General features: G+C 70.4%; 53 protein-coding genes and 2 pseudogenes (2 of these 55 only partly in view). 37 read left to right on the forward strand and 18 right to left on the reverse strand.

Annotated features, from left to right (window positions below; all coding sequences use genetic code 11):
• Together AB0O76_RS05245 and AB0O76_RS05250 are read left to right on the forward strand one after the other, a co-directional pair.
• A protein-coding gene (locus AB0O76_RS05245; RefSeq protein WP_365485672.1) for an FUSC family protein crosses the window boundary here: on the forward strand, nt 1–1,345 show its 3' portion. 380 nt of this gene lie to the left of the window's left edge; the window shows 1,345 of its 1,725 coding nt (coding positions 381–1,725); its start codon lies beyond the left edge, outside the window; the stop codon is at nt 1,343–1,345.
• A 37-nt stretch (nt 1,346–1,382) separates the two neighbouring features.
• The gene (locus AB0O76_RS05250; RefSeq protein WP_365485674.1) at nt 1,383–1,922 is read left to right on the forward strand and encodes a MarR family transcriptional regulator; all 540 of its coding nucleotides are present in this window, start codon (nt 1,383–1,385) and stop codon (nt 1,920–1,922) included.
• Between the two features lie 75 nt (nt 1,923–1,997).
• On the opposite strand, the gene AB0O76_RS05255 is transcribed toward AB0O76_RS05250, so the two are convergent.
• On the reverse strand, nt 1,998–2,774 hold the full coding sequence (locus tag AB0O76_RS05255) for a FadR/GntR family transcriptional regulator (protein WP_365485676.1): 777 nt from the start codon (nt 2,772–2,774) through the stop codon (nt 1,998–2,000).
• A 146-nt stretch (nt 2,775–2,920) separates the two neighbouring features.
• Here AB0O76_RS05255 and AB0O76_RS05260 point away from each other — a divergent pair, with 146 nt between their 5' ends.
• The 6 genes from AB0O76_RS05260 (at nt 2,921) to AB0O76_RS05285 (ending at nt 11,186) form a co-directional block, all read left to right on the forward strand.
• Nucleotides 2,921–4,144 (forward strand): M20 family metallopeptidase, encoded by a 1,224-nt coding sequence (locus AB0O76_RS05260; RefSeq protein WP_365485678.1) that lies wholly within the window; start codon nt 2,921–2,923, stop codon nt 4,142–4,144.
• Entirely contained in the window at nt 4,141–5,598 is a 1,458-nt protein-coding gene (locus AB0O76_RS05265; RefSeq protein ID WP_365485680.1) for an aldehyde dehydrogenase family protein, read from the forward strand. The genes AB0O76_RS05260 and AB0O76_RS05265 overlap by 4 nt, the downstream gene beginning before the upstream one ends.
• Before the next feature lie 99 nt (nt 5,599–5,697).
• Nucleotides 5,698–6,495 carry an SDR family oxidoreductase gene (locus AB0O76_RS05270; protein ID WP_365485682.1) on the forward strand — a complete coding sequence of 266 codons (798 nt, stop codon included), beginning with the start codon at nt 5,698–5,700 and terminating at the stop codon, nt 6,493–6,495.
• Nucleotides 6,496–6,611: 116 nt separating this feature from the next.
• A complete protein-coding gene (locus AB0O76_RS05275; RefSeq protein ID WP_365485684.1) occupies nt 6,612–6,962 on the forward strand; it encodes a DUF3311 domain-containing protein in 351 nt (116 codons plus the stop codon).
• Nucleotides 6,959–8,584 carry a sodium:solute symporter family protein gene (locus AB0O76_RS05280; RefSeq protein ID WP_365485685.1) on the forward strand — a complete coding sequence of 542 codons (1,626 nt, stop codon included), beginning with the start codon at nt 6,959–6,961 and terminating at the stop codon, nt 8,582–8,584. Before AB0O76_RS05275 ends, AB0O76_RS05280 begins: the two co-directional genes overlap by 4 nt.
• 271 nt (nt 8,585–8,855) lie before the next feature.
• Complete coding sequence (locus AB0O76_RS05285; RefSeq protein ID WP_365485687.1) at nt 8,856–11,186, forward strand: penicillin acylase family protein; 2,331 nt, start codon at nt 8,856–8,858, stop codon at nt 11,184–11,186.
• Here the strand turns inward: AB0O76_RS05285 and AB0O76_RS05290 are convergent.
• The 6 genes from AB0O76_RS05290 to AB0O76_RS05315 form a co-directional block, all read right to left on the reverse strand.
• Nucleotides 11,159–12,235, reverse strand: coding sequence for a DUF917 domain-containing protein (locus AB0O76_RS05290; RefSeq protein WP_365485689.1), 1,077 nt, complete (start codon nt 12,233–12,235; stop codon nt 11,159–11,161). The genes AB0O76_RS05285 and AB0O76_RS05290 overlap by 28 nt on opposite strands.
• Nucleotides 12,228–13,820: a hydantoinase/oxoprolinase family protein gene (locus AB0O76_RS05295; protein WP_365485691.1), complete on the reverse strand. Its 1,593-nt coding sequence runs from the start codon at nt 13,818–13,820 to the stop codon at nt 12,228–12,230. The genes AB0O76_RS05290 and AB0O76_RS05295 overlap by 8 nt, the downstream gene beginning before the upstream one ends.
• Nucleotides 13,821–14,055: 235 nt before the next feature.
• Complete coding sequence (locus tag AB0O76_RS05300) at nt 14,056–15,444, reverse strand: NAD(P)/FAD-dependent oxidoreductase (RefSeq protein ID WP_365485693.1); 1,389 nt, start codon at nt 15,442–15,444, stop codon at nt 14,056–14,058.
• A 73-nt stretch (nt 15,445–15,517) separates the two neighbouring features.
• On the reverse strand, nt 15,518–16,330 hold the full coding sequence (locus AB0O76_RS05305) for an MBL fold metallo-hydrolase (protein ID WP_365485695.1): 813 nt from the start codon (nt 16,328–16,330) through the stop codon (nt 15,518–15,520).
• Nucleotides 16,327–16,923: a TetR/AcrR family transcriptional regulator gene (locus tag AB0O76_RS05310; RefSeq protein ID WP_365485700.1), complete on the reverse strand. Its 597-nt coding sequence runs from the start codon at nt 16,921–16,923 to the stop codon at nt 16,327–16,329. Before AB0O76_RS05310 ends, AB0O76_RS05305 begins: the two co-directional genes overlap by 4 nt.
• Nucleotides 16,924–17,004: 81 nt before the next feature.
• Nucleotides 17,005–17,397 (reverse strand): VOC family protein, encoded by a 393-nt coding sequence (locus AB0O76_RS05315; protein WP_365485702.1) that lies wholly within the window; start codon nt 17,395–17,397, stop codon nt 17,005–17,007.
• 88 nt (nt 17,398–17,485) lie between these two features.
• Between AB0O76_RS05315 and AB0O76_RS05320 the strand changes: the two genes are divergently transcribed.
• Nucleotides 17,486–18,037 (forward strand): GNAT family N-acetyltransferase, encoded by a 552-nt coding sequence (locus AB0O76_RS05320; protein ID WP_365485704.1) that lies wholly within the window; start codon nt 17,486–17,488, stop codon nt 18,035–18,037.
• 34 nt (nt 18,038–18,071) lie between these two features.
• Here the strand turns inward: AB0O76_RS05320 and AB0O76_RS05325 are convergent, their stop codons facing one another.
• The 3 genes from AB0O76_RS05325 to AB0O76_RS05335 form a co-directional block, all read right to left on the reverse strand.
• Nucleotides 18,072–18,755, reverse strand: coding sequence for a glycerophosphodiester phosphodiesterase family protein (locus AB0O76_RS05325; protein WP_365485706.1), 684 nt, complete (start codon nt 18,753–18,755; stop codon nt 18,072–18,074).
• A gap of 79 nt (nt 18,756–18,834) precedes the next feature.
• Nucleotides 18,835–18,969, reverse strand: a complete 135-nt coding sequence (locus tag AB0O76_RS05330) for a hypothetical protein (protein WP_365485708.1) — start codon at nt 18,967–18,969, stop codon at nt 18,835–18,837.
• Between the two features lie 77 nt (nt 18,970–19,046).
• Nucleotides 19,047–19,712 carry a PadR family transcriptional regulator gene (locus tag AB0O76_RS05335; protein WP_365485710.1) on the reverse strand — a complete coding sequence of 222 codons (666 nt, stop codon included), beginning with the start codon at nt 19,710–19,712 and terminating at the stop codon, nt 19,047–19,049.
• An 80-nt stretch (nt 19,713–19,792) separates the two neighbouring features.
• Here AB0O76_RS05335 and AB0O76_RS05340 point away from each other — a divergent pair, with 80 nt between their 5' ends.
• The 4 genes from AB0O76_RS05340 to AB0O76_RS05355 all read left to right on the forward strand — a co-directional run bounded on the left by AB0O76_RS05340 (nt 19,793) and on the right by AB0O76_RS05355 (nt 22,616).
• Nucleotides 19,793–21,316 (forward strand): phosphatase PAP2 family protein, encoded by a 1,524-nt coding sequence (locus tag AB0O76_RS05340; RefSeq protein ID WP_365485712.1) that lies wholly within the window; start codon nt 19,793–19,795, stop codon nt 21,314–21,316.
• 72 nt (nt 21,317–21,388) lie between these two features.
• Nucleotides 21,389–22,039: a M23 family metallopeptidase gene (locus AB0O76_RS05345; protein WP_365485714.1), complete on the forward strand. Its 651-nt coding sequence runs from the start codon at nt 21,389–21,391 to the stop codon at nt 22,037–22,039.
• 129 nt (nt 22,040–22,168) lie between these two features.
• Nucleotides 22,169–22,330: a maleylpyruvate isomerase N-terminal domain-containing protein gene (locus AB0O76_RS05350; RefSeq protein ID WP_365485716.1), complete on the forward strand. Its 162-nt coding sequence runs from the start codon at nt 22,169–22,171 to the stop codon at nt 22,328–22,330.
• Nucleotides 22,331–22,364: 34 nt separating this feature from the next.
• Complete coding sequence (locus AB0O76_RS05355; protein ID WP_365485718.1) at nt 22,365–22,616, forward strand: hypothetical protein; 252 nt, start codon at nt 22,365–22,367, stop codon at nt 22,614–22,616.
• Nucleotides 22,617–22,631: 15 nt separating this feature from the next.
• Here AB0O76_RS05355 and AB0O76_RS05360 read toward each other — a convergent pair whose 3' ends face one another.
• Nucleotides 22,632–23,810 carry a metallophosphoesterase gene (locus AB0O76_RS05360; RefSeq protein WP_365485720.1) on the reverse strand — a complete coding sequence of 393 codons (1,179 nt, stop codon included), beginning with the start codon at nt 23,808–23,810 and terminating at the stop codon, nt 22,632–22,634.
• 408 nt (nt 23,811–24,218) lie between these two features.
• Here AB0O76_RS05360 and AB0O76_RS05365 point away from each other — a divergent pair.
• A pseudogene (locus tag AB0O76_RS05365) lies at nt 24,219–24,541 on the forward strand (hypothetical protein).
• Between the two features lie 25 nt (nt 24,542–24,566).
• On the forward strand, nt 24,567–26,018 hold the full coding sequence (rox, locus tag AB0O76_RS05370) for a rifampin monooxygenase (protein ID WP_365485722.1): 1,452 nt from the start codon (nt 24,567–24,569) through the stop codon (nt 26,016–26,018).
• Nucleotides 26,019–26,042: 24 nt separating this feature from the next.
• On the opposite strand, the pseudogene AB0O76_RS05375 reads toward rox, so the two are convergent.
• Nucleotides 26,043–26,369 (reverse strand): annotated as a pseudogene (locus AB0O76_RS05375) (nitroreductase family deazaflavin-dependent oxidoreductase); the annotation flags it as partial.
• Nucleotides 26,366–27,070 (reverse strand): helix-turn-helix domain-containing protein, encoded by a 705-nt coding sequence (locus AB0O76_RS05380; RefSeq protein WP_365485724.1) that lies wholly within the window; start codon nt 27,068–27,070, stop codon nt 26,366–26,368. The gene AB0O76_RS05380 and the pseudogene AB0O76_RS05375, both read right to left, overlap by 4 nt.
• Nucleotides 27,071–27,258: 188 nt before the next feature.
• Between AB0O76_RS05380 and AB0O76_RS05385 the strand changes: the two genes are divergently transcribed.
• The 6 genes from AB0O76_RS05385 to AB0O76_RS05410 all read left to right on the forward strand — a co-directional run bounded on the left by AB0O76_RS05385 (nt 27,259) and on the right by AB0O76_RS05410 (nt 34,296).
• On the forward strand, nt 27,259–28,488 hold the full coding sequence (locus AB0O76_RS05385) for an oxygenase MpaB family protein (protein ID WP_365485726.1): 1,230 nt from the start codon (nt 27,259–27,261) through the stop codon (nt 28,486–28,488).
• 31 nt (nt 28,489–28,519) lie between these two features.
• A complete protein-coding gene (locus AB0O76_RS05390; RefSeq protein ID WP_365485728.1) occupies nt 28,520–29,743 on the forward strand; it encodes an oxygenase MpaB family protein in 1,224 nt (407 codons plus the stop codon).
• A gap of 14 nt (nt 29,744–29,757) precedes the next feature.
• Entirely contained in the window at nt 29,758–32,043 is a 2,286-nt protein-coding gene (locus AB0O76_RS05395) for a molybdopterin cofactor-binding domain-containing protein (RefSeq protein WP_365485730.1), read from the forward strand.
• A gap of 40 nt (nt 32,044–32,083) precedes the next feature.
• On the forward strand, nt 32,084–32,560 hold the full coding sequence (locus AB0O76_RS05400; RefSeq protein WP_365485732.1) for a (2Fe-2S)-binding protein: 477 nt from the start codon (nt 32,084–32,086) through the stop codon (nt 32,558–32,560).
• 183 nt (nt 32,561–32,743) lie between these two features.
• The gene (locus AB0O76_RS05405; protein WP_365485734.1) at nt 32,744–33,370 is read left to right on the forward strand and encodes a hypothetical protein; all 627 of its coding nucleotides are present in this window, start codon (nt 32,744–32,746) and stop codon (nt 33,368–33,370) included.
• Nucleotides 33,371–33,867: 497 nt separating this feature from the next.
• Nucleotides 33,868–34,296, forward strand: coding sequence for an Hsp20/alpha crystallin family protein (locus tag AB0O76_RS05410; protein WP_365485736.1), 429 nt, complete (start codon nt 33,868–33,870; stop codon nt 34,294–34,296).
• A 165-nt stretch (nt 34,297–34,461) separates the two neighbouring features.
• On the opposite strand, the gene AB0O76_RS05415 is transcribed toward AB0O76_RS05410, so the two are convergent.
• Both AB0O76_RS05415 and AB0O76_RS05420 read right to left on the reverse strand, forming a co-directional pair.
• Nucleotides 34,462–34,782, reverse strand: coding sequence for a MerR family transcriptional regulator (locus AB0O76_RS05415; RefSeq protein WP_365485738.1), 321 nt, complete (start codon nt 34,780–34,782; stop codon nt 34,462–34,464).
• A gap of 72 nt (nt 34,783–34,854) precedes the next feature.
• Nucleotides 34,855–36,354: a hypothetical protein gene (locus AB0O76_RS05420; protein ID WP_365485740.1), complete on the reverse strand. Its 1,500-nt coding sequence runs from the start codon at nt 36,352–36,354 to the stop codon at nt 34,855–34,857.
• Nucleotides 36,355–36,556: 202 nt separating this feature from the next.
• On the opposite strand from AB0O76_RS05420, the gene AB0O76_RS05425 reads away from it, so the two are divergent.
• The 9 genes from AB0O76_RS05425 (at nt 36,557) to AB0O76_RS05465 (ending at nt 46,261) form a co-directional block, all read left to right on the forward strand.
• Nucleotides 36,557–38,095: an ROK family transcriptional regulator gene (locus tag AB0O76_RS05425; protein ID WP_365485742.1), complete on the forward strand. Its 1,539-nt coding sequence runs from the start codon at nt 36,557–36,559 to the stop codon at nt 38,093–38,095.
• A gap of 8 nt (nt 38,096–38,103) precedes the next feature.
• On the forward strand, nt 38,104–38,802 hold the full coding sequence (locus AB0O76_RS05430; RefSeq protein ID WP_365485744.1) for a hypothetical protein: 699 nt from the start codon (nt 38,104–38,106) through the stop codon (nt 38,800–38,802).
• A 528-nt stretch (nt 38,803–39,330) separates the two neighbouring features.
• Nucleotides 39,331–40,458: an LLM class flavin-dependent oxidoreductase gene (locus AB0O76_RS05435; RefSeq protein ID WP_365485745.1), complete on the forward strand. Its 1,128-nt coding sequence runs from the start codon at nt 39,331–39,333 to the stop codon at nt 40,456–40,458.
• A 2-nt stretch (nt 40,459–40,460) separates the two neighbouring features.
• Nucleotides 40,461–41,459, forward strand: coding sequence for an alpha/beta hydrolase (locus AB0O76_RS05440; RefSeq protein WP_365485747.1), 999 nt, complete (start codon nt 40,461–40,463; stop codon nt 41,457–41,459).
• Between the two features lie 81 nt (nt 41,460–41,540).
• Nucleotides 41,541–42,956: a DUF6421 family protein gene (locus AB0O76_RS05445; protein ID WP_365485749.1), complete on the forward strand. Its 1,416-nt coding sequence runs from the start codon at nt 41,541–41,543 to the stop codon at nt 42,954–42,956.
• Between the two features lie 26 nt (nt 42,957–42,982).
• Nucleotides 42,983–43,723 carry an SDR family NAD(P)-dependent oxidoreductase gene (locus AB0O76_RS05450; RefSeq protein WP_365485751.1) on the forward strand — a complete coding sequence of 247 codons (741 nt, stop codon included), beginning with the start codon at nt 42,983–42,985 and terminating at the stop codon, nt 43,721–43,723.
• A gap of 23 nt (nt 43,724–43,746) precedes the next feature.
• Nucleotides 43,747–44,817 carry a low specificity L-threonine aldolase gene (locus tag AB0O76_RS05455; protein WP_360771040.1) on the forward strand — a complete coding sequence of 357 codons (1,071 nt, stop codon included), beginning with the start codon at nt 43,747–43,749 and terminating at the stop codon, nt 44,815–44,817.
• A gap of 104 nt (nt 44,818–44,921) precedes the next feature.
• Entirely contained in the window at nt 44,922–45,515 is a 594-nt protein-coding gene (locus tag AB0O76_RS05460) for a transglutaminase domain-containing protein (protein WP_365485753.1), read from the forward strand.
• A 59-nt stretch (nt 45,516–45,574) separates the two neighbouring features.
• Entirely contained in the window at nt 45,575–46,261 is a 687-nt protein-coding gene (locus AB0O76_RS05465; RefSeq protein ID WP_365485755.1) for a phenylalanine--tRNA ligase beta subunit-related protein, read from the forward strand.
• Nucleotides 46,262–46,266: 5 nt separating this feature from the next.
• Here AB0O76_RS05465 and AB0O76_RS05470 read toward each other — a convergent pair whose 3' ends face one another.
• Entirely contained in the window at nt 46,267–46,995 is a 729-nt protein-coding gene (locus AB0O76_RS05470; RefSeq protein WP_360771031.1) for a lysophospholipid acyltransferase family protein, read from the reverse strand.
• 210 nt (nt 46,996–47,205) lie between these two features.
• On the opposite strand from AB0O76_RS05470, the gene AB0O76_RS05475 reads away from it, so the two are divergent.
• From AB0O76_RS05475 to AB0O76_RS05490, 4 genes are all read left to right on the forward strand, one after another.
• Complete coding sequence (locus AB0O76_RS05475) at nt 47,206–47,523, forward strand: thioredoxin family protein (protein ID WP_365485758.1); 318 nt, start codon at nt 47,206–47,208, stop codon at nt 47,521–47,523.
• Between the two features lie 238 nt (nt 47,524–47,761).
• Complete coding sequence (locus AB0O76_RS05480) at nt 47,762–48,271, forward strand: flavin reductase family protein (RefSeq protein ID WP_365485760.1); 510 nt, start codon at nt 47,762–47,764, stop codon at nt 48,269–48,271.
• A gap of 230 nt (nt 48,272–48,501) precedes the next feature.
• Complete coding sequence (locus AB0O76_RS05485; RefSeq protein ID WP_365485762.1) at nt 48,502–49,287, forward strand: electron transfer flavoprotein subunit beta/FixA family protein; 786 nt, start codon at nt 48,502–48,504, stop codon at nt 49,285–49,287.
• Nucleotides 49,288–49,348: 61 nt separating this feature from the next.
• Nucleotides 49,349–50,311: an electron transfer flavoprotein subunit alpha/FixB family protein gene (locus AB0O76_RS05490; RefSeq protein WP_365485764.1), complete on the forward strand. Its 963-nt coding sequence runs from the start codon at nt 49,349–49,351 to the stop codon at nt 50,309–50,311.
• A gap of 61 nt (nt 50,312–50,372) precedes the next feature.
• Here the strand turns inward: AB0O76_RS05490 and AB0O76_RS05495 are convergent, their stop codons facing one another.
• Entirely contained in the window at nt 50,373–51,269 is an 897-nt protein-coding gene (locus tag AB0O76_RS05495) for an endonuclease/exonuclease/phosphatase family protein (protein WP_365485766.1), read from the reverse strand.
• Nucleotides 51,270–51,476: 207 nt separating this feature from the next.
• Between AB0O76_RS05495 and AB0O76_RS05500 the strand changes: the two genes are divergently transcribed.
• Nucleotides 51,477–52,769 (forward strand): aldolase/citrate lyase family protein, encoded by a 1,293-nt coding sequence (locus AB0O76_RS05500; RefSeq protein WP_365485768.1) that lies wholly within the window; start codon nt 51,477–51,479, stop codon nt 52,767–52,769.
• Between the two features lie 73 nt (nt 52,770–52,842).
• Nucleotides 52,843–54,555, forward strand: a complete 1,713-nt coding sequence (locus AB0O76_RS05505) for a serine/threonine-protein kinase (RefSeq protein WP_365485770.1) — start codon at nt 52,843–52,845, stop codon at nt 54,553–54,555.
• Between the two features lie 23 nt (nt 54,556–54,578).
• Here the strand turns inward: AB0O76_RS05505 and AB0O76_RS05510 are convergent, their stop codons facing one another.
• Nucleotides 54,579–55,616 carry a LacI family DNA-binding transcriptional regulator gene (locus AB0O76_RS05510; RefSeq protein ID WP_365485772.1) on the reverse strand — a complete coding sequence of 346 codons (1,038 nt, stop codon included), beginning with the start codon at nt 55,614–55,616 and terminating at the stop codon, nt 54,579–54,581.
• Nucleotides 55,617–55,745: 129 nt separating this feature from the next.
• On the opposite strand from AB0O76_RS05510, the gene AB0O76_RS05515 reads away from it, so the two are divergent.
• Nucleotides 55,746–56,497, forward strand: the 5' portion of a protein-coding gene (locus AB0O76_RS05515) for an ROK family protein (RefSeq protein WP_365485774.1). Its footprint extends 229 nt past the window's final position; only the first 752 of its 981 coding nucleotides appear in the window; it begins with the start codon at nt 55,746–55,748; its stop codon lies beyond the right edge, outside the window.

Here is a 56,497-nt window from a genome sequence, read left to right on the forward strand (position 1 = left end):
CCAGAAGACGCTCTGCGACGCGACCCGCATCGGCCCGCCCGGCCACCTCATCTTCACCTTCATCAGCTCGGCCACCCTCTTCGCGCCGCAGCATCTCGGCCAGGTCCCGGGCCACCTCGCGCTGACCCTTGCCGCGGGCGCCGTGGCCTGGCTCGTCGGCATGGCCCCCGCCCTGCTGCGCCCGCACGGCCCCGAACGGCGGGCCACCGCCCGCGCCCTGCACGCCGCCGCCGCGTACGCCGAAGCGGCGGGGCCCGGCAGGTCGGCAGGCCCCGGCCGGGAGCGCGCCCGCGCGGGTGCGGCCGCCGCGATCCACGCCGCTTGGCAGTCGCTGCTCGCCACCGGCGCCCGTACGCGGCCGCGCCGCGCCCTCGAACTCCTGGTGATCCAGGCCGAGGAGGCCCTTGCGGCGCCCTCGGCGGCGGACCCCGCACGGCTGCGCTCCTGGGCGGCCGGACTGCGCGGCACCGGAACCGTCCCGCTCCCCGACCACGTACGGCCAGAGGCGGACGCCGAACTGCGGGGCCTGGAGGCCGAGTTGGCGTCCGAGTCCGTGAAGAGCCCGCTGTGGCGCCGCATCGCGCCCGGCTCTCCGCTGCTGCCCATCGCGCTGCGCACCGCCCTCGGCTGCGCGCTCGCGGGGTACGCGTCGATGGCCCTCGGCGTCGGCCGCCCCTACTGGGCACTCGTCACCGCCGCCTCGCTCTACCAGGCCAACGTCACGCTCACCTGGAGCAGGGGAGTGCAGCGGGTGGTCGGCAACCTCGTCGGCGTGCTCGCCTTCGCCGCGATCGTGCCGGTGGCCCACCTCGGGCACGCCGCGCTCATCGTCTGCTGTCTCGCGCTCGCCTTCGGCGCGGAGGCGCTGATCACCCGCAACTACTGGCTCGGCAGCGTGTGCGTGACCCCGATGGCGCTCCTGGTGACGGAGTTCGTGCGGTTCCAGGAGCCCGGCGGTCTGATCCTCGACCGGATCGTCGACACGCTGGTCGGCGCGCTCCTCGGCATCGTCGCGGCCATCGTGGTCACCAACCGGCGCGCCGCCGACCACATCGAGCTCGCCATCGACGCCACGGACCGCGCCCGCGCCCACGCCGAGCGGACCCTCGCCGCCCCGTCGCCCACGCCCGACGCCCTGCGGCAGGACCGCCGCCGCCTCACCGCGGCCCTGGTCGAGCTCCGCACGGCCGACGACGCGGCCGCGGGCGAATGGTGGCAGCGCGCCCTGCCGCAGCAGCGGGTGCTCGTCGCCGAGCAGGCCGGACACCGTACGCTCGCGGCAGCGTCGTCGGCCGTGCGCGGCACGGGAAGCGGCGCCGAGAGCGTAGGAGCGGGCCGGCCGTGAGGGCCGGGGCGAGAAGGAACGGCGAGGGCACGGGAGCATGACGAACCGGAGCGGTCCCGGCGCGGCGGGCGACACCGTCGCCGCCGTGGTGCGGCAGTGGCAGACGGTGCGGCCGGACATCGACACCGGGCCGATGGAGGTCATCGGACGCATCAACCGCTGCGCGGCCCTCCTCCAGCAGGCCGAGGACGCCCCGCTGCGACGGGTGGGCCTGACCCGCCCCGAATTCGACCTCCTGGGCGCCCTGCGCCGCACCGGCCACGAGCTGACCCCCGGCGAACTCGCCCGCGAGACCTTCTCCTCGGGGGCCGCCGTCACCAAACGCCTCAAGCAGCTCCAGGAGCGCGGGCTTGTCGACCGGCGCGTCGACAGCCGGGACCGCAGGGTTTCCCACGTACGCCTGACCGATGAGGGAAGGGACCTCGTCGACGCGATCCTGCCCGATCAGCTCGCGTACGAGACGGTGGTCCTGGCCGGGCTCGACGCCGAGGGTCAGGGTCAATTGAGCGGGCTTCTGGGGGAGTTGCTAGCGCAGCTAGAGGGGCGGCTTGGCGGGGTTGCGGGGCTGCGGGGGTAGGGGCGCCGTCGTTGCCTGCGGCGCCATCGTGGCTGGTCGCGCAGTTCCCCGCGCCCCTTCGGGGGCGCAGCCCCTCTAGTCGGTGTCCTCCACCGACGCCGCCAGCAACCGCCTGGTCTCCGGCTCCACCTGCTCCGCGTAATACTCATACAGCGCCGTCCGCCCAAGCCGCTCCGCCAGGCGACCGTCGCCCAACGTAATCGCCGCGAGGACCTCGCGGTGATGGGCGATGGAGCGTTCCATCCAGGCCGCCGTGTCCGACACGCCCGCGATCTTCTTCTCGATGGCCTCGACCACCGCCTCGTGCACGGCACGCGCGCACAGTCCGAGCAGCGAGTTGCCGCTCGCCTCGGCGATCGCCCGGTGGAAGAGCGCGTCGGCCTCGCTGAACGCGTGCAGGGACGCCGCGCCGCCGCTGAGTGACTCCATGCGGGCGATCTGCTCGCGCATCCGTTCCAGGTCCGCCTCGCCGTGCAGCCGCGCCGCGAGACGGTTGCTCTCGGCGTCGAGCACCATGCGGAACTGCACCAGTTCGCCGAGGGTCGCCACGCTGGAGCGGGTGAGCCTGCCGAGGGCCTGGCTGAGGTTGTCGGGGGAGACGCCGAGGACCTCAGCGCCGAGCGGATCGCCGGGGCGCGAGCGGATCAGGCCCGCCGACTGCAGGACGCGTAGCGCCTCACGGACCGTGGAACGGCCGACACCGAACCGGTTGACCAGCTCACGCTCGGCCGGAAGCCGGGAGCCTGGCGGCAGATCGCCGGCGAGAATCCGCTCCTCTATCTGCTCGGCGACCCGCTGGTAGGCGCGGACCGGTGTGACCGTCTTGAACAGGTCGGTGTCGTCGGCGGCCATCGGCCCGCCCCCTCCGCGATACGTGATGTCGGCGCGGAAAACCAAGATCTGATGGTTGACCCGGCCCTGAACGTGGAGGCAGAGTACGGGAACTCAACTGGTCTGACCAGTCGACTGGCCTTGTGGTCGGCCGACTTGGAGGTTCCATGCATGCCAGCTCAAGCACGCCGCTCGCCACGCCCGCCGTCGATGCCGATGCCGCCGTCGCCTTCACCCAGGCCCTGGTCCGGCTGCGCACCGTCAACGCGACCGGAGCCACCGAGGTCGAGCGGCCCGCCGCCGAACTCGTCGCCCGGCTCTTCGACACGTTCGGCTGGACGTACGACGTGGTGGAGATCGCGCCGGGGCGGCCCAACACCGTCGCCGTCATCGAGGGCGGGGGCGGCGAAGGGCCGACCCTGATGTTCGAGGGGCACATCGACGTCGTCACGGAGGGGGATCCGGCGGACTGGAGCGTCGATCCCTACGGTGCGGAGATCCGCGACGGCAAGCTCTGGGGGCGCGGCTCCGCCGACATGAAGTCCGGTGTCGCAGCGATGATTTACGCCGTACGGGCCCTGCAGCTCGCCGGGCCCTTCCCCGGCCGGATCGTCATCGGCGTGCTGTGCGACGAGGAAGGTCTGATGCTCGGCGCGAAGGCGTTCGCGGCGACGCCGCTCGCGCGCGAGGTGGACGGCGTCATCGTCTGCGAGCCCGAGGGGTACGAGGTGTGCACATCGGCCCGCGGCGGCATCCGGCTCCGCCTCGACCTGGACGGGGTGATGGCACACGGCTGCATGCCGCAGGAGGCGAAGAGCCCCATCGTCGCCGGAGCGCGAATCGTCGAGGCGCTCGCCCGCGTCCAGACCTGGGCCGAAGTGCGCTACGGCACCCACCCGCACGCGGGCCGCGTCACGGTCACGCCGACCGTCCTGCACGGCGGCGACCCCGACCAGCTGAACGTGATCCCCGCGCACGGCGTCGTCGGCATCGACGTGCGCACCATCCCCGGCACCGACCACGCCGAACTCATCGATCGGGTACGGAAGTTCGCCGCCGAGGCGGCCGCCGATGTCGGGGTGGGTGTCGCCCTGACCGTCGTCGACGACCGGCCCGCGATCGAGATCCCCGAGGACCATCCGGTGGTCACCGCCCTGGTCGAAGGGCACCGCCAAGTACACGGCGCCGCGCCGCCCTTCGGGGCCGTGCCCGGCACCACGGACGGCACCATCCTCACCCGCGACGCGGGCCTGCCGACGGTCGTCTACGGACCGGGCGGCAAGTGGATCGCCCACCAAAAGGACGAGTTCGTGGAGGTGCGGGAGATCGCCGAGTACACCCGGGTGTACGCCGCTGCTGCCCGCGCCTTCCTCACGGCAGGTGCACGATGATCCGGCCCGGCGCGATGAACCACCCCGAAGGGCTGCCCGTCGGCGACGGCTCGGCGGCCGCTCCCCGACGCCGGGCCGTGTGCTTCCCGTTCGACGGCAGCGAGATCGGCACGGCTCCCGTCGGCGACGCGGAGCTCGCGGCGCGGGCGGTCGAGCACGCGGCCGCGATCCGTGGACAGGTCGGGAGGCTCACCGCGGGCGTGCGGCGGCAGGTGCTTGCCGGGGTTGCCGACGCGCTGGCCGACGCGGCACCGGAACTGGTCGACCTGCTCGTCCTGGAGACCGGCAAACCGCTCGTCGACTGCCAGGTCGAGATGGCGCGGACCGTGGCGACCTGGCAGTCGGCGGCGGACGAGGTGGCCCATCTGCACGGCGAGACCGTGCCGTTGGACCTCCAGGCGTCCGGGGACGGCCTGTTCGGCTTCTGGACCCGGCGGCCCGTCGGCGTCGTCGTCGGCATCGCGGGCTTCAACTACCCGGTCCTGCTCGCCTCCCACAAGATCGCCCCGGCGCTCGCAGCGGGCTGCCCGGTGATCGTCAAACCGGCGCCCGCGACACCGCTCGCCACCCTGCGGCTCGTCCATCTCGTACGCGAGAAGCTCATCGCAGCCGGCGCGCCTGCCGGGGCGGTGCAACTCGTCACCGGGGACGCGGAGGTCGGCCGCACGCTCACCACACACCCGGAGGTCGCCGCGGTCTCCTTCACCGGGTCCGCGGCCGTCGGCCACCGCATCGCGCGGGACGCCGCGCCCCGCAAGGTGGTCCTCGAACTCGGCTCCAACGCCGCGCTCGTCGTGGCCGCCGACGCCGATCTCGACGCCGCGGCCGACGCGGTGGTGCGGGGCGGCTTCTACGCATCGGGGCAGGCCTGCATCTCCGTACAGCGGGTGATCGTCGTCGACGCGATCGCCGGGGAGTTCGAGAAGAGGCTGGCGCGGCGGCTCCCGGAGGTCGCCGTCGGCGACCCGCGCGAGCCGGGGACCCGCGTATCGGCGCTCATCGACGAGGCGGCGACGCAGCGGGTGCTCGACTGGATCGGGCGGGCGTGCGCGGCGGGGGCCCGCCTTGTGGCCGGAGGGGAGCGCGCGCGGGACGGCCGGTGCGTCGCCCCGACCCTGCTCGCCGACGTCCCCGACGGCGAACCGGCCTGGGACGAGGAGATCTTCGGCCCGGTCGTCTGCCTGCGTACGGTGCCGGATCTGGACACCGCGTACGACGTGGTCAACGCGAGCCGCTACGGCCTGCACGCCGCCGTGTACACCCGCGACCTGCGGGCCGCGCTGCGGGCGGTGGAGTCCCTGGAGGTCGGCGGCGTCGTGGTGAACGAAGTGCCCGGCTACCGCAGCGACATCGCCCCCTACGGCGGCGTCAAGGACTCCGGCATCGGCCGCGAAGGCCCCCGGTTCGCGATCGAGGAACTGACGGTGACGCGGATGGCGGTCATCCGGCCCTGAGCAGTCTTGTCGAAGTGGGGGACCGCACACTCGTCATCGGTCTTCCAACGGAGCGCTTATCCGCACGCCAAGAGAGCACGCCAAGAGAGGCAGCACACCATGGACTACGGCAACCTCTTCCGGCTCGACGCACGTCGCATCGCGGTGGTCGGCGGCGCGAGCGGCATCGGCCGCGAGGCCGCCCGCGCGCTGGTCGCCCAGGGCGCGCACGTCGTCGTCGCCGACCGGGATGCGGCGGGGGCCGCGCAGACGGCGGCGCTCGCGGCGGACGGCGCTTCGGCCGGTGAGCGCCCCGGCACGGCCGCCGCGTACCCCCTCGACGTCCTCGAACCCGACGCCGTGCGCGCCGCCGTCGCCGAGTGGGGGCCGCTCGACGGGCTCGTCGTCACCGTCGGGGCCAATGTCCGCAAGCGCATCGCCGATTACACCCTCGACGAGTTCGACCGCGTCGTCGCGCTGAACCTGCGGTCCTACCTCACGCTCATCCAGGCCGTGGCTCCCGGCATGGCCGAGCGCGGGCGGGGCAGCGTCGTGGGGTTCGCCTCGATGCGGGCCTTCCAGGTGGAGCCGGGGCAGGGGGCGTACGCCGCGTCGAAGGCGGGGCTGATTCAGTTGCTGCGGACCGCCGCAGCAGAATGGGGGCCGCAGGGCGTGCGGTTCAACGCTGTCGCGCCCGGCGTCGTCCGTACCCCGCTCACCGATCAGATCGCCGCCGACCCCGCATGGTTCGATGCCTACACCCAGGCCTCCGCGCTCAAGCGCTGGGCCCGTGCCGACGAGCTCGCCGGCGCCGTCGCCTATCTGGTGTCGGACGCGGCCACGTTCGTCACGGGCAGCGTGCTGACGGTGGATGGTGGCTGGACGGCGGTCGACGGGCGTTACGAACCCTCGGTGTGACTCTCGCGCCGATCGTTGCGTCCGGGCCGCGTGTACGTCCCGGTCGCGTGACCGTCCCGCCGCGTGACCGTCCCCCGCGCGTGACCTCCCCTCGCACCTCCCCAAGGAGTCCCCTCATGCCCCCGACAGCCGAAGACAGCGGCGAGCAGGGGGCACCGGCCCCCGCGGCCTCGCCCCTGGACGGGCTCCCCAGCCTGCGCGGCGTGGCCCGTCCCTCTCTGTGGCTGCTGCTCGTCCCCGTCCTGCTCTACGGTTCCGCGCCGTTCGTCGCCAACCGCATCGAGCCCCGGATCTTCGGCGTCCCCTTCCTGCTGGCCTGGGTCATCGCCGCCACGGTTGTCAGCCCGCTCGTCATCTGGCTCGCGGCGCGTCTCGACCCTGCCTACCGCACGGGCGCCGTCGAGCCGATCCCTGCCGACGACGTTGCCGACGACCTTGCCGCCGACCCCGAAGGAGGCCGTCGATGAACGGGTCCGCAGTCGTCGCGACCACCGTGTTCGCGATCGCCATGGTCGCCACCATCCTGATCGGGGTGTGGAGCGCCCGCGGCCGGTCCAAGGGGCTCGCCGAGTGGTCGGTCTCCAGCCGTGGCCTCGGGGTGCTCTTCATCTGGCTGCTGATGGCGGGCGAGACGTACACCAGCTTTTCGTTTCTGGGGACGGCTGGTTGGTCGTTCTCGTTTGGCGCGCCGATTTTGTATTTGGTCGCCTATCTGACCGTCGGTTTCGCCGTCGCGTATGTGGTGGGGCCCGCGCTGTGGACGTACGCGACCCGGCACGGGCTCATCTCGATCGCGGACATCGCCGAATTCCGGTTCCGCTCACGGCCGGTGGGGATTCTCGTTGCTGTTATTGCGACTGTTTTCATCGTCCCCTACATTCAGGTGCAGATTCAGGGCATGGGCGTCGTCGTGAACGCGATGACGTATGGCAGCGTCGATCTGAAGGTCGCGGCCGTGATTTCTTTTGTGGTGGCCGAGGTCTTCATCCTTGTGTCGGGGCTGCGCGGTTCGGCTTGGGTGAGTGTGCTCAAGGACCTGCTGGTGATCGTCGCCGTCGTGTTTCTCGCCGTGTACATCCCGATGCACTATCTCGGCGGGTTCGGTGAATTCATGCAGCGCATGGTGAGCGAGAAGCCGGAGTGGCTGACCTTTCCGGGGCATTCGTCAGGTGGGCGGGACGGTGTGTGGTTCCTGAGCACTGTGGTGCTCAACGCCGTGACGATCACCATCTTCCCGACGACGGTTGCCGGTTACCTCAGCGCGAAGAGTCCCAACGCGCTGCGTCGCAATGCGTTGCTTCTGCCCTGGTATCAACTGCTTCTGTTCGTGCCGATGGTGGTCGGTGCCACGGCGTTGTTCGTGATGCCGAACCTTGGCAATCCCGACTTGGCTCTGTTCAGCCTTGTGACTGATTCGCTGCCGTCGCCTGTCGTCGCGGTGGTTGGTGTCGCGGGTGCTTTGTCGGCGATCGTGCCGATGAGTGTCTTCATGCTGTCCATCGGTACGTTGTGGGGGCGCACTGTTTTGGGTGGCGGGAACGGTGCTGATCCGCGGGCGCGGCGTCGTGTTCTGGGGAAGTCTGGGGATGTGCGTGATATTCGGGTCAAGCGGCTGTCCCAACTGGTTTGCGTTGTCGCCGGGTTGATCGCCCTCGCGGGCAGTCTCTTTTATCCGAACACCCTTGTTGAGCTGTCGGTGCTGTCGTACGAGGGGCTTGCGCAGCTGGTGCCTGTCGTGCTGCTGGCCTTGTTCTGGCGGCGGTTGACTGCGCGGGCGGCTGTGGCGGGGATGCTGGTCGGGCTTGCGGTGATGACGGTGTTGTGGGCCACCGAGAACGACCCCTGGCGGGGGGTGAATGGCGGCATCATCGCGCTTGTCGCCAATCTGGTTGTGCTGCTTGGGGTCGTCTGGGTGGCTCCGGGGCCTGGTCCCGGTGCGGAGCATCGTCCGGGGGCTTCGGTGACCCGGCGTTTGATTGGCGCCGGGGCCGCCCGGTTGTCCGGAGTGTTGCGGTTCCGGGCTGGGAGTCAAGGGCGCTCCGCTGCGCTGCGCGTCGGCTTCGCCGATTGCGCTTCGCTTCACCCTTGACACCCAGCCCTCCACCGCGTGAAGCGTGATGACCGGGCGGCCACGAAACGGGGCTCACGGGGACCGGGGGTTGGGTCATCCGGCTTGAGCGCCGGGTGCGGACTAGTTCGTTTCATGTGCCGTCCCGCTGGAGGGGTGCGCGGCCGCTCGGGGATGGGGGACCTACTTTGGCAAAGTTGCGTTCTGGCATAAGGGGGGCGCACGCGATGCGTAACGCGCCCTCGCGAAGGTGTAGGTGCCGGGTGTACCGGCGTAGGGGAGTGAGTGGCGGATGGCGGAGTATGAGGTTCCGGGGCTTGGTGAACCCGTGGAGATCGTGATCGATCAGTGGGGCGTACCTCATCTGTACGCCGCCTCGCAGGACGACCTCTTTCTCGCGCAAGGGTTCAATGCCGCCCGCGATCGGCTCTTCCAGCTTGATCTGTGGCGTCGGCGTGGACTCGGGCTGCTTGCCGAGGTGTTGGGGGAGCAGTACGTCGAACATGACCGTGCGGCGCGGCTGTTCCTCTACCGGGGCGACATGGATGAGGAGTGGCGTTCCTACGGTGATGACACGGAGCGGGTGACGGCGGCGTTCGTGCGCGGCATCAATGCCTACGTGGCGCTGTGTCGTGCCGATGCGGGCCATTTGCCGCCGGAATTCGTTGAGTTGGGGTACCTCCCGGCGCACTGGGAGTCGTCCGACGTGGCCCGCATCCGTAGCCACGGTCTCCAGTACAACCTCCGCGACGAAGTCGCCCGGGCCCTCACCCTGCGTGATCACGGGCAGGGTGCTGAGGAGCTGCGTCGGCGGCGCGAGCCCGCTCCGCATCAGCTGCGTGTCCCCGAGGGGCTGGATCTCTCCGTCATTCCGGATGATGTCCTGCGCGTGTACGAGATGGCGACCACGCCCCCGTGGGCGGCGGACGCTGCGCCCCGGCAGGGCCTGGACGGCTCCAACAATTGGGTCATTGCTCCGTCCCGCACCGCCACCGGGCGCCCGCTGCTCGCCAACGATCCGCACCGCGCCGTCACCCTGCCCGCCCTGCGCTATCTCGCCCATCTCTCGGCGCCCGGCATCGATGTCATCGGGGCGGGTGAACCGGCCCTGCCCGGCATCTCCATCGGGCACAACGGTCGCATCGCCTTCGGCCTGACGATCTTTCCCATTGATCAGGAGGATCTGTACGTCTACCGGACCGACCCCGCCGACCCGCACGCGTACTGGTACCGGGGGCGGTGGGAAGCCATGACACGGGTTGTGGAGGAGATCCCTGTGCGTGGGGGTGAACCGGTCACTGTCGACTTGTGGTTCACCCGGCATGGTCCCGTCATTCGTGAACTCCCCGACAGGAACGCCGCGTTCGCCGTTCGTGCCGCCTGGTTGGGGTCGGGCATGGCTCCCTATCTGGGCAGCATGGACTACATGCGGGCGGAGAGTCCGGACGCGTTCGTCGCGGCCATGCGTCGCTGGGGTGCGCCCGGTGAGAATCAGGTCTATGCCTCACCTGAGGGCACCATCGGGTGGCGACCTGCTGGGCGCGTTCCCGTCCGCCGGGGGTGGGACGGGACCCTGCCGGTTCCGGGCGACGGCCGTTACGAGTGGGACGGCTTCCTGGATGTCGAGGAGCTGCCATCGGTGCGTGATCCGGAAGAGGGTTGGTTCGCCACTGCCAACCAGCTGAATCTGCCTGCCGATTACCCGAACGACGAGAAGACGGTGACGTACGACTGGTACGCGGCCACGCGTCACGAACGCATCAGTGAGGAGCTCGGCGGGCGTACGGGGTGGACCGTCGAGGACTGTGTGCGGTTGCAGACCGACTATGTGAGTCTGCCCGCGCGGCGCGTCCAGCGGCTGTTGGGGGGATTGGAGAGCGCCGATCCGATGGTGGCCCATGCCCTTGCGCTGTTGCGTGACTGGGACGGTCGGCTCACCGTCGAGTCCCCGGCGGGCGCCCTCTTCGAGGTCTGGTACCGGCGCCATCTGCGGCCCGCCCTCCTGGAGCGGGCGCTCGACGGGGTCGTGGGGGAGGGGCAGCGGCAGCGGGCCCTGGCGCGGGTGCTGCCCGTGGAGGACGCCGCGGACCCCCGCGTCGATCTGGAGCTCTTGGAGGGTGACCCGGATCCCTCGTTGCTGCTTCGCACGCTCGCCGACGCCGTCGGTGACGTCGGTCGGCTGCTCGGGTCCGACCCCGGCGCATGGGCCTGGGGCGCGCTGCATCAGGCCCAGCTGCGGCACCCCATCGCCGCCCTGCTCGAAGGGCCTGCGCCTGAGTGGGCCTCCGTGGGGCCCGTCCCGCGCGGCGGGAGTGGGGACACCGTGGGGGCCGCCGCTTATGGGGCGGGATTCCGGCAGATCGCCGGGGCCACCTTTCGGATCGTCGTCGACGTCGGCTCCTGGGACGACTCCGTGGCCATGAACTCGCCGGGGCAGTCCGGAGTTCCGGGCAACCCGCACTACGACGATCTGTTCGGGGCGTGGGCCGCCGATGGCTCCTTCCCGCTGCTGTACTCCCGTGCCGCGGTGGAGAAGGGGGCGCGGCGGACGATCACCCTGCGGCCGTCCGCCGCGCCCCGGCCCGCGGCCGAGCCTCAGCCCGCCGACCCGAACGGCACATAGTCCACCTCGTACCCGAAATAGCGCGGTCCGGTCAGCGCGAGGCCGTTCGGAGTGGACCAGCGTGGGTCGCACGGTGCGGCCACGACGCTGACACGGAGGCCGTAGCGCAGGGCCTCCGTGGTGACCGGGTCGCCCGTTCCGCTGTCCAGGACGCAGATCAGGTCCGGTGTGGTCACGACGGTTACGTTGTCCCGGACTGCCAGTAAGTGTTCGTTCTGGAAGGCGAGTTCGAGGACGATTCCAGTGTCGGGGCCGGTGCCCTCTATGCGTGCGCGGCCCCGTGCGAAGCCCCGTTCCGTGCGGCGGCCCACGTCGATGACCTTGCCCGTCACGAGCTCCCTGCCGCCGAGCACCCTCCGTGCCGCCGCCACCGGACCGGTGTGCGCGGCCCGCGCCGTGCGCACCGCCGCACCCAGTCGCTCGGCGAGCGATAGCGTCGCCGGGACCAGGCCTGCTGCGAGCTGATCGCCTCGCAGCACGGTGTCCGCGCACGCGATCTGGCAGCCGAGCTCCACGCACACCGCACGCCCGATCCGCTCGGCCGTGTGGTTGTCGACCGCCTCGACGATGATGGTGTTGCCCTTGTCGTCGGCCAGCGCCATCGGGGAGTTGGTGACGCCGATCAGTCCGGGCAGCACCATCTGCGCCTCGGGGAACGCCCGCCCCATCGCGTCCCCGTCCACGATCGGCAGGCCGGAGCGTGCGGCACAGGCGATCGGGAGCATCGAGTTGACCCCGCCTATCTCGATCGGCGCGATGTGCGTCGCCGGGCGGCCGATGTGTCTTTCGAGGGCACGCAGCGCGGCCAGTTCTTCACGGCCGTTCGGTACGCGCTCGAGCAGTACGGTCGGTGCGCCCATCCCCGATATCGGGACGACGGTCGCGTCGGCGGGGACCTCGTCGATGCCGACGACCCGTACTGGACCGTGCGCCCGGATCGCCTCGCGGGCCAGCAGCTTGCCGATGTACGGGTCGCCTCCCCCGCCCGTGCCGAGGATGCCCGCGCCGCGCGCGATGTCGTCGAGGTTGTCGAGGGTGATCTCACGCATGCGCGGTCGCTCCGACGGCGCGCGCCGGTCCCCGGACCGCCGCCCCGGTGATCCGCGCCGGATCGAGATCGCCGACCGCCTTGACCCGGATGCGGGTCGCGCCGCCCGGCAGATAGGCGAGCGGCACCTCCTCGATGTCTACGACGCGTACGCTGCCGGGGCGAGCCCCGGCAGCCCGTGCCCGCTCCACCGCCTCGTCGCGGGCCCCGGCGAGCACCGAGTCCCGCCGCCCCTCGGGGACTTGGTAGACCCGGTCGACCTCCCCGCCCACCTGGGTGATCGCCGCGCCCACCGCGTTGGCCACGTCGAAGTGGCGTGGCCGGCGCACATCGGCGAAGCCGGGCAGCGCGTCGGGGACCAGGACGGAGCCGCCCCCGACGGCCACGACCGGAAGCGGGGCGGCCGAGGTCCGCATCCGGTCGACGCCCTCGGCGAGGCGCCCGGCGATCCGGTCCAGGGCGCGCGCTGTGAACTCCCGCCGCAGATGGGTCACTTGACGGGGATCGCCGACCTCTGCGAGCCCCGCGGCGACCGCGAGATCCGTCGCCGTCAGTGTCGTGCCGCCGAAGACCAGGGCCTCATCGGCCAGGCGGTGGCCGACCGATCGCGGCCCGGTCTCCCCGTCCGGTGAGACGAGTGAGCCGCCGCCGATGCCGAGTGAAAGGACGTCGGGGGCACGGAAGTTGGTGCGGATCCCCGCGGCCCGGCTCTCGCCCGCCGCCTCGCGCGGAAAGCCCCCGCTGAGGATGCCGACGTCGGCCGTGGTGCCGCCCACGTCGACGACCGCGCAGTCGCCGAGCCCGGAGAGGAAGGCCGCGCCCCGCATCGAGTTGGTCGGCCCGGACGCGAACGTCGCGACCGGATAGGCGCGCGCGAAGCCGACGTCCATCAGCGTCCCGTCGTTCTGCGAGAGGAAGAACGGCGCGGTGACCGACACCTCCGCGAGCGCCTTACCGAGCGACTCCACGATGACGACCGCGAGGTCCCGCAGCGCCGCGTTGATGATCGTGGCGTTCTCGCGGGCAAGGAGGCCGACCCGGCCGAGTTCGTGGGAGAGCGAGAAGTGCGTGCCCCCGTCAAGATCGGCCCGAAGGATCTCCGCCGCGCGCCGCTCGTCCTCTTCCGCGGCCGGCGAGAACACCGAGGAGACCGCCACGGAGGTGAGCCCGCGCGCCGCGATGTCCGCGGCGGCCCGCTTCAGCTCCTCCGGGTCGAGCGGCGAAAGCGGGCGCCCGTCGAACTCCCTTCCGCCGTGGCAGAGATAGCCGTGCCCGCCGACGGCGGCCCGCTGCCGCTCGGGCCAGTCCGTCATGGGCGGAAGGGCGGCGGTGGCGGGCAGCCCCAGACGTACGGCGGCGACGGGCGCGAGGCGGGCGCCCTCGACGAGCGCGTTGAGGAAGTGCGTGGTGCCGATCATGACCGCCGTGACCGACTCGACGGGTGGATCCAGGGCGCGCACGGTGGCGGTGACCCCGGAGGTGATGTCGGAGGTGGTGGGCGACTTGGCGGTGGCGAGCACGCGGTCGTCGTCCCCGAGGAGTGCGGCGTCGGTGTTGGTCCCCCCGACGTCGATGCCGATACGCATGGTGGTGGAGTCCTTCGTGTGAGGGCAGTTGACGCGTAGTACGGACGTGACGCTCGCCGTGATCAACCAGCCGGCGCGACGCGCCTTCGGATGGCGGCACCTACCCTCGGACGTCGACCGCCGCCATCTGGAGCCCCGTACGCCCCCTTCGTACGGGCAGAGTTCAGCCGGGAGCGGCGCTCCCCCACCACTGGTAGTTGCCGCTCACTCATCCGGCCAGAGCGCAGCCGGTCGTCTACGGGAAGCGGGGCTTCTCCGGGGCCATCGACTTCCTGGTGCCCTCCACCGAGAGCCGCGCGTCGATCTCCTCCTTCGAGAGATAGACGTCGGTGCGCTCGAAGTCCTTGAGCGTGGCGGGGCGTTGGGCCTGGAAACCGGTGCGTACGTAGTCGTCGCCCGCGACCGCGTTCAGGCCCCAGTTCGCGGCCGTGCGGAAGCGCGCGGTGAGGGTGCGCAGGGCGCCCAGGTGGTAGCCGCGCGCCACGATCTGCGCTGGCAGGCCCGTCAACTGCACGCCCAGCGGCTTCGACACGGCGTGGATGCCGCCGAGGTCGACCACCAGGCCCATGTCCTTGTGCCGGTAGTCGGTCAGCGGGTCGCCGTGCAGCGCGGCGGTGATGTTCTTCGCGGCGGCCCACCCCTGCCGCATGGCGTGCTGCGCGGTCGGCGGGCAGATCGCGTCGCCGCCCTTGGCGAGGTCCGGCACGGCCGCCGCGTCGCCGAGCGCGAACACCCCGTCAAGGCCCGGCACTGTCAGATCCGGGCGCACCACCAGGCGGCCCCGGTCGGTCTCGGCGCCCAGCGTGGCGATGAGCGGGCTCGGCGCGACACCCGCCGTCCAGATCAGCGTGCGGCACGGCAGCACGCGCCCGTCGGTGAGCGTGACGGTGTCCTCGGTCGCCTTGGCCACCGAGACTCCGAGGGACACGTTCAGGCCGCGCCGTTGCAGGATGGCGAGGGCCTTGTCGCCGAGCCGGTCGCCCAGTTCGGGCATCAACTTCGGTGCGATGTCCACCAGATGCCACTTGATCAGCGACGCGTCGAGCCCCGGATACCGCTTCACTGCGGCACGGGTGAGCCGCTGCAGACAGGCCGCCGTCTCCGTGCCCGCGTACCCGCCGCCGACCACCACGAACTGCAGTCGTGATTCCCGCTCCGCCCGGTCCGATGTCGTCGCCGCCAGGTCGAGCTGCGCGATCACGTGGTCGCGGATCCACGCCGCCTCGGCCAGCGTCTTGACGCCCACGGCATGCGTCTCGACGCCGGGGATGTCGAACTGCCGCGTCACACTGCCCGGCGTGAGCACCAGATAGTCGTAACGCTCCACGACCTCCTCGCCGTTGATCTTCCGTACGATCACGGCCTTCGCGTGCGGGTCCACGCCGATCGCCACGCCCGGCACGATCACCGTGCGCCGCAGCATCCGGCGCAGCGGAACCGCCACCGCCTGCGGGGTGAGCACGCCCGCCGCGACATGCGGGAGCAGCGGCAGATACAGCTGGCTGTCCTGCGGGCTGATGAGCCGAAGCTGGGCGTCGCTCGCCTTGAGCGTCCGCTCCAGCTTGTGCGCGCACTCCATGCCGGCGAATCCACCGCCGACGATCAGAATCCGAGGAGGCTGCATAGGAGATCTCTCCAGGGGTGTGGGCTCAGGACGGCGTCGGCGGGCGGGACACGGGTTCCCCCTACCCCGGGAGTCAGTCGCCGGATCCGCTGAGACGCAGGAAATCCCACGGATCGTGCGCGTTCAGGACGGTGAACTCGTCGGTGCGCGCCGCCACCTCCCGCAGCCGCGCCTGATTGGCGATCCGCAGCTCGCTGTCGACCTGCGCGTCGAGCTGGACGAGATCCATCACGGGGTGCGAATGCGGGGACTCCTGCGCCATCTCACGGTGGTAGAAGTAGGCGTCCCCGGCGTGCACGAGCCACCGCCCGCGGTCCCGCACCGCCACCGCTGCGTGCCCGGCACTGTGTCCGCCGAGCGGCACGAGCAGGAGCTCATCGCCGAGCCCCGCCAGTTGGCGCACCCCCGCGAACCCGGCCCACTCCTCGCCCGCCCGCTCCTCGTACGTCTCCCAGCGCGGGCCGTGCGCCCAGTGCGCGGGCCGGTAGCGACGGCTCGGCCCCTCGTCGAGCGCCGCGGCGAGCTCGGCGGCCATCACGTGCACCCGGGCGTCGGGGAAGTCGGGAAGGCCGCCGCTGTGGTCCACGTCGAGATGTGTGAGCGCGATGTGCCGTACGTCGGATGCCGCGTACCCGAGACGCTCGATCTGCGAGAGCGCTGTCTCGGCGAAGTCCAGCTCGGGCGCGGCGAGTTCGGTCCACTCCGGGTCGAGAGTCTCCTGCGGCCTGCGCACGTCGTCGCTCCCGAGCCCGCTCTCGACGAGCACGAGCCCTTGCGTGTCCGTCTCCACCAACAGGCAGTGGCACACGGCGTGCAGGGGTGGCGGCCCGTCGTAGGTGGGCTCGATCTTCATCATGGAACCGCAGTTGAGGTGGTGAACCTTCATCCGTTCCTCCCGTTCCGTACGCCGTGTTCGACGACCGCGCCGACGCGCCGGGCGACCGACGCGATGACCGAGGTGTCCTTGCGCACCCGCGCGAGCAGCAGTGCCCCCTGCAGCGATGACAGCGCGAGATCGGCGAGATCCCGGGCGTCGTCCTCGGTCGCGCCCCACCCGCGCAGCCGCTCCGCGAGCCCGGAGAGCCAGGCGTCGTACGTCTGCCGGCAGGCGTCATGGATGGGCCCGGAGCCGCCCGCCTCCTCCAGGGCGACGGTCGCCACGGGGCAGCCGTCCTGGAAGTCGGAGTCCCGCAGCCCCTGCGCGAGCAGCTCACCGAGCCGCCGCACGGCATCCTCGGGACCGGCGGCGGAGCCCACGGCCAGGGCCATGCGCTCGCCCATCTCGCCCCCCGCGAGCGCGACCGCCTCGGCCGCCAACTGCTCCTTGCCCTGCGGAAAGTGGAAGTACAGCGACCCCTTGGGGGCACCGCTCTCCGCGAGCACCTGATTGAGCCCTGTGGCGCCGTACCCCTGCCGCTGGAAGAGCTCGGCCGCCGTGCGCAGGATCCGGGCGCGGGTCTCACCTCGTGTTCGTGTCACGGACTGCACACTAGACCGACTGGTCTATAGAGGCAATGCGCAGGGCGAAGGAGGAGTACGGAGGAGGAGGGCGAAGGCGCCTCAGATCCCCGGCCGGAAGCGCATCGGGTGATCGCCCGGGACCTCGACGACGACGATCCTGACGCCGTCCGGGTCCACGATCCACATCTCGATCAGACCCCAGGGCTCCTTCAGCGGCGGCCGCGTCACCTCCACGCCGCGCTCCACGAGTTCCTCGTGGGCCGCCCGCAGGTCCGGCACCTGGAGCCACAGCTGGAGGCCGGGGGAGGGCGGGCTCCCGGCGCGGCCGGAGACTTCGAGGAAGCCGCCGCCCAGGAAGTAGACCGTGCCGCGCTCGGGGCCCGTGCCGAACTCGCGGTAGACGGCCAGGCCGAGCGCCTCGCCGTAGAAGGCTCGTGAGCGCTCGGGGTCGGTGGGGTGGAGAAGGATCCTGCTGCTCAGTACGTGCACCATGCAGCCGCACCTTAGCGGCGGGTTACCCTCGGCGGTGCGCAGCCCGCGCCGCGCCCAGAGCCGCGCCAGAGAACGGAGAACCCGCCCCATGGACACCGCACCGCGCCCCAGCATCAGCGATCTCATCTTCCGGGACGCCACCGACGCGGACGTCGACACACTCGTCGCGCTCATCGAATCGGCGTACCGCGGTGACACGAGCCGGACCGGCTGGACCACGGAGGCGGACATCCTGGAGGGGCAGCGGACCGACCCGCAGGGCGTCGTCGATGTCATCAAGTCGCCCACGAGCAAGCTGCTCACGGTGGAGCGCGACGGCCGGGTCGTCGCCTGCTGCCAGCTCCAACACCGCGGTGAGCACGCCTACTTCGGGATGTTCGCGGTGAGCCCGGAGCTCCAGGGCGCGGGCCTCGGCAAGGTCATCATCGCGGAGGCCGAGCGGACCGTCCGCGAGACATGGGGTGCCCGTGAGATGCACATGACCGTGATCTCCGTACGCGACGACCTCATCGCCTGGTACGAGCGGCGCGGCTACCGCCGTACGGGAGAGATGACCCCCTTCCCGTACGGCGATGAGCGCTTCGGCATTCCGCAGCGCGACGACCTGCAGTTCGAGCTGCTGGTCAAGCCGCTGGGCTGATCACGCCGTGCGGCGGCTCACGCGGTGCGGCGGCTCACGCGGTGAAGCGGCCCGTCCGCTTGATCTCCGGGTAGTCCGTCGTCGCGCCGTCCAGCTGCAGCGCGCGCACAAGCCGCAGATCGTCCTGGGTGTTCACGACCCAGCCGATGATCCGCAGGTCGGCCTTCCTGGCACGCTCGACGATCTCGAGCGTCAGACGCCGGATGTTCAGTACGAGGGTCGTGGCGCCGACGGCCGTGGCACGCTCCACTACATCGGTGCCGTAGCGGCTCGCGACGAGCGCGGTGCGTACGCCGGGGACCAGGCGCGCGATCTCGGCGATCGCATCGTCGTGGAAGGAGATCACCTCCACCCGCGACACCAGATCGCGACGGTGCATGACCTCGGCGAGGGCGCGCGCGGCCGCGACGTCCTTGATCTCGGCCTGCAGCGGGGCCTTCACGGCGTCCAGGACCTCTTCGAAGACGGGGATGCGCTCGCCGCGCCCCGCGTCGAGCTCCCGCAGCTCGGCCAGGGTCTTCTCGGCGATCGGTCCCTTGCCGTCGGTCGTACGGGCCACGTCGGCGTCGTGCATGACGACGAGGGCGCCGTCCTTGCTCAGATGCAGATCGAGCTCGATGAGATCGAGGCCCGCGGCTTGCGCGGCGATGAAGGAGCGGAGGGTGTTCTCGGGTTCGACACCCATGACCCCGCGATGACCGATGGTGAGGAAGTTCAAGGTTCACTCGCTTCCGTCGACGGCGGCTCGGCGGCCGCGGGGCTGAGGACGGAGGAAAGCCACGCGGCAAGGTCGCAGCCTAATGGCCCGACTCCGCGATGGAACCGCCCGTACGCGGGTGGCCCGAAGAATCGGAGTTGTTCGCTCTGCTTCCCATGATGCCGAGGATGAGACCGGTGATGACGGCGGCGACAAGGACTGCGCGGGTGCTCACAGGTGCACTGCTCCGTACGGCGGGGTCGGCTGACCCGCCCCGTCCTACCGGCCGGGGGCCCGTCGCCGCGAGCCGCTTCACCCGTGGGTGGGCGAGTCCTCCGGGGGTTGACCGGACGCCGTGGGAGCGGTGTTGTCAGTGAGGCCGGAGGGGTCACAGAGGCCGGTGAGATCGTCGAGCATCGCCTCGGCCAGAGAGAGCTCCGACTCGAGGCGCCGCACGCTCCAGCGCAGCGCAATCTGCGGATGCGACCAACTCTCCAGGCCCTCGGCGCGGGCCAGCGCCTCGCGCACCTGCGCCAGCTCGGCCCTCGTACGGGCGATGTGCTCGTTCACCTGTTCCCGCAGCCCGTCCGGGTCGGCGAGATGTCCGAGCCAGACCCTCAGGAGCAGCGGATGCTTGAGCACCGGCGGCCCCACGTCGGCGCCGCCCGCCCACCCGGCGAGCGCGGCACGGCCCGCCTCGGTGATCGCGTACGTGCGCTTGGTGCGCGGCTCCTCGGGTCCCGAGCGCCGCGACGTGGCGTAGCCGAGGCCTTCGAGGCGGCGCAGCTCGGCGTAGATCTGGCTGATGGCGGGCGACCAGTAGAAGAAGCGGAGCGAGGCGTCCGCCCACTTCTTGAGCTCGTAGCCGGTGCGCTCGCCGGGGAACGAGAGCAGGCCGAGCACGGCCCATGCGGTCGGCGGCAGCTCATCGGGCTGCTGGGACGAGGTGGAACGAGGGGCGGAACGAGGGGCTGCCATATGACTGATTGAAGGGAACGCGGGGCCGTCGGCGCAAGACGTGTGCGGTGCGGACAGCGCGCGGGGGGTAGGAGAGGAGCATGAACGATCTGCCGGGGCGGCGCGTCCACAGGCTGCTCAGCGCCACCGACCGCTTCGTGTTCCACCATGTGGCCGCCCGCTCCTGGCCGGCCGCGGAGCCCGTGTTGCCCCGGCTGAGCCGGAGCGCCGACCACGGGCTGCTGTGGTGCGGCATCGCCGCCGGGATGTGGGCGTTCGGCGGCGCACGCGGCAGGCGTGCGGCGGTGCGCGGCATCACCTCGCTTGCGCTCGCCTCGGGCACGGTCAACACGCTGGGCAAGGGCGCGGTGCGCCGCAACCGGCCGGTCCTCGACGCGGTGCCGGTGATACGGCATCTGGCCCGGCAGCCGATGACCAGCTCCTTCCCGTCCGGGCACTCGGCATCGGCGGCGGCCTTCGCCACCGGGGTCGCGCTGGAGTCACGGACCCTGGGCGCGGCCGTGGCGCCGGTCGCCTGGTCGGTGGCGTTCTCCCGCGTCTACACCGGCGTGCACTACCCCAGCGACGTCCTGGTCGGCGTGGCCATCGGCGCGGGCGCCGCCTACGCGGTGCGCGGCCTTGTGCCCTCCCGTGCGCAGCTGCCGCCGCCCGCACGGCCCCGAACGGACGCGCCCGCGCTGCCGGACGGCGAGGGTCTGGTGGTCGTGGTCAATCCGTCGTCCGGCGCCCAGCCGCAACTCGTCGATCCGGTACGGCAGTTGAAGAGCGCCCTGCCGCGCGCCGAGGTGGTGCTGTACGAGGACGAGGCCGGACCGCTCCCCAAGGTGATCGAGGAGGCCGCCAGGGACGCCGCCGGGCGCGGCGGCGTGCTCGGCGTGTGCGGGGGCGACGGCACGGTGAACGCCGCCGTCGCACCGGCGCTGCGGCACCAGGTGCCGTTGATGGTGCTGCCCGGCGGAACGTTCAACCACTTCGCCGCGGACCTGGGCGTCGACTCCGTCGCTGACGCCTGCGCGGCCGTCGCCGAAGGCAGCGCCGTCCGGTCCGACGTCGGCCGGATCAGGGCACTGGCCGGGGCGGAGCCGGAAGACGGGACGTACTCCGACCCGGTGTACTTCCTCAACACGTTCAGCCTCGGCGCCTACCCCGACCTCGTACGTATCAGAGAGCACTGGTCACCGAGGATCGGCGGCCCGCTCGCGACCCTGCTCGGCGTCGTCCGGATCGTGCGCACCGGCCGCCCGCTGCGCCCGGTGGTGAACGGCCACCACCGCTCCCTGTGGCTGCTCTTCGCCGGCAACGGCGCCTACCGCAGCGCCGGCATCGCCCCCGTGCGCCGGCACGACCTGGCCGACGGCCTCCTGGACGTCCGCATCGCGCACGCCGGGCGCTTCGCGCGCAGCCGTCTGCTGGTATCCGCGCTGGCCGGACAGCTGGCGAGGACCCGCGTGTACGCCTCGGCGCGGCCCCAGCGCCTGGCCGTCTCCGGCCTGCCGGCCGGCACACCGATGGCGTACGACGGCGAAGTCGCCGCCGCTCCCACGGCGCTGCTCCTCGACAAACTCCCCGAGGCGCTCACCGTGTACCGGCCGACGCCCGGCTGACGCGGCGCGGCCCTTACGCCATGCGGCGCAGTCGGCGTGCGCCCGGGGCCCGCCGCCGTTGTGCTGTCGGGCATGGGCTTCGACATAGACAGCCCGCGTGAAGCGGGCACCACACGACGTGACGTACTGAGTGTCGCCGCGGTCCTCCTGGCCGGCGGCGCCTTCACGGTGGCGAGTCCCCTGCCGCATGCCGCCGCCGAGGAAACCGACGGCGGCTGCGTCCTCGGTTACGACGAGGAGTTCGAGGCGGCCCTCGCCGAGGGGGACGAGGCGGTCCCGGAGAGCCGCGCCCTCGCCCCAGAAGGGCCTCCCGGCAGATTCGCCCTGCCGCTGCGCAGGCGATTCCGCGTCAGCGCCCGCTACGGCATACGCGGCAACTGGATCGCCGGACACCACACCGGCATCGACCTCGCCGTGCCCCGGGGCACCCCGGTGCACGCGGTCGGCGCGGGCACCGTGGTCCTTGCGCGCTGGTCGGGGGCGTACGGCAAGGCGGTGACGGTGCGACTGCGGGACGGCCACTACGCCTTGTACGCGCATCTCTCGCGCATCGCGGTCCGCCAGGGGGCCCGCATCGGCACCGGCGACCGGCTCGGCAGCAGCGGCGCCACAGGGCGTGCCACGGGACCCCACCTCCACCTGGAGATCCGGGCCCGGCGCGGCTACGGCTCGGACATCAACCCGGTCAAATATCTGGCGAGGCGGGGCGCTCGGCTGCGGTGAGGACGGGGCCGGGGCGGGGCAGCGGTGAACCAGGGCTTCGCCACCGGCGCTCGCTCGCCGTCCGCAGGGCCTACGCATTCCGCAGCGGCCGCTGCGAACTCGCCTTCGGGGCAGGTACGTTCGGCGCTCATGACCCGTCTGACACATGAGCAGTACTGCGCCGCGGTCCAGGCCGCGGACGCGCGCTTCGTCGAGCTGGCGCGGGGGGCCGACCCGGCGACGCCGATACCCACCTGCCCCGGCTGGACGCTCTCCGACCTGGTCAGGCATCACGGCACCACCCACCGGTGAGCACCTGCCGCACTACGCGTGGATCGCCGAGCCGGTGAGCCGCCTCGACCGCGACGGTCAGACACTCCAGTTCGCCGCCACCGACAGCGACGACGCGTGGCTGATCAAGCTGGGCGGCGGCTTCGCCTGGGAACGCGGCCGCGGCCGTGCCACGGCCGCCGTCCACGGGACCGTGAGCGACCTGCTGCTCCTCACGTACGGACGGCTGCGGCCCACCGACGCCGGCATCGCGGCCACGGGGGACCGCGAACTGCTCGACGCCTGGCTGGCGGCCACGGCGTTCTGACCGGCGGGCAGGTCCCTACCGCACGCCCTGCAGGCCCGCGGCCGCGGCGGAGGTCGCCGTGGTGTGGGCCAGGTGCGCGGTGCGGGTGGCGACGTCGACCGTGTAGACGTCCACGGTCATGGCCCGGTCGGAGACCTTGAGGATCATGAAGCCCACGTCGGAGAAGTTCTGCCAGGCCGCGGGGTGTCCGAAGTGGGCCTTGCCGTCACCGGACTTGGCCGCCGCCCCGCAGACGATCTGGCGGGTGCCTGCCGTGCGGGTCGTGGGCTCCAGGACCTGGAGGGTGTGGTCGTGCCCGGACAGGATCAGATCGGCCCGGCCGCACACCACCTGTTCGTACAGCTCCTTGAGATGGATGCCGCTCGTGTAGTTGCCGATGACGAAGCCGTCGTACGAACCGGCGCTGCCGTGCTTGCCGTTGTTGAGGTAGGGGTGGTGGCCGAGGACCACCTTCCAGCGGGCCCGGGACCCGGCGAGCGCGGCGTCGAGCCACTCCCGCTGGGCGCGCATGTAGGGGCCGTCCCACTTGTAGTGGGGGGAGGTCTGGGCGACGGTCGAGGCGACGGGGTTGGTGTCGAGGGCGAAGAACTCCACCACCGGGTCGCCCCGGCCCTCGGCGGTCGGCAGGGTGACGTTGTAGTAGCGGCTCGGCATGTACCAGCGCGGTGAGGAGGCTGCGTAGGAGACCTCGCGGTCGCCGCGCGAGGGGTCGCCGCCGCTGCCCGGGATCAGACCCGAGCAGTCGTGGTTGCCGAGCACCATCAGCCAGGGGACGTCGATGCCGGTGTTGGGCGTCTCGAACTTGTCCCGGAACTCGGAGTCGTGGTCGGACTCGGGCCCGTTCTCGTAGATGTTGTCGCCGAGGCCGACGGCCACCGAGACCCCCTCGTCACGGCACACCCGCCGCGCGGCCTCGGTCACGGCCAGCTGCTCTTCGCCACCGGTGCCGGAGTCTCCGGTCACCAGGACGGCGAACTCCCCGTTCTTGTTCGGCCCGTCGGGGAAGGGGAACTTCGCGACGCCCTGCGCCGCCGTGGCCTGTCGCGCGCCGAACGGCAGCACGGCGAGCGCGGCTCCGGCGGCGGCACCGCCGAGCAGCGTGCGGCGGTGCAGCGTGAGGGCCCCCGGCCCCCACTTCTCGGCAAGGTCCCGGGCGAGCGGTGCGTCGGCATGCAGCCACTGCTTCTCGGTCAAGTCCGCCCGGGGTGGTATCAGTTCGTCATCGCACATCAGAGCGTTCTCTCATATCGGGGCGGACAGCGGAAGACGATCAGGCGAATTGCGGGTGTCGGTGTCCGCGCCGGTGTCCGGCTTCGGGTTTTTGGTGCCTTCTGCCGTCGGTCCGGACGGGGTGCGGCCTCGGGCGCGGACGGGCCGTATCGTCACCGGCGTGGAGCTCAGACACCTAATGGGCCGTGAACGGGCAGCACGAATCAAGCCCTACACAGAACCAGCGGCCCTGAGCCCTGATCGGTAGAGCGGGCCTCGTACTGCCCCGGCTGGCACAGAGCCGAGATCTAACAGACACCTGGGCCGCGAGCCCTGAGGGGCACCCTAGGCGCCGGAATGGTACGAATCGTGACCAGAAGGAGCGTGGTCACCGTGTCCCGGAACCGCCGCCTGATCCTCAGCTCGCCGTCCGAGGTCTGGAGTCTGCTGTCCGACGGCCGTCGGTAGCGCCGCCTGGAACTGGAGGCGAAGGCGGAGCCTTTCGGCGCGGCCCCGGCACCCGGATGCACGGGCTTCCCGTGGACTACGTGGTCGCGGTGCGCAACGGCATGATGCTGACGAAACTGGCTCGGATCGCGGTGCGCGAGCACGGCGAGAGCACTTGCTGCCAGTTTCAAGTTATAGCTGGTGGGGGCCCTTGCGGCAAGGCCCCGGTCATGACGCAGAATCATCGGCCTGGGCCGGAACCGGCCTGAATGCAACGTGCTGGATGGGGCTTTGATGATTGATGTGATCGTGGTCGGGGGCGGACCGACCGGCTTGATGCTGGCGTGTGAGCTGCGGTTGCACGACGTACACGTGGTCGTACTGGAGAAGCTGGACAAGCAGACCGAGCAGTCCCGGGGGCAGGGCCTGCACGCGCGCAGCGTGGAGGTGATGGATCAGCGCGGTCTGCTCGACCGGTTCCTCGCGGTCAGCGAGAAGTTCCAGGTCGGTGGCCTCTTCGGCGGCATCGCGAAGCCGTGGCCCGACCGTCTCGACACGGCCCACCCGTTCGGTGTCGCCACCCCGCAGCCGGAGACGGAGCGGCTGCTCAACCAGCGTGCCATCGAACTCGGCGTCGAGATGCGGCGCGGCTGCGAAGTGGTCGGGGTGACCCAGTCCGAGGGCGGGGGCGAGGATGGGGACGGCGCCGGGGTGAGCGTCGAGCTCGCGGACGGCACGCGGCTGCGCTCGCGCTACCTCGTCGGAGCCGACGGCGGCCGCAGCACGGTGCGCAAGCTGATCGGCGTCGACTTCCCCGGCGAGGCGGCCACGGTCGAGACGCTGCTCGCCGAAATGGAGGTGACCGAGGACGCGGAGACGATCGCCGCTGCCGTCAAGGAGGTCAACAAGACCCAGCTGCGGTTCGGTATCACGCCCGCCGCGAACGGTCTTTGCCGCATTGTCGTGCCCGCCGACGGGGTGGCCGAGGACCGCGCGGCCGAGCCGACCATCGAGGACTTCAAGAAGCAGCTGCGGGCGTTCGCGGGCACCGACTTCGGCGTGCATTCGCCGCGCTGGATGTCCCGGTTCGGCGATGCCACCCGGCAGGCCGAGCGCTATCGGGTCGGCCGGGTGTTCCTCGCCGGCGACTCGGCGCACATCCACCCGCCGACCGGCGGGCAGGGGCTCAACCTCGGCGTGCAGGACGCGTTCAACCTCGGCTGGAAGCTGGCCGCTGCGGTCAACGGGTGGGCCCCGGAAGGGCTGTTGGACAGCTACGAGACCGAACGGCACCCGGTGGCCGCCCGGGTCATCGACAACACCCGCGCGCAGATCACGCTGCTCGGGACCGAGCCGGGTCCGACCGCGCTGCGGGAGCTGTTCGCGAAGCTGATGGACTTCGAGGAGGTGAACCGGTACGTGACCGGGATGATCACCGCGGTCGACGTCCGCTACGACTTCGGCGACGGCCATGACCTGCTGGGCGGGCGGCTGCGCGACGTGGAACTGAAGCGGGGCCGTCTGTACGGGCAGATGCACGCCGGCCGCGGGCTGCTGCTCGACCAGACAGGACGCCTGTCGGTGGAGGGCTGGGCGGACCGGGTCGACCACATCGTCGATGTGAGCGAGGAACTGGACGTGCCCGCAGTGCTGTTGCGGCCGGACGGGCACGTCGCGTGGGCGGGCGAGGACCAGCAGGACCTGCTCGCCCAGCTGCCCAAGTGGTTCGGAGCTGCTGCGGGCTGATACAGGCACGAACGAGGAGGGTCCTCAGATGGCCACGGACGCGGGCTCCAGTACGAAGACGGGGATCACACGGTCGGTCTTCTCCTGGTACTCGGCGTACGCCGGATACGCGGCGACCGCGCGCTCCCACCACTCGGCCTTCTCGTCCCCGGTGATCTCACGGGCCGTCATGTCCTGGCGTACGGACCCGTCCTGGAGCTCCACGTGCGGGTCGGACTTGACGTTGAAGTACCAGACCGGGTGACGCGGGAAGCCGCCCTTGGAGGCCACCGCCGCGTACCGCCCCTCGTGCTCCACGCACATCAGCGGGATCTTGCGGATCTTGCCGGTCTTCGCGCCGCGCGGAGTCATCCTCGCGCTACGAATCGGCGGCGGGCGGCGGGCGGTGGGTCGAGCATCGGCACGAGGAACTGCCGGGCCACCGACCGTACTTGCTCCTCGTCGTCGAGGTCGATGACGTGGCTGGGGATGACGAGGAAGGATGCCGAGACCCGGACCATCATCTCGGCCACGACGTCCACGTCCACGTCGCGGGAGACCTTGCCCGCCCGTTGCTCGCGGCGCAGCCGGCCCGCGACGAACTGCTGCACGACGGCCAGCGTGCGGCCCCCGTCGCTGGTCATGGATGGCACGACGGCGTCCGGTTCCACGTCCATCAGGCCGCCGATGAGGGGATTGCGGCGGATGGCCTGCAGTGAGCTCACGAAGCCGAGGATCACGCGGTCGGCGACGGTCTCGGCGTCCTGGACGTCGACGATGAACTGGTCGAAGTACCGCCGGAACTCGCGCCGTACGACCTGCTCGACCAGTGCGTCCTTGGAGGCGAACCGGCGGTAGACGGTGATCCGGGAGACCCCCGCACGGCGCGCCACATCCTCCATGGTGGACCGCCGAATGCCCATGCGGCGGAACTGCTCGAAGGCGGCGTCGAGCACGCGCGTGGTGACCTCGTCGTTCTCGTCGACCCGCTCGGCCGCCTCGGTGAACGCGCGGTCCAGTACGGAATCCGATTCCTGGGGCGTGGCAAGGAAGGGAAATGCAGGTCGTTCCACGGTCGCCTTTCTGAGGGGGCGTTCCTCAACCCCCTTGGACTGAAGGCGAGTTGTAGAAGTCGTCCCCGGAGTCTGGTGCTCCGATCCGGGTTGTGCTTCTCTCGATGAAACGCCGATGAAACGCAGCTACGCAATCTGTATCAGAGTATCAGTCAGCGCTGAGGCGACTCAAGGAGGAGTTCCGGGCCATGGATGAACTCAGCAGACGCAAGATGCTGCTCACGGGCGGCGCCCTGGGTGCGGCCGGAGCGCTCGGCGTGGCATCGCCGGCGAGCGCGCGGTCCGCCTGGTCCTGGGCGGCGAGCGGCTCGGTGGCCGGGGCGGGCGCGGGCACCGACCCCCAGTGGGTCTGGGACGACGAGGCCGACCGGCTCCTTGGTGCCGTCCTCGACCGTGGCGACGTACCCATGGTCAACGAACTGCTGCGGACCTGGACCCGCAACGACCAGCCGCTGCCCGACGGACTGCCCCGCGATCTGCGGCAGTTCATGGAGAAGGCCCGGCAACTGCCCTCCTGGGCCGACCGCAAGAAGCTCGAGACCGCCGCAAAGTTCAACGAGGCCAGAGGGCTCTACCTCAACATCCTCAACGGCATCGGCGGCGGCATGCTGAGCACCGCCATCCCCCGCGAGGCGCGCGCCGTGTACTACTCCAAGGGCGGCGCCGACATGGAGGACCGGGTCGCCAAGACCAGCAAGCTGGGCTTCGCCGTCGGGGCTCTCGACGCGTACCGGCCCGACGGCACCTGCATCGTGGAAGCGGTGAAGACCCGGATGGTGCACGCTGCGGTACGCAACCTGCTGCCGAAGTCCCCGAGTTGGTCCGACACCAGTGGCGGCCAGAAGATCCCGATCAGCCTCGCGGACATGCTGGTCACCTGGCACACGCTGCCCACCTACGCGATGCGCAAGATGCGCGAGTGGAAGGTCCCGATCACCTCCGCGGAGTCCGACGCCCATCTGCACGTGTGGCAGGTGACGGCGCACATGCTCGGTATCCGCGACGAATACATCCCCGCGAGCTGGGAGGCGGCCGAGGCCCAGTCCAAGCAGCTCCTCGACCCGGTTCTCGGCCCCACACGCGAAGGCGTCGAGCTGACCGACATCCTGCTGGGCCAGCTCGCCGAGCAGACCAGTCCCGGAAGCGTCGACCGCCCTCTCGTCAACGCCTTCGCCCGGTATCTCGTGGGCGACCGGATCGCCGACTGGGACGGCATCCCCCGCGAGCCGTTCTGGGAATCGGCGGTCAAGACCGCCTGGCCGCCGCTGGTGGCGTTCCGCGAGGGCCTGATCAAGCTGCCCCTCGTGCCGAAGATCGCCTGGACGATCGACGAAGCGGCCCGCAAGTACATCCTGTTCTACCTCTCCAAGGGACGCGCGATCCACCTCGACATCCCCGACGCCAACCGGCCCGCCTGACCCCCCCCGGACTCAAGGAGGAGTTCCGAGCATGGATGAACTCAGCAGGCGCAAGATGCTGCTCACGGGCGGCGCCCTTGGCGCAGCCGGAGCGCTCGGCATGGCGTCGCCGGCGAGCGCGCGGTCCGCGTGGACCTGGGCGGCGAACGGCTCGGTGGCCAAGGCGGGGGCGGGCACCGACCCCCAGTGGGTGTGGGACGAGGAGGCCGACCAGATCCTTGGTGCCGTCCTTGACCGTGGCGACGTACCCAAGGTCAACGAGCTGCTGCGGACCTGGACCCGCAACGACCAGCCACTCCCGGACGGACTGCCCCAGGATCTGCGGCAGTTCATGGAGAAGGCCCGCCAACTACCCTCCTGGGCCGACCGGAAGAAGCTCGACACCGCTGCCCTGTTCAGCAGGACAAAGGGGATCTACGTCGGTGCCCTGTACGGCCTCGGCAGTGGTCTGATGAGCACCGCCATCCCCAGGGAGGCGCGTGCCGTCTACTACTCCAAGGGCGGCGCGGACATGAAGGACCGCATCGCCAAGACCGCGAAGCTCGGGTACGACATCGGGGACCTGGACGCCTACCAGCCCCAGGGCTCCATGATCGTGACCGCGGTGCGGACCCGGCTCGTGCACGCGGCGGTACGCAACCTGCTGCCGAAGTCCCCGGGTTGGTCGCAGACCAGCGGCGGCCAGAAGATCCCCATCAGCCAGGCGGACGTGCTCGTCACCTGGCACAGCCTGGCCACTCTTGTCATGCGCAAGCTGCTCGAGTGGAAGGTCCCCGTCTCCCGCGCCGAGTCCGATGCCTACCTGCATGTGTGGCAGGTGACCGCGCACATGCTCGGCGTCCGCGACGAATACATCCCCGCGAGCTGGGAGGCGGCCGAGGCCCAGTCCAAGCAGCTTCTCGACCCCGTACTCGCCCGCACGGACGAGGGCGTCAAGCTGACCGAGATGCTCCTCGACATCGTCGGCGAGCTCGACGCCGGTGTGTCACGGCCCCTGGTCAGCGCGTTCTCCAGGTACACGCTCGGCGACCGGATCGGCGACCTGATCGGCCTGTCCGAGGAGCCGTTCTGGCAGCCGCTGATCGCGAAGTCCTGGCCGCTCCTGGTGGCCTTCCGGGAAAAGCTGATCCCGCTGCCCCTGGTCCCGGAGGCCGCCTGGGCCATGGAGGAAGCCCTCCGCAAGTTCGTCCTGCTCTTCCTGTCCGAGGGCAGGCCCATCCACCTTGAGATCCCCGACGCGAACCGATCGCACTGATGGAGCCGGAGTCAATGTCGGAGTCCGGTGCCTCCGGGATCGGGCGGCGCCGCTTCCTCGGATACGTGATCGCCGCTCCGACGCTGGTGACCGCTGCCCAACTCGCGCCCGCGCCCCGGGCCGTGGCCGGGATTCCGTCACCGGAGGTCACCGAGCTCGTCGACCTCAACGACGTGATGACCGCGGCCGCCCTGCCGACCTCGAACCTGATCACGGTCGAGGTCGGCAGGGACGGCACCGTGTCGTTCGCACTGCCGCGCGCCGAGGTCGGCCAGGGCATCACGACGTCGACGGCGATGCTGATCGCCGAGGAGATGGACGTGCCGCTGGACCGGGTACGGGTCACGTTGGCCGACGCACGCCCTGAGCTGGTGTTCAACCAGCTCACCGGCGCGTCGAACACGACCGTCTCGACCTACACCCCGATCCGGGTCGCCGCGGCCGTCGCCCGCCACCGGCTGCTGCGAGCCGCGGCCGTCGAACTCGGCGCGGCAGTCGGCGACCTCACCCTGAAGGCCGGAGTCATCACCGACGGGGCGGGCGGGAAGAGCATCGGCATCGGCGCGCTCTCCGAGAAGGCCGCGAGCGGCGAGCCACAGCGGGTGTCCGTGGAGCTCAAGGAGCGCCGCGAGTTCACCGTCATCGGCACGCCGCAGAACCGCGTCGACGCGCTCGCCGCGGTCACCGGGCGCAAGAAGTTCGCGATGGACCTCGACGTACCGGACGCCAGGCCGACGATGGTGTGCCGTCCGCCGACCATCAACGGCAAGGTCCGCGCGGTGGCCAACCTCGGAGAAGTCCGGGCCATGCCGGGCGTCACCGATGTCGCGGCGGTCTCCACCGGCGTCGCGGTGCGCGCGGAGACCTTCGGTCAGTGCATCGACGCCGTACGCGCCCTGCACGTGTCCTGGAATCCCGGCAGCGCGGAAGGCAAGTCCGACGAGACGGTGCTCAAGGAGCTGCAAGCCGCCGAACTGCCGCTCGGGCTTCCCCCGGTGACACCGTCCGTGGAGGCCACCTTCACCTTCCACTTCCGCAGCAACAGCGCGCTTGAGCCCAACTGTGCGATAGCCGACGTGCGTTCGGACCGCGCAGAGATCTGGTCGGGCCTGAAGGCGCCGATCGTCGCCAAGCAGGCCATCGCCGCCCGGCTCGGCCTTCCGCAGAGCGCGGTCACCGTCCACGTCACCGAGGGCGGCGGCTCCTTCGGACGGAAGCTGTTCTTCGACGCCGCGCTCGAAGCCGCCGAGATCTCCAAGGAGTTCGGCAAGCCCGTCAAGCTCATGTGGCACCGCGCCGACGACGCCCGCCAAGGGCGCACCCACCCGATGGCCACCTCACGCGTACGCGCCGCCTACCTCGGCAAGACCGTGCTCAGCTACCGGCAGCGGCACACCAGTGTCTCCACGGACCTCGGCCACGGCCTCGGCGAGGTCTTCACGGCCCTGGCCGCGAAGCTGCCCGTGGGCGACATCGGCTTCTCCGAGACGTTCTTCCAGCTCTCCCAGTCGATGCCGTACGACTTCGGCCTCAACAGCCGGCTCCTCAGCGAGACCGACAAGGGCTTCAACACCGGCAGCATGCGCAACGTCTACTCGCCCGACGTCACCTGCGCCCGCGAACTCGTCGTCGACCGGCTAGCCGCGAAGATGGGCAAGGACCCCTTCGAGTTCCGCCGTGACTTCCTGCGCGACGACCGCGCCCGGGCGGCGCTCGAAAAGGTCGCCGAGGCGGGGAAGTGGGGGCGGCCGATGCCGGACGGCACCGCACAGGGCATCGCTCTCCACTCCGAATACCATGCCGTCAACGCGGTGTTGGTGGAGATCGACTGCCGGCCCGAGACCGTCAACCGCCCCATCCGCGACGGCGTGACGGGCCCCCGCGTCACCAAAGCCGTCATCGCCGTGGACGTCGGCCTCGCCGTCAACCCACGCGGCCTGGAAGCCCAGATGATGGGCTGCCTCATGGACGGCATCGCCCAGACCCTGACCTCCAGCCTGCATCTGCGCGACGGCTACTTCCTCGAAGCGAGCTGGGACAACTACTTCTACACCCGGCAGTGGAACACCCCACCCGAGCTGGAGATCATCGTCATGCCGACCACCACCGGGAAGCCGGGCGGGGCAGGGGAGTTGGGCGTCACCGCGTCGATGGCGGCGGTCGCCTGCGCGTACGGCCGGGCGACCGGCACCATGCCGACCAGCTTCCCGATCAACCACGGCACGCTCTCCTTCGAGCCCAAGCCGACCGTCCCGCCGATCCCCCAGTCCCCGACCGACGGCCGGGACCTCGCCCGCTGAAACATCCGCCGAAGCAGACCGAACGAAGCAAGGAGATCCCGTGCCTGAGCACACCTTCCGCCTCAACGGCAAGCAGGTCACCGTCAACGTCGCCGACGACGTACGGCTGCTGTGGGTGCTGCGCGACATCCTCGGCGTGACCGGCCCGAAGTACGGCTGCGGCATCAACGTCTGCAAGGCCTGCACCAGCCACCTCAACGGCAAGGCCGCCAACCCCTGCGCGATCCCCGTCAAGGATCTGCGGGCGACCGACGAGATCACCACCATCGAAGGGCTCCCGGCCACGGTGGGCGCGGACCTGCACCCGATGCAACAGGCCTGGCTCGACCAGGACGTTGCCCAGTGCGGCTACTGCCAGCCCGGCCAGATCATGGCCGCGGTCGCCCTGGTCGAACGCGTCGCACAGGAAGGCCGCACGATCACCGACGCCGACCTCGACGGCATCCGCAACATCTGCCGCTGCGGCACGTACGTCCGCATCCGCGAGGCGATCAAGGCCGGCGCAGAGAACATGTGAGGGGCCGCGGGCGATTCGACGACGTTGTACGCCGATGTCTTGAAGGAGTCGAAGAGGACGGGCCCGAGAACCTTGGCACCGGCCCGCATGTACCAGGGGGCGATGCGCAGGATGTCGCCGCGGGTCCGCCGCTCTTGACAGTAATTCCTGTCATGCTCGCCGCTCGACAGGTAGGCTTGTCACATGGATGAAGCGGCAGGGATCCCGACTCCCGACAAGAACGAAGACGACTTCTGGGCGACCGTCATGACTCTGCTGGAGCCCGCCTGGAGCGAGCCCAGCAAGGACGACACGTTCACCATGGACGACAGAGTCCTCGACGCGGTCCGCGCGCTGGCCGAACGTATCTCGACACGTGCGCTGGCCTATCGCACCGCCGACAAGCCCTTCGACCCGGCGCTGATGGCCTCGCCCGATGTGCAACTGGCGCTGCTGCGGGCGCTGTACGAAGCTAAGCAGTCCGTCGACCGGCTGGCGGAGAGTGCCGCCACCGTCGCCGGTCGCAGTGGAGCGAACTATGCCCAGCTGGGTGCGGCATGGGGCGGCATCAAACGTCAGTCCGCCCGCCTCAAGTGGCCCCACGCAGTGGTCAAGAAGTCCGCCAGCGGGTCCATCCCGCTCCGCTATGCGGGCGGTTCCGCCGTGGTTCACCACGACCCGGATGTCGACGCCTGGTGGTACAGCGCCACCGCCGCGGACCAGCAGGACGAGGAGTCCGAGGCCGTCCACGGCACCTACGCCGAGGCCATCGCGGCGGCGACGGAGTTCCTCTTGGCGCACGCCGTGCCCGCCGGGCAGGGGCCCGCGTGACTGACCCGTGAGGTCACCGTTGCGGGCGGCGACCGCCCCCGCCTCCACGGCCTGAACGGTCGGCCCAGAGCTTTCCCGAGTCCACGCACCTCCTCAACACGCCGAACTTGACAGAGAAGTTGGCGATGACGGTCGCCCGGTGCGTCCCGGCCTGCCCGGCGGGACTCTGACGGCTGGTGGCTCAGGGCGGGGAACGGTGTACGTGGACCGGACCGATCCGCAGGGCGGGCTCACCCGGCGCGGGTGCCACCCGGGGGCCAACGACGAGCCTGATCACCTGACGGTCCGGCCTCCCGCGTACCACCCCGCCGCGTAAGCGCTCACCACCGCCCTGTCGCGGAGGGGGAGACCCGAGTGCCGCAACCTCTCTACTCACCTGAATGGAACCTGAGCTGACCCTTGTCAAGCCTTGGCCCGTCGAGGTATAGGAGTTGCTGACAGCGTCCGGGCTCCCCGGGAGCCCGGCGAGCAGATGCCTCGGGCGAGAGGAGTGAATCATGATGCTGATCCGCACCGACCCGTTCCGTGAACTCGACCGTCTGACCCAGCAGTTCTTCGGCACCGTGGCCCGGCCGGCGCCGATGCCGCTCGACGCCTACCGCGACGGCGACACCTTCCTCATCCACCTCGACCTGCCGGGCATCGAGGCCCAGTCCCTCGAGATGGACGTGGAGCAGAACGTCCTGACGATCCGTGCCGAGCGCCGCGCACCCGAGCTCAAGGATGAGGGCATGATCGTCGCCGAGCGGCCGCACGGTGTGTTCAGCCGTCAGCTGTTCCTGGGCGACACTCTGGACACCGAGCGGATCGAGGCCGCGTACGACGCGGGTGTGCTGACCGTACGGATCCCGGTGGCCGAGCAGGCCAAGCCGCGCCGTATCGAGATCAGCCGAAGCGACGGCGGCGCCAAGCAGATCACCACCTGAGGCACACCAGCACTTCGAGGAGGAGGGTCATGGCCCTGCTGTACGCCGCCGAACAGCCCCCGAAACGGCTGGTCCTGGACCTGTAGGGCCTGTGCTGAGGACCCTGCGGATCAGCCACCTGATGCGGGTACTCCCAAAGTTCCTCAGGCTGAGGGGAGTCGGCGATCAGACGTCACCCGGTCGGCCGCCCGTTGCCCTCCGGTATTGCTGCAACTCTGCCTCCAGGGCGGCAACTTGGTGCCGCAGTGCCAGCACATGGCGCACGCCGGCCAGGGTGACGCCCTCACCGATGAGCTGGAGAGCCTCAGCCACTTGGTCGATCTCGCGGCGTGAGTAGCGCCGCTGGCCGCCCGCGGAGCGCACCGGGACCACGATCTCCTGCTCGTCCAGGCGCCGCAGAAAGGCGAGCTGTACATCAAGCATGTCCGCGACCTGCCCGATGGTGTACAGCGGTGCGTTCTCATCGTCGATCGGGAGGAATGTCACCGGCACCCCTCTTCACGTCGACTCGACCGAACAGAAACCTCCAAGCCAGGTTATAGGTTCACTGTCCCTCGGTCAGGCCTCTGGGCCGCACCGAACCGCAGGCAGCGGCGCCGGCCCGCCTGGGTCGGGGACGGGCGGTGCCCCGTGTTCGTCGCAGACGACCCGGGCTGTCTCCTCGGCCGTGGCCGAGCGGCAGAACTGGGCCGGCGCCTTGGCGTACCTCGTCGGCCGGGGAAGTGATGGGCCGACCACGACACAGTTGTAGGCGTCGTCCGACACGAAGTCGGGCCGGGTGCGCATCGCCTCTTCGACGGCCAGGCTGTTGGAGAGGACGACCCACGCGCCCAGCTGGTCGACACAGTGCTCCGCGGCCTCGAGGGCCCAGCGTTTGACCTGCCGGCTGATCGGTGAGGCGAACAGCGGCACGAAGATGTGCGAGACACCGAACGCCTGGCACTTGCCCAGCCATGCGGCGTCCTGCTTGATGTCCTCACAGATGAGGATGGCGATGCGGCCAAGGAAGGTCTCCAGGACGGCGACTTGGTCTCCCTTGGAGATGTACTCGGCCGCTGGTTCGTGTTTGGGGCGCTCCGGCAGCTGCCAGTCCTCCGCCTGTCCCTCGCCCAGGGTGAAGCCGGCCATCTTGTCCTGCCACAGCAGCACCTGCGCGGTCTCGCGGTCGAGCAGGATGGCCCGGTTCGGCGGCGGCTCCGCCGGCTCCGTGGATCCGATCGGCCCGGTGCCGGGAAGGACCCACTGGAGGCGGCTTGCCGCGGGCGGGTCGTTGTGCAGGAGGGTGTCCCAGTGTTTGAGCAGGTCGTTCGAGAGCGTACATTCCGGCAGTACGCCTATCTGGGCGCCTGAGTTCTCCAGATTCTGGAACACCCTTTCGATCCGCGAGCGGAGTCGGTCGTCGTCCGGTGCTACACGGTAAAGACCAACGTTTCCGCTGTCCGGGAATTCGAACTTCAGATCGAGGTAGCTCTTCAGTACGGGCGCTGCTCCAATGGAAATCGCTTGCTTTCGCGCGCAATCCCGTGGTTCGAGGTGCAGGATTCCGCTGTGCCAGATTCCCTCGCGGACCGTCGGGGTGACTCGGTGCACGGAGAAGAAATCCGGTTTTCCGGTGTGTTCTGCTATTACCTTGCCCGGTCGAGTGTAGCGGGGCAGTAGGAGGCCGGTCCGTTCCGTGTTGTTGTTGAGGCTGTTGGTGTTCTGGTATCGCCGGCCGAGCCAGCACATCGTCGATTCACCGGTGGTTCCGGGGTAGATCCCGGCGTTTTCGAAGGCGCGGTCAAGGCCCATGAGCGCGGCGAATATTCCCTGATCCCCGTATTCGCGGATGAGGTTGCGCACCAGGTCGATGCTGGCACGCCCATCCCTGCGCACGTCCTTGCAGACCAGTTCCGCCTGCTGTCTCACCTGGATGTCATCGAACCACTTGTTCGCGGTGCGCCCACGGAACGGCCAGTTCGGAAGCGCGTCGTACAGGACGACGAAGAGGTCTGCCGGATCTACCGGTAATTCGATCTCGTCGACCGAATGATCGGGATCGCGCGGCTCTGTATTCATGACTCCCCCCGAAGTATGAGTGCGTAGCTGAGATGTTAACGGCACGCCTTATGGATGCGTATCGACTTGTGCCAAGAACTTGTAACGGAAAGGATTCGATGAGCATTTGTGACCGATCATGAATCTTCACTTGACGCTCGTTTGACATCGCCCCATGCTGGGGTAGCACCTCTATGGACACCCGGAACGAAGGGCGAGTGACATGAGTGAATCACCGGGACCTAAGCGTGACCGCTTAAGTGAAGTGCAGGCCGCACTCGAGGAGATGGAGGCGGAGCGGGCAATTCCGCCACAGCAATTCAGTTCGTTGGCCATGCTGGTCACCGATGCGTCGTTGACCGCCGACGAACCGGCGATCCAGGCCGCACATGACGGACTCCGCAGGCTGTACGGGCATCATGTGCGGGCCGATCGGGACCAGGCGGAACGCGCCGAGCAACGGGGGCACCTCCTCGGGATGCTCGACATGACGACCTGGGCACTGCGCCGCTTGCCCTCGGCGCTGCAACTGAACTTCACCCCTCATGGACACCCGGTCAGCTTTCTCCTGGAGGTGGCCAAAGAGCCCGGTCTGAGCAACGAGCAGCTCGCGGGCCGGCTCAAGGTGGACGCCACCGAGATCAGCCGGATAGGCCGAAGGCTGACGGCGGCCGGCCTGGTGTGGAAGAGCCGGCAGTGGCGCCACAACGCGTGGAGCCTTACGCCGCGCGGTACTCAGTATCTGGAGAGCGTCGGTCTGATCGCGCCCCCACCTGGGGGTATCGACTACTGCCTGGGTGTCAAGGTCCGTCCGGAGTCGCTGACAGGCGTGGTGACCGACGCGAGTGCAGAGGTATACATCAGCCTGCACCGCCAAGCGCGGTTCGACGGCAGCCAGGAGAAGCTGATCCAGGGACTGGCTCGTTTCGTTCACGAGTTGCTCGACAAGGTGCCGGCCGCGGCTGAGGCGGCCAAGTCGGGGCGGACGGGTCTCGGCGTGGAGATCGGCGGCCATGTGGCGACGGACAGTGGGGACGTCGTCAAGGCGCCCAACTACGCCGATGACGGCCCTTGGTCCGGTCTGTCGCTCGGGGAACTCCTGCGGAAGGCGACGGCACTGCCCACCGTCGTGGAGAACGACGCCAACGCCATGGCGCAGCTGGCCCTTGCGGTGGGTGACGCGGACGGCAGCAGCGACTTCGCTGCTGTTGTTCTCGACAAAGGGATCGGCGCGGGGCTGATGGTCGATGGCGAGATCCTTCACGGGGCTTCAGGGGCGGCGGGGGAGATCGGCCACGTCGTGGTCGAGAACTACCAGGGCCATGAGTGCAGTTGCGGGAACAAGGGATGCCTGGAGAGCGTCGCGGGCAGCGACGCCATCGCGCGGCGGGTCCAGGAGATGAGCGGGGATCCGGTGCCGGATCTGGCCCGGGCGCTTGTTCTGCTCAAGAGCGACGACCGTGGCAAGCTCGTCGAGGAGGCCTTGACGGAGGCCGGCCGGGCGCTGGGCCGAGGCCTCGCGGACCTGCTCAACCTGGCGAACCCGGACCGCGTGGTGCTCTATGGTCCCGAGCCCCTGGTGTCGGAGGACCACGAGAGGTTCCCGGCGGCCAAAGTCTTCATGACGGCGGTGCGCCGGACCAGTATCGAGCACGCGTTCTCCACTGCTCGCGATGTTGTGATCGTGACTCGGCCCTACGATGACGAACTCGGTGCCCGTGCCGCCGCGGCGGTCGCCTGGAACCGGCTCGACCAGGACTAGGAAACGCCGTGACAGGCGAGGAGCCGGCGCGGCCGGAGGAGCCATCCACGGGGCAGCCGCAGCGGATGGCGGTGGGCACGAGGTTCGCCACAACGCGGGACGTGATCGTTCTCGTCGCCGTCCTGCTGATGCTTGCCGCCGTGTCCCTCACCGTACTGCTGCAGGCATGGCCGCAGCCCCTGTCCCAGCAAGGGAACACCGAGCGGGCGAGCCGGACCCGGATACTGATCTGGACCCCGAGGCTGGCGCGGGACACCCGGCTCTTCCTGGTCGTGATCTCCATCGGAGCTCTTGGCTCCCTGATCCACGTTCTGCGCTCCGCCTACGAGTACGTAGGCAACAGGCGTCTCCGACGCAGCTGGTTCCTGATGTACTTGCTGGAGCCGCTCGTCGGCGCGTCGCTGGCCCTCGTCGTCTACTGCGTCCTGCGCGGCGGGCTCACCACGAGCGTGGCCTCGTCCGGCGACATCAACCCCTATGGAGTGGCCTCCGTGGCCGCACTCGTCGGGATGTTCTCCCGGCAGACCGTCGACAAGCTGAGCGTCGTGTTCAACACGCTGCTGACACCACCACGGGACAGCACCGACCAACTGGTCGGCCCCGCCGCGGAACCTCCTGGAGCTCCGCTTCCCGGCACTGGGCAAGCGGGTGGAGCGGGGCAGCCCGGTGGTGCCGACGGTTCGCCGGACGCCCGCAGCGAGGGCTGAGGTTCTGGCTGGGCGTGGTCCAGGGAGCCCAGCCAGGCGTCGAGCCAGTCCGACAGGAGTGTGGCGCTGCCGCGGTTGCTGACGTGGGTGTCGTGCCGGATCTCGTAACGCTGGTCCTGGCCGTACCCGAGCGCCTTCCTCTCGTCGGTGAAGCCGCCCCTGGACTCGTAGCGCTTGCGGCCGTTGGCGTAGTACTCGCCGCTCCACCACTTCACCCGGCACGTTCCGCCGCGCCATTCGGTGTACACGTCGTCGTGAGCGCCCGGCATGCTGTCGCCCTCTCACCGTTCTCGGTCGGGTGCATCGGTACGGAGAAGTGCGGGTCGTCCGGAGAGCGCGGAGTGCCGGGGAAGCGCGATGCCGCACCCGTCGCGGCGGCGGCAGGGGCCGGGCGTGCGGCCACCGGTCAGCCGATGGGCCTGCGAAGACCCCGTGCCGTATCCCTTGCGACTTCACGAACTGACGACTAGTCATATGGCTAATTGAAATAGAGGTCGTGTCGCAACGGCTCAACTCCCTGGAGGGCAAGTGAAGTTCTCCGTCATATTCGAAGCGCAGCTCGCCGACCCCACCGTCGAGCGCGAGCACCAACTCATCCGCGACAGCGTCGAACAGGCCGTGCTGGCCGAGCAGATGGGGTTCGACCGCATCTGGGCCGTCGAGCACCACTCCCTCAAGTGGTACGCGCACATGAGCGCCCCGGAGATCTTCCTGACCTGGGTCGCAGCGCGCACCAGCACCATCCGGATCGGGCACGGCGTGGTCTGCATGCCGTTCAACTTCAACCACCCGGCACGCGTCGCCGAGCGTGCCGCCATGCTCGATCTGCTCTCCGGCGGGCGGCTCGACCTCGGCGCGGGGCGCGGTGGCACCCTGCAGGAGACCTCGCTGTGCGGCGTCGACAAGGAACGTACGACGCAGGAGGTCGAGGAGGCGCTGCGGATCATCGGGAAGGCTTGGGAGAGCGAGGAGTTGGAGCATCACGGCGAGTTGCTCGACATCGATCCGCATCCGATCCTGCCCCGGCCGAAGCAGACCCCGCATCCGCCGCTCTTCCTTGCCTGCAGCAGGACCGAGACGCTGAAGCAGGCAGCCGAACTCGGCATCGGCGCCCTGGTGATGGGATTCGCCGGGCCCGATTCGATCGCCGAGATGCGGGCCGCCTACGACACGGCGATCGCGGGCCGTACCGACGCGCGCTTCGTGTCGAGCGTCGTCAACGACCACTTCTCCGTGCTCTGTCCGACGATCGTGCTCGACGACCGGGACACCGCGCGGAGCGTCGGCATCCGGGGGCAGCGGTTCTTCGCGCAGTCCATCGGGCACTGGTACGGCGGCGCGGGCATCCCCGACGAGGCCGTGGTCGAAGGGGCCGACGAGACGGCCGCGATGCGCGAGGCCGCCGAGCAGGTCGTCGCGCGGCTGCACGAGCACAACATCCCGGTGCGGCCCACGTCCACGGCCACCTTCAATGCCGATCACGCGTATGGGACCGCCGACGATGCCATCGCCTATGTTGAGCGGCTCCGCGACGCCGGCGCCGACGAGATCATGTGCCTCGTCCAGATGGGCACCGTCCCGCAGGAAGCCTGCATGGAGACGCTGCGGCAGTGGGGCGAGAAGGTCATCCCGTACTTCCGGGCCCAGGAGGCTTGAGCGTGGGCGCGGAGAGCGATCGCCTCGCCCCGGAGGCACGGCCCCTCGTCGACGCGCTGAGCGCGGCCTTCCCCGACCTCGGCGGCACTGTCACCGACGCGGCCGAGGCCCGCCGCATCCTCGCCGCGACACCCGCCTCGGGAAAGGCCCCGCAGCCCGTGGGAGCCGTGGAGGACCGGACCGTCCCGGGGCCCGCCGGTGCTCCCGATCTGCCCGTGCGCGTCTACCGGCCCGAGGGGACCGGCCGCCCCCGGCCCACCGTCGTCTTCTTCCACGGCGGGGGCTACACGATCTGCGGGCTCGACACCCACGACGCCACGGCCCGCGGGCTGTGCGCGGAGTCCGGCGCAGTCGTCGTCTCCGTCGCGTACCGCCTTGCCCCCGAAAACCGCTTCCCTGCGGCAGCCGAAGACGCGTACGCCGCCCTGCTCTGGGCCGCGGCCGAGGCGGGGGCGGGCGCGCTCGGCGGTGATCCCGGAGCGGTGGTGACGGCGGGGGACAGCAGCGGTGGCGGCCTCGCCACCGTCGCGGCCCTGATGGCGCGGGACCGCTCGGGCCCTGCCGTGGCGCTCCAGGTGCTGATCTACCCGGTCCTGGACGCGGGGCAGCGCAGTGCCTCGTACACCTCGAACGCGAGCGGCTACTTCCTCACGGCCGCGCACATGCGCTGGTTCTGGGAGCAGTACCTCGGCCCGGACGGCGACGGTACGCATCCCTACGCCTCGCCCCTGCGGGCCGGCCTGGCCGCGCTGCCGCCCGCGCACATCGTCACCGCGGGCTGCGATCCGCTGTGCGACGAGGGCCGGGCGTACGCGGCCCGGCTGCGCGCGGCGGGGGTGGAGGTGACCGAGGGGCACCATCCGGGGATGTTCCATGGGTTCCTGGGCTTCCCGCAGCTCCTGGGGGATGCGCGGTCGGCGCTGGCGGATGTGGCAGAAGCGGTCGCCCTGACGGTGTCGGACAGGAAAAACAGCGGTGATGTCGGGGGTAACACAGGATAATTTCCCGAGCCTCCTCTTGTGGTGGAGAACCTCGCACACATACGGTGTCCATACGCGAGGTTCTCCCGTGGAGGTTGACAAGTGACGGAAATTCTTGTGCAGAAGGCGACGGAAGGGGTTGTACCTTCCGCGAGTGGGGGTGGCCCCACGGGAAGGGTTGTGGAGCACCCGGCTTGGCCGATGCTCAAGGACTCCGTGGAGGAGATCCGGCCGTGGCAGTCCGCCGACGGCTCGATCGACTTCGCGGCGGACGGTGCACCGGCGCGGTCCGTGGCCGAGCTCGCCGTCGACCGCGCGATATCCGCGATCGACCAGCTCGCCCCGCTCCTTCCGCATGACGCCGCGTACCACCAGGCGCTCGTCAAGGACCTGCGGCGCTGGGCGGACGACGGCTTCAAGGTGCCGGACTTCCTCGACTCGCTGCTGGCCTTCCAGCCCGCGGCGCACCGCGAGGACGGCCTGCAGCACCTCGTGGTCTTCCCCATGTACACGCAGAACGGCAACCCGGACCGCAATCTCGAAGCGGTCGTGCTGCGCATGGTCTGGCCGGACTGGCTGGCCGAGCTCGAGCGCACGCGCTACGACAACCCGCTGTTCTGCGGCATCACCTTCGAGGACTTCACCGCCGGGTACGACACGAACTCGGCCGTCCTCTTCCCCGAGACCATCGCCGTGCGCGAAGCCCCCGAGCGCTTCAGCTGGGGCGGCATCTTCTGTGACCGCGAGGCGGCCCGCTTCCGCCGCGTCACCGAGGCCTCGGTCGACATCCTCGGGCTCGAACTGCCCGACGACATCCGCGAGATGATCGGCGACCAGGACCGCTGCCAGCAGGCGTTCGTCCTGTGGGACATGGTCCACGACCGCACCCACAGCCACGGCGACCTGCCGTTCGACCCCTTCATGATCAAGCAGCGCCAGCCGTTCTGGATGTACGGCCTGGAGGAGCTGCGCTGCGACCTCACCGCCTTCAAGGAGGCCGTGAAGCTGGAGGCCGAGGGCGTCCCGCAGGCCCGCGACGTGCAGTACGCCGTCCTCTTCGACCGGATGTTCCGCTTCCCGGTCACCGGCGACCGCGTCAAGAACTACGACGGCCTCGGCGGCCAGCTGCTCTTCGCGTACCTGCACAAGCACGACGTCGTTCGCTGGACGGACAACAAGCTCAAGATCGACTGGGAGCGTGCGCCGCAGGTCACCAACCAGCTGTGCGCCGAGATCGAGGAGCTCTACCGCGCGGGCATCGACCGCCCCAAGCTGGTGCACTGGTTCGCCGCGTACGACCTGGTGTCCCAGTACCTCGCCCCGCACCCGGGATCGCGCTGGGCCAAGGGCCCGGACGCCCTGGACACGCAGCTTCCTCCCCGGAAACTGGTCGACGAGGTGCTTCCCGACGAATTTCCGCTCAGCATGTTCTATGAGGCGCTCTCCAAGAAGCTCAAGCATGTGATCGCCTCCACCAAGGGGATCACCGCGGCGGGCGCCGAGCAGGTCGCCGCGTGAGCGGCCGCACCAAGGAGGCGAGGACGATGTCCGCACTCGATGGAGCCGTGGTCGCGGTCGCGGGGGCAGCAGGGCCAGCGGGCCGAGCCACGCTGCTGAGGCTGGCCGAGGCAGGCGCCACGGTCGTGGCGTGCGACGCCGACGCGGCGCGCCTCGCGGAGGCCGTGGACGCCGCGCGGTACGCGCACGGCGGGGCCACCGTCATAGGCGACACGGTCGACCTCCTGGACCTCGACGCGACCCGCGAGTGGGCTACGCGCACAGAGAAGGAGTTCGGGCGGATCGACGGCCTGGTGCACCTCGTCGGCGGCTGGCGCGGCAGCGCCACCTTCGCCGAGACCGACCTCGCCGACTGGGACCTTCTCGAAAAGCTCCTGATCCGTACGGTGCAGCACACCTCGCTCGCCTTCCAGGCCGGCCTGCAGCGCAGCGACCGCGGCCGCTACCTCCTGATCAGCGCGGCCGGCGCCTCCAAGCCCACGGCGGGCAACGCGGCGTACGCGGCGTCGAAGGCCGCGGCCGAGGCCTGGACCCTCGCCCTCGGCGACGCCTTCCGCAAGGCGGGGGCCGAGCAGGGCCTGACGTCGGCGGCTGCCATCCTGGTGGTCAAGGCGCTGGTGCACGACGCGATGCGCGCGGAGCGGCCCAACGCGAAGTTCGCGGGCTTCACGGACGTCAAGGAGCTGGCCGAGGCCATCGCCGGCGTCTGGGAGCGGCCCGCCGGGGAAGTGAACGGAAACCGCCTGTGGCTGACCGAGAAGCCGTGACCGCTCGCGACACGCGTGAAGCTGTGAACCCTCCGAAGACCGACGCACGCCGTCATCACGACCCGGACGTAAGGGGTTTCGCGAGCGACAACTACGCGGGCGCCCACCCGGAGGTCCTCGCCGCCATCGCCCTCGCCAACGGCGGTCACCAGATCGCGTACGGCGAGGACGACTACACGGCCAACCTCCAGCAGGTGATCCGCGGCCACTTCGGCCCCACCGCCGAGGCGTTCCCGGTCTTCAACGGCACGGGCGCCAACGTCGTCGCGCTCCAGGCGATCACCGACCGCTGGGGCGCGGTCATCTGCGCCGAGTCCGCGCACATCAACGTGGACGAGGGCGGCGCTCCCGAGCGCATGGGCGGCCTGAAGCTGCTCACGGTGCCCACGCCCGACGGCAAGCTGACGCCCGAACTGATCGACAAGCAGGCGTTCGGCTGGGACGACGAGCACCGGGCGATGCCGCAGGTCGTCTCGATCGCGCAGAACACCGAACTGGGCACGCTCTACACGGTGGACGAGATCCGCGCCATCTGTGACCACGCGCACAAGCTGGGCATGAAGGTGCACCTCGACGGCTCGCGGATAGCCAACGCGGCGGCCGCGTTGGACGTCCCCATGCGGACGTTCACGAACGCGGTCGGCGTGGACATCCTGTCCCTGGGCGGCACGAAGAACGGTGCGCTCTTCGGCGAGGCCGTCGTGGTCATCAATCAGGACGCCGTCAGCCACATGAAGCATCTGCGCAAGATGTCCATGCAGCTCGCCTCCAAGATGCGCTTCGTTTCAGTGCAGTTGGAGGCCCTGCTCGCCAAGGACCTGTGGCTGCGCAACGCCCGGCACGCGAACGAGATGGCGCAGCGCCTGGCGGAGGGCGTGCGCGCCGTGCACGGCGTGGAGATCCTCTATCCGGTGCAGGCCAACGCGGTCTTCGCGCGGCTGCCGCACGACGTCAGCGAGCGGCTGCAGAAGCAGTACCGCTTCTACTTCTGGGACGAGGCGGCGGGCGACGTCCGCTGGATGTGCGCCTTCGACACCCGCGAGGAGGACGTCGACGGGTTCGTCGCGGCGCTCAAGGAGGAGATGGCGAGGTAGTAGCTCGCGGACTCTGGCTCGCACGCTCCGGATATCTGCATAGGTATGCGATCGACCGTAAAAGCATTGACTCGCGGTCGGTCGCATTTCTATGCTCCGGGGTCATGCAGCTGATCCAGGAAATCCCTGACCTGTCCGCCTACTTGGCCGCCGACGAGGTCATCGACCATCACCACCCGGTCGTACGCGAGACCGCCGCGCGCCTCGCCGGGCAGGCCGCCGATTCATACGCATACGCTCGCGCTGCCTTCGAGTTCGTGCGGGACGCCATCCCGCACTCCGCCGACAGCGGCGATCTGCGCGTCACCTGGCGCGCCTCCGACGTACTGGAGCAGGGCACGGGCATCTGTCACGCCAAGGCCCATGCGCTGGCCGCGCTGTTGCGAGCCGAGAACATCCCCACCGCGCTCTGCTATCAGCGCCTCGCGTACGACGCGGGTACCGGCTACTGCGTGCACGGCCTCGTCGCCGTCCGCTTCCAGGGTGCCTGGCATCGACAGGACTGCCGGGGGAACAAGTCCGGCGTCGACGCCCAGTTCTCGCTCGGCGCCGAGCGGCTTGCCTTTGTGCCGGAAGTGGAGTCCACTGAGGTGGACTATCCAGTACTCTATGCTGCACCGCATGCGACGGTCCTGCGCATCCTGAAGAGCGCCCCGGACCGGCCGTACCTGTGGGAGAACCTTCCCGACGCACTCTGATCCGCCGCACCACGCAGTACCGCACCACGCACCGCCGCACTCCGAACGCAAGGCAGCCGATGACCTTCCAGATCACCGTGACCGACGAAGTCCGCGCCCTCGCCCCCGACTTCACCCACGTCGCCATCGAGGCGTACGGACTCACCAACGGGCCGAGCACCGATGCGACCTCGGCGCTCCTCGACGAGTCTGCACGCCGTCTCACCGAGCGGCTCGGCGGCCGTGCCCCGCACGAGGACCCGCACATGGCGGCCTGGCGCGCGGCGTACACGGCCTTCGGCGCGAAGCCGTCGCGCACCCGCAACTCGGCCGAGGCGCTGGCCAAGCGGGCACTCGCCGACGGCGGTCTGCCGCGGATCAACACCCTGGTGGACGTCTACAACGCGATCAGCGTCGCCCATCTCATCCCGGTCGGCGGCGAGGACCTGGACCACATCAAGGGCGGCATGCGACTGGTGCGGGCCACCGGCGAGGAGGACTTCGTCACCATGGCCGCGGGGGAGCCGGCCGTCGAACACCCCGACGCGGGCGAGGTCGTCTGGTGTGACGACGAGGGCGTCACCTGCCGCCGCTGGAACTGGCGCCAGGGCCCGCGCACCCGCCTCACGGAGGAGTCGGTCAACGCCATCTACCTGCTGGAGGGGATGGGGCCGGACTCAGGGGCCGAGGCGGCCGGTGCCGAACTGGCCGAGCTGCTCGAGAAGTTCAGCCCCGGCGCGCGGCTGACCGTCCACGCGCCGGAGTAATCGATTCAGCTCGCCTCGGCGGCCTTCACCTCGGCGGGCGTCGGCGCGGTGCCGCCGAGGTGTGCCGGCATCCACCACGTGTCGTCCGGGCCCTTGGGGCGTACGGGATAGGCGCGCTGCGCGGCTTCGAGGAGCTCCTGGCAGCGCTCGCGAAGGCGCCGCGTGATCGCACCCGCGAACTGGTCCTTGGGGGCCTCGACCGGCTCGCCCACCCGGATCGTGATCGGGATGTGGCTGCGCTTGAAGTTGCGCGGGTGGCCCTTGGTCCACAGGCGCTGGGTGCCCCACAGAGCCATCGGGATCAGCGGGACCCCGGCCTCCTGCGCCATGCGTGCCGCGCCCGACTTGAAGGACTTCAGCGTGAACGACTGCGAGATCGTCGCCTCGGGGAAGACCCCGACGATCTCCCCGGCGCGCAGCGAGTCGAGCGCGTGCTGGTAGGCCGCCTCGCCCTGCTTGCGGTCGACGGGGATGTGCTTCATGCCCCGCATCAGCGGACCGGAGATCTTGTGCCGGAACACCGACTCCTTGGCCATGAAGCGCACGAGCCGCTTCTGCGGCAGGGCAGCGAGACCGTCGAAGATGAAGTCCAGGTAGCTGATGTGGTTGCTGACAAGCACCGCGCCACCGGTGCGAGGGATGTTCTCCGACCCCTTGCAGTCGATCTTCAGGTCCCATGCCTTGAAAAGGGTCTTCGCGGCACCGATGACCGGAGGGTAGACAAGCTCTGCCATGGGTGGGGAGGGCCCTTCGTTTCTGCCTTGGGAGGGGGGTCCCGGCGGGAAGTTACGCAGCCGTAGGTTTTTCGGCGTTGCGCAGATCGTGCCCCAAGAACGGACGGCTGGCCACCCATCGTGCCCCGCAGGCGCGAGATTCTCGTCACGTTCGCAAGCTTTCGGAATCTTTTCGGGCGCGCGAACGCTGAAGTCGCCGACAGTCGGATCATGGCGGAATGGCGGGAGAGCGAAGTGCGCGAGCTGGTCGGTCGGCTGGGGGAGCGAGCCACCCTCGTGCAGTTCTCCAGCGCCTTCTGCCAGCCCTGCAGAGCAACTCGCCGAGTCCTCGTGGAGGTGGCCGAAATGATCCCCGGTGTCCGCCATGTGGAGATCGACGCCGAGGCGGAACTGGATCTCGTACGAGAACTGCGCATCCTCAAGACACCGACGGTCCTGGTGCTCGACGCGCACGGGGGCATCGTGCTGCGCAGGTCCGGGCAGCCGCGCAAGGCCGATGTGATCGCCGCGTTGGGCAAGGCCCTGTGAGGCGATGTGCGGGGGAGGGGAGTCGTGATGACGCACGGTCAGGGCGTCACGAGGGGTCTTTCACATCGCGGAACGGACTTGACTGCACCCGGCACCTATCGTCAGCCTGCTTCCATGCCTCCGGAGCTCCTTCTCTACGAGCGCGTCCACCTGGACCTCGCACGTCATGCGAGTGCGCGCTGTCCGGGCTGCTGAGCAGCCACGGAACCGCTCGTACCTCCGGCAGAAGGACAACTCCATGACGGCCTCGCCCGATCTCCGTACGCCCCAACTCGCCTCGCCCGACCTGCTGCGCTCCGTCTTCCGGCAGCACGCCGCGGGGGTCGCTGTGATCACCGCCCAGGGCCCCGCAGGACCGGTCGGCTTCACCGCCACCTCGCTCGTCTCGGTCTCCGCCGAGCCCCCGATGCTCTCGTTCGGCATCGGTACGGGCGCCTCCAGTTGGCCTGCGATCTCCGAGGCCGAACACGTCGGCGTCCACATACTCGGCGAGCATCAGCTGGAGCTCGCCACCACGTTCGCGCGCAGCGGCGCCGACCGCTTCGGGGCGCCCACGCGCTGGTACGAAGGGCCCGAGGGGGTCCCCGTGCTCGACGGCACGCTGGCCTGGCTGGTCTGCCGCGTCGCCGCACGGGTGCCCGCCGGTGACCACCGCATCGTCCTCGCTGAGGCGGTCGTGGGGGACCCCGCGGGCGTGGGACGGCCGCTGCTGTACCACCAGGGTCGCTTCAACGTGCTGCGCGACTGAGAGTTCCCGAATGCCCCGCTGTGCGCCTGATTACAGAGCGTTGGGAAGGTCACAGTTCAAAGCGCTTGCTTAGTGGGAATGTTCTGGGTGTACTGACGAGTAATATTCCGGTCGGAGCGCGGGCCGCCCCGACCGGGATCCGCCGCTCCAGGCGCCTATGCTGCCTGCAAGAAGGCAGTGGCCAGAGCAAGGCAGCAGCCCAGTAAAGACGATGCAGTAGGAGAGCCGGCGTGAGCTTGAGGATCGTTGTCACCGTGAAGTACGTGCCCGACGCCACTGGCGACCGGCACTTCGCCGATGACTTGACCGTGGACCGGGACGATGTCGATGGTCTGCTGTCGGAGCTCGATGAGTACGCGGTGGAGCAGGCGCTGCAGATCGCGGACGAGGCGGACGACGCGGAGATCACCGTGCTGACGGTGGGTCCGGAGGATGCCAAGGACGCGCTGCGCAAGGCGTTGTCGATGGGTGCGGACAAGGCGATCCACGTGGAGGACGAGGACCTGCACGGCAGCGACATCATCGGTACGTCGCTGGTGTTGGCCAGGGCGATCGAGAAGGCGGGCTACGACCTGGTGATCTCCGGGATGGCCTCCACGGACGGCACGGCGGGTGTGGTGCCGGCGCTGCTGGCCGAGCGTCTGGGTGTCCCGCAGGTCACCCTGCTGTCCGAGGTCAAGGTCGAGGGCGGCACCGTCAAGGGGCGTCGCGACGGCGACTCGGCTTCGGAGCAGCTGGAGGCGCAGCTGCCGGCGGTGGTGTCGGTGACCGACCAGTCCGGTGAGGCGCGCTACCCGTCCTTCAAGGGCATCATGGCCGCCAAGAAGAAGCCGGTTGAGGCCTGGGACCTCTCGGACCTGGACATCGAGGCCGAGGAGGTCGGCCTGGAGGGTGCGTTCACCACGGTCGAGTCGGCGACCGAGCGTCCGGCCCGCACCGCGGGCACGATCGTCAAGGACGAGGGCGAGGGCGGCAAGCAGCTGGCCGAGTTCCTCGCGGGCCAGAAGTTCATCTAAGGCCCGCAACGCCCCCTCGCAATCGCCCAACTTCTTCGTAACTGCTGGAGATTGAAGTCCCATGGCTGAAGTTCTCGTCTATGTCGACCACGTGGACGGTGCCGTCCGCAAGCCCACCCTGGAGCTGCTCACGCTGGCCCGCCGGATCGGCGAGCCGGTCGCCCTCGCCCTCGGCAACGGTGCCGCCGAGACGGCCGCGGTGCTGGCCGAGCACGGCGCGGTGAAGGTCCTGACGGCCGATGCGCCGGAGTTCGCCGACTACCTGGTCGTGCCGAAGGTCGACGCCCTGCAGGCCGCCTACAGCGCCGTGTCCCCGGCCGCCGTGCTGGTGCCCTCCTCCGCCGAGGGCAAGGAGATCGCCGCCCGCCTCGCGGTGCGGATCAAGTCCGGCATCATCACCGACGCCGTCGACCTCGAAGCGGGCGACGAGGGTCCGGTGGCCACGCAGGCCGCGTTCGCCGCCTCCTACACCACCAAGTCCCGCATCTCCACCGGCACGCCGGTCATCACGGTCAAGCCCAACAGCGCGGCCGTCGAGGCGGCCCCGGCCGCGGGCGCGGTCGAGGCCCTTGCGGTGTCGTTCTCCGAGCAGGCCACCGGCACCAAGGTCGTGGCGCGCACGCCGCGGGAGTCGACCGGGCGTCCGGAGCTGACCGAGGCCGCGATCGTGGTCTCCGGCGGCCGTGGCGTCAACGGCGCCGAGAACTTCGCGATCATCGAGGCCCTTGCGGACTCGCTGGGTGCGGCCGTGGGTGCCTCGCGGGCCGCGGTGGACGCGGGCTGGTACCCGCACTCCAACCAGGTCGGCCAGACCGGCAAGAGCGTCTCGCCGCAGCTGTACATCGCCTCCGGCATCTCCGGCGCGATCCAGCACCGGGCGGGCATGCAGACCTCGAAGACGATCGTGGCGATCAACAAGGACGCCGAGGCCCCGATCTTCGACCTCGTCGACTACGGCGTCGTCGGCGACCTCTTCGACGTCGTCCCCGCCCTCACCGAAGAGGTCAAGACCCGCAAGGGCTGAGCCGGTTGACCGAACACGAGGCCCCCGTCCGCGCCCCGCGCGATGGCGGGGGCCTCGTGCGTCACAGCGTCAGACTCGCCTGCACCGGCAGGTGATCGCTCGGGAACTGTCCGTTGAGGGCGAACGTGTTGATCGTCGCCGAGTGGACGCGGACGCCCGGCGTCGCCAGGATCCAGTCGATGCGGTCGCCGTCCGGGGTGAGCGGCTTGTAGCCGTGGAAGGTGGCGTACGCCTTGCTGCGCTCGTCCGCCGCGTCCCAGGTGTCCACGAGACCGGCGGCAAGGATCGTGTCGTAGACCGGATTCTTGTGGGCGGCCACATTGAAGTCGCCCGTCACGAGGAGCGGCAGGGACCGGTCGAGGCGGCCGATGCGTTCGGAAATCAAACTCGCGGCACGCGTGCGTGCGTACTGACTGGCGTTGTCGAGGTGGGTGTTGAGCACGTACAGCTCGGAGTCGGTGCGCAGGTCGTGGAAGCGGACCCAGGTGACCATGCGGATGGAGCCGCCGCCCCAGGTGTTGGAGCCGATGACGTCCGGGGTGTCCGAGAGCCAGTAGTGGTCGTACTCGACCGGGGCGAGCCTGCGGGTGTCGTAGTAGACCGTCATGAACTCGTCGCGGCTGCCGCCCGCACGGCCGGTGCCGATCCAGTCGTAGTGCGGGCCCAGGTCGGCGGCGATGTCGCGCACCTGCTGGTAGAGGCCTTCCTGGGTGCCGATGACATGCGGGCGCGCGCGGCGCAGCAGCTCCCGGGTCACCGGCCGGCGGTCGGCCCAGGTGTTGGGCGGCGTGGCGCTCGCGTAGCGGAGGTTGAACGACATGACCTCCAGGCGGCGCCCGGCACGCTCCACCGCGTGGGCGGGGGACGCGGCAAGGGCCGTGGTGAACAAAGGGACCGCCGCGGCGGCGAGTACGGTCTGCAGGCCGATGCGGCGGGTCACTCGGGTGTCGTGCGGCACGCGGTCTCCTTCGGTGGGTGGCGTCAGCATGGGGTGCGCGCGGGGAAGTGCGGAAGCAGGATCTGAGACAGGGGTGAACGGCCGCGGTCCGGCAGACGAGAGGGTGTTGACCAGCGGGAAGGTCGACGGATAACTTCGCCATACGGATTGTTGATTCCGTGAAGCGGAAATGTCGGGCGCGGCGCCGAGCGTGTGGAGGATGCAGGAATGGGTCAGCAAGAGCAGGTGGCAACGAGCCTCGCCGGTGCGGTCAGCGAGGGCATCAGCGCTTCCCTCGCCCCGGTGGACGCGGAGCTCGAGCGCGCCTACCCCGGAGACCCAGGCACCCGCCAGCCCGTCCACACCGTGTATGTCCCGGGCGAGGTCTTCGCCGCCGACACCATCCGCAGCTGGGGCGACCAGGCCCTGGCCGCGCTCGACGAGCACGCCCCGGACGCGGCGTCCTTCGCGACCGTACTCGGCCTGACCGACGATCTCGCCGAGCCGGTCTACAGCCGCGTGCGCGCCAAGCTGGAGCGCGAGCCCATCGAGGACCTGCGCATCGACTTCGAGGACGGCTACAAGGGCAAGGACGAGGACCAGGACGCGGCCCGCGCAGCCCGCCTGGTGGCCGAGGCCTACAAGAACGGCACGGCGGCCCCGTACATGGGCATCCGTATGAAGTGCATGGAAGCGGCGGTCCGCGACCGTGGCATCCGTACCCTCGACATCTTTCTCTCCGGTCTCATGGAGGCCGGCGGCCTCCCCGACGGTCTCGTCCTGACCCTGCCCAAGGTGACGTACCCCGAGCAGGTCACCGCCATGGTGCGCCTTCTGGAGGAGTTCGAGAAGGCGCGCGGCCTGGAGGCGGGCCGGATCGGCTTCGAGATCCAGATCGAGACCAGCCAGTCCATCCTCGCCACCGACGGCACCGCCGCCGTCGCCCGGATGATCCAGGCCGCCGATGGCCGCGCCACCGGCCTGCACTACGGCACGTTCGACTACAGCGCCTGCCTCGGCGTCAGCGCCGCCTACCAGGCAAGCGACCACCCGGCCGCCGACCACGCCAAGGCGGTCATGCAGGTCGCCGCGGCGGGCACCGGCGTACGTGTCTCCGACGGCTCCACCAACGTCCTGCCCGTCGGCTCGACCGAGAACGTGCACGAGGCCTGGCGGCTGCACTTCGGCCTCACCCGGCGCGCCCTGGCCCGCGCCTACTACCAGGGCTGGGACATGCACCCCGGCCACATCCCGACGCGGTACGCGGCCGTGATCGCGTTCTACCGCGAGGGCTTCGAGCGGGCCGCCGCGCGCCTGTCCGCCTACGCGGGGCATCACGAGGGCGGCGCGGTCGCGGACGAGCCCGCCACCGCGAAGGCGCTCGCCGGGTACCTGCTGCGCGGCCTGGACTGCGGCGCCCTCGACGCCGGCGAGGTCACCCGCGGCACCGGCCTCACGCTGGCAGGACTGCAGTCCTTCGCGGGCCCCCGCCGCGGCGACCTCACGGCCAACGCCAAGTAACTCCGGCACGCGCTGTCACCCCTGCCCCGTACTCTGTAGCCCACGGAAGTGGTGTCGCAGGAACGGGGCAGCGGTGTCTTCGGGGGATCAGGAACAGACGGGCGGGGTCGGCAGACTCCTCGCCGGGCGCTATCGCGTCGTGGCGCAGCTCGGGCGCGGCGGCATGGGAGTCGTCTGGCGCGCCATGGACGAGGTGCTGCACCGCGAGGTCGCCGTCAAGGAACTGCGGACGTACTCGGACGCGGCGGGGCCCGAGCTGGCCGATCTGCGCGTGCGGATGCAGCGCGAGGCCCGCGCGGCCGCCCGCGTGCGGCACCCCGGAGTCGTCGCCGTGCACGACGTGGCGGAGGTCGACGGACGGCCCCTCATCGTCATGGAGCTCGTCGAAGGACCCTCCCTGGACGACGTCCTGCGCGAGCGCGGCACCCTCGACCCCCGCGAGGCCGCGGCCATCGGCGCCAAGGTCATGGAGGCGCTCGCCGCCGCCCACCGCGCCGGCGTCCTGCACCGCGACGTGAAGCCCGGCAACATCCTCCTGGAGACAGGCGGCGGCCGCGTCGTCCTCACCGACTTCGGCATCGCCACCATGGACGACCCCGGGGACGGCTCGTCCACCCACCTCACCCGCAGCGGCGAGCTCGTCGGCTCCCTGGACTACCTGGCCCCCGAGCGCGCCCAGGGCCAGGACCCGGGCCCCGCATCCGACGTCTGGGCCCTCGGCGCCACCCTGTACGCGGCGGTCGAGGGATCGTCGCCCTTCCGCCGTACGTCGACGTGGTCCACGCTCACCGCGATCGTCACCGACCCGCTGCCCGAGCCGCAGCGAGCGGGCCCGCTGACTCCCGTACTGCAACAGCTGATGCACAAGGACCCGCAGGCGCGGCCGGACGCGGAGCAGGCGGGGCTGCTGCTCGCCGACGCGGCCGGGAGCGGAGCGGTCACGACCGCGTTGCGCGAGCCCGCGCCGCAGCCGAGACGGACCACCGAGCGGAGCATCCCGAGCGGGCCGCCGCCGGGCTTCGGGCCGCCGCTCGCGGCATCGCCTGCCGCGTCGCACCCCGCGGCCCCGGTCCCGCCGCAGTCCCCTGCGACGCCGCAGCAGGCCAAGCGCCCGCGCCGCGGCCGTGCCCTGCTCGCCGCGGCGGCCGTCACCGTCGTACTGGCCGCGACCGGCGTCACCGTCGCCCTCCTCAACAGCGGGGGAGAGGACGGAAACCGGGCACAGGGCCCCGCCTCCCCCGGCGACAAGACGGCCGAGCCGGGGCCGGACAACAGCCGTGGCTCGCTGGACGGCACACGCGCCCCCAAGCCCTCGAAGCAGGGCGACGAGAAGTCCCGCGAGCCGGACGCCAAGCCGTCCGACAAGGACGACCCGAAGGCCACCGTCAAGCCGACGAGCCGCCCCAAGCCCTCGACCGAGCCGACCAAGGACGAGGGCACGACGGGCGGCGGATCCGGCGGCTCCGACGGCGGCACATCGGGCGGCGGCGACCCGGAACCCGAGCCCGTCTGCCACGCCACGGGCGGCGGCAAGTACGACTGCTCGGTGTGGCGCACCGCCAAGTCGTACACCGCGTCGGGCTCCGAGGCGGGCGTACTGAACGCGGGCACCAACTACTTCTACTGCCAGCAGAACCTCGGCCGCCGCGAGACGTACGGCGAGTGGACGAACGTCTGGTGGGCCAAGACGGACGACGACAGCGGCAACACGAACGTGTTCGTCAGCGACGTCTACATCAAGGGCGGCGACAACGACAAGCCGCTGCCTGGCCTCCCTGTCTGCTGACGGGGCCGGCAGGTCCCCGACTCTCAGCCCGCGGGCGGCAGTTCGCCCGACCCGCGCGTGATCAGCCGGGTGGGCAGCTCGATGCGCTCCGGAGCGTCGGACGCGCCGTCCAGCTGCCGGAACAGGCGCTCCGCCGCGGTCCTGCCCAGCTGCGCCGCGTCCTGGGCGACGACGGTCACGCCCGGCTGCAGCAGATCCGCGAGCTCGATGTCGTCGAAGCCGACGAGCGCCACCGGGCGGGAGAGCCCGGCGAGGACACGGACGACCGTCACCGTCACACGGTTGTTGCCCGCGAAGATCGCCGTCACGGGCTCCGGGCCGCCCAGCATCGCCTCCGTGGCCCGTCCGACGCGCTCCGGATCCGTCGCGCCGAGAGACACCCACTCCTCGTCGACCGGGATGCCCGCGTCCTCCATCGCGGCGCGATAGCCCCGCAGGCGCTCTATGGCCGTGTGGATCCTCGGCTGGTCACCGATGAAGCCGATGCGGCGGTGACCGTGGGCGATGAGATGGGCGACGCCGTCCCGCGCGCCGCCGAAGCTGTCGGAGAGCACGACATCGGCGTCGATCTTCCCGGCGGGACGGTCGACGAAGACGGTGGCGACACCGGCGGCGATCTCCGGCTCCAGGTAGCGGTGGTCGTCACCGGCCGGGATGACGACGAGCCCGTCGACCCGGCGCGCGCACAGCGCGAGCACCAACTCCTGCTCCCGGTCCGGGTCCTCGGCGCTCGAACCGTTGATCAGGAGCGCGCCGTGGGCGCGGGCGACCTCCTCCACGGCGCGGCTGAGCGGGCCGTAGAAGGGGTCGGCGAGATCTTCGAGGACGAGGCCGATGCTGGCGGTGCGGCCCTTGCGCAGGACCCGCGCACTGTCGTTGCGGCGAAAGCCGAGGGCCTCGATGGCTTCCTGGACACGGCGTTCGGTGTCCGGGGTGACACCCGGTTCGCCGTTCACGACACGGGAGACCGTCTTGAGGCCGACTCCTGCGCGCGCGGCGACGTCCTTCATCGTCGGACGGGAGCCGTATCGGTTCTCGGGGCGGCGAGCGGTCTCGGCCACGGTGCGCTGTCCTGTCGTCGGCGTAAATGATGTGGCGTCGAGCATAGAACCTGGACAACGTTGTCAGATGCAAGAGAGACTGTCCATCGCACTCTCCGGCCTGCCCTTTCACCAGGAGATCTGACACTGATGCACACGGACCTCGTCGTCGCACTCGACATCGGCGGCACCAAGATCGCCGGCGCCCTGGTGGACGAGCATGGCCGGATCCTGCTGCGCGCCCAGCGGCCGACGCCGGCGCGCGAGGACGGCGACACCGTGATGCGGGCGGTCGAAGAGGTCGTCGCGGAGCTCAGAATCTCCCCGCTGTGGGGCCGCGCCCGCGCCGTGGGCATCGGCAGCGCGGGCCCCGTGGACGCGTCGGCGGGCACGGTCAGTCCCGTCAACGTCCCCGGCTGGCGCGGCTATCCCCTGGTCGAGCGGGTACGGGCGGCGACCGCGGGGCTGCCCGTCGAACTCGTCGGCGACGGCGTCGCGATGACGGCGGCCGAGCACTGGCAGGGCGCGGCCCGCGGCCACGACAACGCCCTGTGCATGGTGGTCTCCACCGGCGTCGGCGGCGGCCTCATCCTCGGCGGCGCACTGCACCCCGGCCCCACCGGCAACGCGGGCCACATCGGCCACATCAGCGTGGACCTCGACGGCGACCCCTGCCCCTGCGGTGGGCGCGGCTGCGTCGAACGCATAGCGAGCGGCCCGAACATCGCGCGCCGCGCCCTGGACGGCGGCTGGCTTCCGGGCCCGGACGGCGACACCTCCGCCGCCGCGGTCGCCGTCGCCGCCCGCGCAGGCGACCCGGTGGCCCTCGCCTCCTTCGCCCACGCGGCCAGGGCACTGGCCGCCGGGATCGCCGCGACGGCGACGCTCGTCGAGATCGACAT

The sequence above is a fragment of the Streptomyces sp. NPDC086554 genome, assembly GCF_040686095.1.
GTDB lineage: Bacteria > Actinomycetota > Actinomycetes > Streptomycetales > Streptomycetaceae > Streptomyces.

Coding starts and splice junctions, on each gene's coding strand:
- AB0O76_RS05300 (WP_365485693.1), bottom strand. CDS start 15,444: ATGCAGCCTCCTCGGATTCTGATCGTCGGCGGTGGATTCGCCGGCATG.
- AB0O76_RS05265 (WP_365485680.1), top strand. CDS start 4,141: ATGATCCGGCCCGGCGCGATGAACCACCCCGAAGGGCTGCCCGTCGGC.
- AB0O76_RS05500 (WP_365485768.1), top strand. CDS start 51,477: ATGGGTCAGCAAGAGCAGGTGGCAACGAGCCTCGCCGGTGCGGTCAGC.
- AB0O76_RS05275 (WP_365485684.1), top strand. CDS start 6,612: ATGCCCCCGACAGCCGAAGACAGCGGCGAGCAGGGGGCACCGGCCCCC.
- AB0O76_RS05425 (WP_365485742.1), top strand. CDS start 36,557: ATGAGTGAATCACCGGGACCTAAGCGTGACCGCTTAAGTGAAGTGCAG.
- AB0O76_RS05340 (WP_365485712.1), top strand. CDS start 19,793: ATGAACGATCTGCCGGGGCGGCGCGTCCACAGGCTGCTCAGCGCCACC.
- AB0O76_RS05385 (WP_365485726.1), top strand. CDS start 27,259: ATGGATGAACTCAGCAGACGCAAGATGCTGCTCACGGGCGGCGCCCTG.
- AB0O76_RS05475 (WP_365485758.1), top strand. CDS start 47,206: ATGGCGGAATGGCGGGAGAGCGAAGTGCGCGAGCTGGTCGGTCGGCTG.
- AB0O76_RS05320 (WP_365485704.1), top strand. CDS start 17,486: ATGGACACCGCACCGCGCCCCAGCATCAGCGATCTCATCTTCCGGGAC.
- AB0O76_RS05405 (WP_365485734.1), top strand. CDS start 32,744: ATGGATGAAGCGGCAGGGATCCCGACTCCCGACAAGAACGAAGACGAC.
- AB0O76_RS05290 (WP_365485689.1), bottom strand. CDS start 12,235: ATGCGTGAGATCACCCTCGACAACCTCGACGACATCGCGCGCGGCGCG.
- AB0O76_RS05280 (WP_365485685.1), top strand. CDS start 6,959: ATGAACGGGTCCGCAGTCGTCGCGACCACCGTGTTCGCGATCGCCATG.
- rox (WP_365485722.1), top strand. CDS start 24,567: ATGATTGATGTGATCGTGGTCGGGGGCGGACCGACCGGCTTGATGCTG.
- AB0O76_RS05420 (WP_365485740.1), bottom strand. CDS start 36,354: ATGAATACAGAGCCGCGCGATCCCGATCATTCGGTCGACGAGATCGAA.
- AB0O76_RS05395 (WP_365485730.1), top strand. CDS start 29,758: ATGTCGGAGTCCGGTGCCTCCGGGATCGGGCGGCGCCGCTTCCTCGGA.
- AB0O76_RS05305 (WP_365485695.1), bottom strand. CDS start 16,330: ATGAAGGTTCACCACCTCAACTGCGGTTCCATGATGAAGATCGAGCCC.
- AB0O76_RS05450 (WP_365485751.1), top strand. CDS start 42,983: ATGTCCGCACTCGATGGAGCCGTGGTCGCGGTCGCGGGGGCAGCAGGG.
- AB0O76_RS05315 (WP_365485702.1), bottom strand. CDS start 17,397: ATGGTGCACGTACTGAGCAGCAGGATCCTTCTCCACCCCACCGACCCC.
- AB0O76_RS05285 (WP_365485687.1), top strand. CDS start 8,856: ATGGCGGAGTATGAGGTTCCGGGGCTTGGTGAACCCGTGGAGATCGTG.
- AB0O76_RS05270 (WP_365485682.1), top strand. CDS start 5,698: ATGGACTACGGCAACCTCTTCCGGCTCGACGCACGTCGCATCGCGGTG.
- AB0O76_RS05460 (WP_365485753.1), top strand. CDS start 44,922: ATGCAGCTGATCCAGGAAATCCCTGACCTGTCCGCCTACTTGGCCGCC.
- AB0O76_RS05295 (WP_365485691.1), bottom strand. CDS start 13,820: ATGCGTATCGGCATCGACGTCGGGGGGACCAACACCGACGCCGCACTC.
- AB0O76_RS05480 (WP_365485760.1), top strand. CDS start 47,762: ATGACGGCCTCGCCCGATCTCCGTACGCCCCAACTCGCCTCGCCCGAC.
- AB0O76_RS05250 (WP_365485674.1), top strand. CDS start 1,383: ATGACGAACCGGAGCGGTCCCGGCGCGGCGGGCGACACCGTCGCCGCC.
- AB0O76_RS05345 (WP_365485714.1), top strand. CDS start 21,389: ATGGGCTTCGACATAGACAGCCCGCGTGAAGCGGGCACCACACGACGT.
- AB0O76_RS05490 (WP_365485764.1), top strand. CDS start 49,349: ATGGCTGAAGTTCTCGTCTATGTCGACCACGTGGACGGTGCCGTCCGC.
- AB0O76_RS05350 (WP_365485716.1), top strand. CDS start 22,169: ATGACCCGTCTGACACATGAGCAGTACTGCGCCGCGGTCCAGGCCGCG.
- AB0O76_RS05465 (WP_365485755.1), top strand. CDS start 45,575: ATGACCTTCCAGATCACCGTGACCGACGAAGTCCGCGCCCTCGCCCCC.
- AB0O76_RS05470 (WP_360771031.1), bottom strand. CDS start 46,995: ATGGCAGAGCTTGTCTACCCTCCGGTCATCGGTGCCGCGAAGACCCTT.
- AB0O76_RS05335 (WP_365485710.1), bottom strand. CDS start 19,712: ATGGCAGCCCCTCGTTCCGCCCCTCGTTCCACCTCGTCCCAGCAGCCC.
- AB0O76_RS05255 (WP_365485676.1), bottom strand. CDS start 2,774: ATGGCCGCCGACGACACCGACCTGTTCAAGACGGTCACACCGGTCCGC.
- AB0O76_RS05260 (WP_365485678.1), top strand. CDS start 2,921: ATGCATGCCAGCTCAAGCACGCCGCTCGCCACGCCCGCCGTCGATGCC.
- AB0O76_RS05390 (WP_365485728.1), top strand. CDS start 28,520: ATGGATGAACTCAGCAGGCGCAAGATGCTGCTCACGGGCGGCGCCCTT.
- AB0O76_RS05410 (WP_365485736.1), top strand. CDS start 33,868: ATGATGCTGATCCGCACCGACCCGTTCCGTGAACTCGACCGTCTGACC.